The sequence below is a fragment of the Allobosea sp. FBZP-16 genome (assembly GCF_002831785.1).
In the GTDB taxonomy this organism is placed as follows: domain Bacteria; phylum Pseudomonadota; class Alphaproteobacteria; order Rhizobiales; family Beijerinckiaceae; genus Allobosea; species Allobosea lupini.
Window position 1 is genome coordinate 55,560 of sequence record NZ_LNCQ01000032.1, and the last position, 56,492, is coordinate 112,051.

The 56,492-nt window shown below is 67.7% G+C and carries 52 protein-coding genes (2 of these 52 cut by a window edge); 30 read left to right on the forward strand and 22 right to left on the reverse strand.

Annotated elements, in window-relative coordinates:
• Positions 1-889, reverse strand: the 5' portion of a protein-coding gene (gene leuA, locus CXY91_RS16925; protein ID WP_199777493.1) for a 2-isopropylmalate synthase. It extends 779 nt beyond the left edge of the window; only the first 889 of its 1,668 coding nucleotides appear in the window; the start codon lies at positions 887-889; the stop codon falls past the left edge of the window.
• 303 nt (positions 890-1,192) lie between these two features.
• Here leuA and CXY91_RS16930 point away from each other — a divergent pair, with 303 nt between their 5' ends.
• From CXY91_RS16930 to CXY91_RS16945, 4 genes are all read left to right on the forward strand, one after another.
• Positions 1,193-2,134: an ABC transporter permease gene (locus CXY91_RS16930; RefSeq protein ID WP_100962448.1), complete on the forward strand. Its 942-nt coding sequence runs from the start codon at positions 1,193-1,195 to the stop codon at positions 2,132-2,134.
• A gap of 53 nt (positions 2,135-2,187) precedes the next feature.
• On the forward strand, positions 2,188-3,009 hold the full coding sequence (locus CXY91_RS16935; protein WP_248307527.1) for an ABC transporter permease: 822 nt from the start codon (positions 2,188-2,190) through the stop codon (positions 3,007-3,009).
• Positions 2,975-3,784, forward strand: coding sequence for a glycerophosphodiester phosphodiesterase (locus tag CXY91_RS16940; protein ID WP_248307528.1), 810 nt, complete (start codon positions 2,975-2,977; stop codon positions 3,782-3,784). Before CXY91_RS16935 ends, CXY91_RS16940 begins: the two co-directional genes overlap by 35 nt.
• A gap of 64 nt (positions 3,785-3,848) precedes the next feature.
• On the forward strand, positions 3,849-5,411 hold the full coding sequence (locus CXY91_RS16945; RefSeq protein WP_100962451.1) for an ABC transporter substrate-binding protein: 1,563 nt from the start codon (positions 3,849-3,851) through the stop codon (positions 5,409-5,411).
• A 65-nt stretch (positions 5,412-5,476) separates the two neighbouring features.
• Here the strand turns inward: CXY91_RS16945 and CXY91_RS16950 are convergent, their stop codons facing one another.
• The 11 genes from CXY91_RS16950 to CXY91_RS17000 all read right to left on the reverse strand — a co-directional run bounded on the left by CXY91_RS16950 (position 5,477) and on the right by CXY91_RS17000 (position 17,606).
• Positions 5,477-6,955 carry an alkaline phosphatase family protein gene (locus tag CXY91_RS16950; RefSeq protein ID WP_158673454.1) on the reverse strand — a complete coding sequence of 493 codons (1,479 nt, stop codon included), beginning with the start codon at positions 6,953-6,955 and terminating at the stop codon, positions 5,477-5,479.
• A gap of 25 nt (positions 6,956-6,980) precedes the next feature.
• Entirely contained in the window at positions 6,981-7,970 is a 990-nt protein-coding gene (locus CXY91_RS16955) for an ABC transporter ATP-binding protein (RefSeq protein WP_100962453.1), read from the reverse strand.
• Positions 7,967-9,010, reverse strand: a complete 1,044-nt coding sequence (locus CXY91_RS16960) for an ABC transporter ATP-binding protein (protein WP_465246870.1) — start codon at positions 9,008-9,010, stop codon at positions 7,967-7,969. Before CXY91_RS16960 ends, CXY91_RS16955 begins: the two co-directional genes overlap by 4 nt.
• A gap of 236 nt (positions 9,011-9,246) precedes the next feature.
• Positions 9,247-10,506, reverse strand: coding sequence for an NAD(P)/FAD-dependent oxidoreductase (locus CXY91_RS16965; protein ID WP_100962454.1), 1,260 nt, complete (start codon positions 10,504-10,506; stop codon positions 9,247-9,249).
• 13 nt (positions 10,507-10,519) lie between these two features.
• A complete protein-coding gene (locus CXY91_RS16970; protein WP_100962455.1) occupies positions 10,520-11,149 on the reverse strand; it encodes a Rossmann-fold NAD(P)-binding domain-containing protein in 630 nt (209 codons plus the stop codon).
• Positions 11,150-11,213: 64 nt separating this feature from the next.
• Positions 11,214-12,086, reverse strand: coding sequence for an alpha/beta hydrolase family protein (locus CXY91_RS16975; RefSeq protein ID WP_100962456.1), 873 nt, complete (start codon positions 12,084-12,086; stop codon positions 11,214-11,216).
• On the reverse strand, positions 12,083-13,090 hold the full coding sequence (locus tag CXY91_RS16980) for an ABC transporter ATP-binding protein (protein ID WP_100962457.1): 1,008 nt from the start codon (positions 13,088-13,090) through the stop codon (positions 12,083-12,085). Before CXY91_RS16980 ends, CXY91_RS16975 begins: the two co-directional genes overlap by 4 nt.
• Entirely contained in the window at positions 13,087-14,070 is a 984-nt protein-coding gene (locus CXY91_RS16985) for an ABC transporter ATP-binding protein (protein ID WP_100962458.1), read from the reverse strand. The genes CXY91_RS16980 and CXY91_RS16985 overlap by 4 nt, the downstream gene beginning before the upstream one ends.
• Complete coding sequence (locus CXY91_RS16990) at positions 14,067-14,975, reverse strand: ABC transporter permease (protein WP_091841594.1); 909 nt, start codon at positions 14,973-14,975, stop codon at positions 14,067-14,069. Before CXY91_RS16990 ends, CXY91_RS16985 begins: the two co-directional genes overlap by 4 nt.
• Complete coding sequence (locus CXY91_RS16995; protein ID WP_100962459.1) at positions 14,972-15,949, reverse strand: ABC transporter permease; 978 nt, start codon at positions 15,947-15,949, stop codon at positions 14,972-14,974. The genes CXY91_RS16990 and CXY91_RS16995 overlap by 4 nt, the downstream gene beginning before the upstream one ends.
• Before the next feature lie 31 nt (positions 15,950-15,980).
• Positions 15,981-17,606, reverse strand: a complete 1,626-nt coding sequence (locus tag CXY91_RS17000) for an ABC transporter substrate-binding protein (protein WP_100962460.1) — start codon at positions 17,604-17,606, stop codon at positions 15,981-15,983.
• 97 nt (positions 17,607-17,703) lie between these two features.
• Here CXY91_RS17000 and CXY91_RS17005 point away from each other — a divergent pair, with 97 nt between their 5' ends.
• Positions 17,704-18,576, forward strand: coding sequence for a MurR/RpiR family transcriptional regulator (locus CXY91_RS17005; protein ID WP_158673455.1), 873 nt, complete (start codon positions 17,704-17,706; stop codon positions 18,574-18,576).
• Positions 18,577-18,822: 246 nt separating this feature from the next.
• A complete protein-coding gene (locus tag CXY91_RS17010; RefSeq protein ID WP_199777481.1) occupies positions 18,823-21,174 on the forward strand; it encodes a xanthine dehydrogenase family protein molybdopterin-binding subunit in 2,352 nt (783 codons plus the stop codon).
• 12 nt (positions 21,175-21,186) lie between these two features.
• Here the strand turns inward: CXY91_RS17010 and CXY91_RS17015 are convergent, their stop codons facing one another.
• From CXY91_RS17015 to CXY91_RS17040, 6 genes are all read right to left on the reverse strand, one after another.
• Positions 21,187-22,227 (reverse strand): LacI family DNA-binding transcriptional regulator, encoded by a 1,041-nt coding sequence (locus CXY91_RS17015; protein ID WP_248307529.1) that lies wholly within the window; start codon positions 22,225-22,227, stop codon positions 21,187-21,189.
• A 128-nt stretch (positions 22,228-22,355) separates the two neighbouring features.
• Complete coding sequence (locus CXY91_RS17020) at positions 22,356-23,000, reverse strand: ThuA domain-containing protein (RefSeq protein WP_100962462.1); 645 nt, start codon at positions 22,998-23,000, stop codon at positions 22,356-22,358.
• Positions 23,001-23,012: 12 nt separating this feature from the next.
• Positions 23,013-24,110: a Gfo/Idh/MocA family protein gene (locus CXY91_RS17025; RefSeq protein ID WP_100962463.1), complete on the reverse strand. Its 1,098-nt coding sequence runs from the start codon at positions 24,108-24,110 to the stop codon at positions 23,013-23,015.
• A 25-nt stretch (positions 24,111-24,135) separates the two neighbouring features.
• Positions 24,136-24,996 (reverse strand): carbohydrate ABC transporter permease, encoded by an 861-nt coding sequence (locus CXY91_RS17030; protein WP_100962464.1) that lies wholly within the window; start codon positions 24,994-24,996, stop codon positions 24,136-24,138.
• A complete protein-coding gene (locus CXY91_RS17035) occupies positions 24,989-25,879 on the reverse strand; it encodes a carbohydrate ABC transporter permease (protein ID WP_091841612.1) in 891 nt (296 codons plus the stop codon). The genes CXY91_RS17030 and CXY91_RS17035 overlap by 8 nt, the downstream gene beginning before the upstream one ends.
• A gap of 108 nt (positions 25,880-25,987) precedes the next feature.
• Positions 25,988-27,247 (reverse strand): ABC transporter substrate-binding protein, encoded by a 1,260-nt coding sequence (locus CXY91_RS17040; RefSeq protein WP_100962465.1) that lies wholly within the window; start codon positions 27,245-27,247, stop codon positions 25,988-25,990.
• 126 nt (positions 27,248-27,373) lie between these two features.
• On the opposite strand from CXY91_RS17040, the gene CXY91_RS17045 reads away from it, so the two are divergent.
• From CXY91_RS17045 to CXY91_RS17105, 13 genes are all read left to right on the forward strand, one after another.
• The gene (locus CXY91_RS17045) at positions 27,374-28,153 is read left to right on the forward strand and encodes an SDR family NAD(P)-dependent oxidoreductase (RefSeq protein WP_100962466.1); all 780 of its coding nucleotides are present in this window, start codon (positions 27,374-27,376) and stop codon (positions 28,151-28,153) included.
• A gap of 123 nt (positions 28,154-28,276) precedes the next feature.
• Positions 28,277-29,122 (forward strand): helix-turn-helix domain-containing protein, encoded by an 846-nt coding sequence (locus CXY91_RS17050; protein WP_091841621.1) that lies wholly within the window; start codon positions 28,277-28,279, stop codon positions 29,120-29,122.
• A 128-nt stretch (positions 29,123-29,250) separates the two neighbouring features.
• Positions 29,251-32,196, forward strand: a complete 2,946-nt coding sequence (locus CXY91_RS17055) for a xanthine dehydrogenase family protein molybdopterin-binding subunit (protein ID WP_100962467.1) — start codon at positions 29,251-29,253, stop codon at positions 32,194-32,196.
• Positions 32,193-33,020 carry an FAD binding domain-containing protein gene (locus CXY91_RS17060; RefSeq protein ID WP_100962468.1) on the forward strand — a complete coding sequence of 276 codons (828 nt, stop codon included), beginning with the start codon at positions 32,193-32,195 and terminating at the stop codon, positions 33,018-33,020. Before CXY91_RS17055 ends, CXY91_RS17060 begins: the two co-directional genes overlap by 4 nt.
• The gene (locus CXY91_RS17065) at positions 33,008-33,538 is read left to right on the forward strand and encodes a (2Fe-2S)-binding protein (protein WP_100962469.1); all 531 of its coding nucleotides are present in this window, start codon (positions 33,008-33,010) and stop codon (positions 33,536-33,538) included. The genes CXY91_RS17060 and CXY91_RS17065 overlap by 13 nt, the downstream gene beginning before the upstream one ends.
• Positions 33,531-35,075 (forward strand): AMP-binding protein, encoded by a 1,545-nt coding sequence (locus tag CXY91_RS17070; protein ID WP_100962470.1) that lies wholly within the window; start codon positions 33,531-33,533, stop codon positions 35,073-35,075. Before CXY91_RS17065 ends, CXY91_RS17070 begins: the two co-directional genes overlap by 8 nt.
• A gap of 29 nt (positions 35,076-35,104) precedes the next feature.
• Complete coding sequence (locus CXY91_RS17075; RefSeq protein ID WP_100962471.1) at positions 35,105-35,908, forward strand: enoyl-CoA hydratase/isomerase family protein; 804 nt, start codon at positions 35,105-35,107, stop codon at positions 35,906-35,908.
• Positions 35,909-35,993: 85 nt separating this feature from the next.
• Positions 35,994-37,175 carry an ABC transporter substrate-binding protein gene (locus CXY91_RS17080; protein WP_100962472.1) on the forward strand — a complete coding sequence of 394 codons (1,182 nt, stop codon included), beginning with the start codon at positions 35,994-35,996 and terminating at the stop codon, positions 37,173-37,175.
• 64 nt (positions 37,176-37,239) lie between these two features.
• Positions 37,240-38,130, forward strand: coding sequence for a branched-chain amino acid ABC transporter permease (locus tag CXY91_RS17085; RefSeq protein WP_091841638.1), 891 nt, complete (start codon positions 37,240-37,242; stop codon positions 38,128-38,130).
• Positions 38,123-39,166, forward strand: coding sequence for a branched-chain amino acid ABC transporter permease (locus CXY91_RS17090; protein ID WP_091841641.1), 1,044 nt, complete (start codon positions 38,123-38,125; stop codon positions 39,164-39,166). The genes CXY91_RS17085 and CXY91_RS17090 overlap by 8 nt, the downstream gene beginning before the upstream one ends.
• Positions 39,163-39,906 carry an ABC transporter ATP-binding protein gene (locus CXY91_RS17095; protein ID WP_100962473.1) on the forward strand — a complete coding sequence of 248 codons (744 nt, stop codon included), beginning with the start codon at positions 39,163-39,165 and terminating at the stop codon, positions 39,904-39,906. Before CXY91_RS17090 ends, CXY91_RS17095 begins: the two co-directional genes overlap by 4 nt.
• A 1-nt stretch (position 39,907) precedes the next feature.
• Positions 39,908-40,615 carry an ABC transporter ATP-binding protein gene (locus CXY91_RS17100; protein WP_100962474.1) on the forward strand — a complete coding sequence of 236 codons (708 nt, stop codon included), beginning with the start codon at positions 39,908-39,910 and terminating at the stop codon, positions 40,613-40,615.
• Positions 40,616-40,835: 220 nt separating this feature from the next.
• On the forward strand, positions 40,836-42,011 hold the full coding sequence (locus CXY91_RS17105) for an MFS transporter (RefSeq protein ID WP_158673456.1): 1,176 nt from the start codon (positions 40,836-40,838) through the stop codon (positions 42,009-42,011).
• Between the two features lie 64 nt (positions 42,012-42,075).
• On the opposite strand, the gene CXY91_RS17110 is transcribed toward CXY91_RS17105, so the two are convergent.
• Positions 42,076-42,984 (reverse strand): dihydrodipicolinate synthase family protein, encoded by a 909-nt coding sequence (locus CXY91_RS17110; RefSeq protein WP_100962476.1) that lies wholly within the window; start codon positions 42,982-42,984, stop codon positions 42,076-42,078.
• Positions 42,985-43,117: 133 nt separating this feature from the next.
• Here CXY91_RS17110 and CXY91_RS17115 point away from each other — a divergent pair, with 133 nt between their 5' ends.
• From CXY91_RS17115 to CXY91_RS17130, 4 genes are all read left to right on the forward strand, one after another.
• Positions 43,118-43,831: a FadR/GntR family transcriptional regulator gene (locus CXY91_RS17115; protein WP_248307530.1), complete on the forward strand. Its 714-nt coding sequence runs from the start codon at positions 43,118-43,120 to the stop codon at positions 43,829-43,831.
• Positions 43,828-44,796: a tripartite tricarboxylate transporter substrate binding protein gene (locus tag CXY91_RS17120; protein WP_100962478.1), complete on the forward strand. Its 969-nt coding sequence runs from the start codon at positions 43,828-43,830 to the stop codon at positions 44,794-44,796. Before CXY91_RS17115 ends, CXY91_RS17120 begins: the two co-directional genes overlap by 4 nt.
• Before the next feature lie 74 nt (positions 44,797-44,870).
• On the forward strand, positions 44,871-45,344 hold the full coding sequence (locus CXY91_RS17125; RefSeq protein ID WP_100962479.1) for a tripartite tricarboxylate transporter TctB family protein: 474 nt from the start codon (positions 44,871-44,873) through the stop codon (positions 45,342-45,344).
• 15 nt (positions 45,345-45,359) lie between these two features.
• Positions 45,360-46,865 (forward strand): tripartite tricarboxylate transporter permease, encoded by a 1,506-nt coding sequence (locus CXY91_RS17130; RefSeq protein WP_100962480.1) that lies wholly within the window; start codon positions 45,360-45,362, stop codon positions 46,863-46,865.
• 231 nt (positions 46,866-47,096) lie between these two features.
• Here the strand turns inward: CXY91_RS17130 and CXY91_RS17135 are convergent, their stop codons facing one another.
• Both CXY91_RS17135 and ald read right to left on the reverse strand, forming a co-directional pair.
• Positions 47,097-47,471, reverse strand: coding sequence for a VOC family protein (locus CXY91_RS17135; RefSeq protein WP_100962481.1), 375 nt, complete (start codon positions 47,469-47,471; stop codon positions 47,097-47,099).
• Between the two features lie 159 nt (positions 47,472-47,630).
• A complete protein-coding gene (ald, locus tag CXY91_RS17140; RefSeq protein WP_100962482.1) occupies positions 47,631-48,746 on the reverse strand; it encodes an alanine dehydrogenase in 1,116 nt (371 codons plus the stop codon).
• A gap of 163 nt (positions 48,747-48,909) precedes the next feature.
• Between ald and CXY91_RS17145 the strand changes: the two genes are divergently transcribed.
• Positions 48,910-49,407: an Lrp/AsnC family transcriptional regulator gene (locus CXY91_RS17145; RefSeq protein WP_100962483.1), complete on the forward strand. Its 498-nt coding sequence runs from the start codon at positions 48,910-48,912 to the stop codon at positions 49,405-49,407.
• A 142-nt stretch (positions 49,408-49,549) separates the two neighbouring features.
• On the opposite strand, the gene CXY91_RS17150 is transcribed toward CXY91_RS17145, so the two are convergent.
• Positions 49,550-50,098, reverse strand: a complete 549-nt coding sequence (locus CXY91_RS17150; RefSeq protein WP_091841672.1) for a cupin domain-containing protein — start codon at positions 50,096-50,098, stop codon at positions 49,550-49,552.
• Between the two features lie 146 nt (positions 50,099-50,244).
• On the opposite strand from CXY91_RS17150, the gene hisD reads away from it, so the two are divergent.
• The 6 genes from hisD to paoA all read left to right on the forward strand — a co-directional run.
• A complete protein-coding gene (gene hisD / locus CXY91_RS17155; protein ID WP_100962484.1) occupies positions 50,245-51,552 on the forward strand; it encodes a histidinol dehydrogenase in 1,308 nt (435 codons plus the stop codon).
• Positions 51,553-51,675: 123 nt separating this feature from the next.
• A complete protein-coding gene (locus CXY91_RS17160; RefSeq protein ID WP_100962733.1) occupies positions 51,676-52,728 on the forward strand; it encodes an ABC transporter substrate-binding protein in 1,053 nt (350 codons plus the stop codon).
• A gap of 86 nt (positions 52,729-52,814) precedes the next feature.
• A complete protein-coding gene (locus tag CXY91_RS17165) occupies positions 52,815-53,888 on the forward strand; it encodes an ABC transporter ATP-binding protein (protein WP_100962734.1) in 1,074 nt (357 codons plus the stop codon).
• Positions 53,885-55,057 carry an ABC transporter permease gene (locus CXY91_RS17170; protein ID WP_100962485.1) on the forward strand — a complete coding sequence of 391 codons (1,173 nt, stop codon included), beginning with the start codon at positions 53,885-53,887 and terminating at the stop codon, positions 55,055-55,057. The genes CXY91_RS17165 and CXY91_RS17170 overlap by 4 nt, the downstream gene beginning before the upstream one ends.
• Positions 55,054-55,899, forward strand: a complete 846-nt coding sequence (locus CXY91_RS17175; RefSeq protein WP_100962486.1) for an ABC transporter permease — start codon at positions 55,054-55,056, stop codon at positions 55,897-55,899. Before CXY91_RS17170 ends, CXY91_RS17175 begins: the two co-directional genes overlap by 4 nt.
• Before the next feature lie 436 nt (positions 55,900-56,335).
• Positions 56,336-56,492, forward strand: the 5' portion of a protein-coding gene (gene paoA, locus CXY91_RS17180) for an aldehyde dehydrogenase iron-sulfur subunit PaoA (protein ID WP_100962487.1). It continues 473 nt past the right edge of the window; only the first 157 of its 630 coding nucleotides appear in the window; its start codon is at positions 56,336-56,338; the stop codon falls past the right edge of the window.

Here is a 56,492-nt window from a genome sequence, read left to right on the forward strand (position 1 = left end):
CGAGCTCGGGGTCGACCCCTTGCGTGAACAGGTTCAGCGCCATGGTGACGATGTCGACATTGCCGGTGCGCTCGCCATTGCCGAACAGCGTGCCCTCGACGCGGTCGGCGCCGGCCATCAGCGCGAGCTCGGCGGCGGCGACCGCCGTGCCGCGGTCATTGTGCGGGTGGATCGAGAGCAGCACGCTGTCGCGGTCGGAGATGTTGCGGCCGAACCATTCGAACTGGTCGGCATGGACGTTCGGCGTCGCCATCTCGACGGTCGCCGGCAGGTTGAGGATCAGCTTCTTCTGCGGCGTCGGCTGGATCACCGCCTTGACCGCCTCGCAGATCTCCAGGGCGTAGTCGAGCTCGGTGCCGGTGAAGCTCTCCGGCGAGTATTCGAAGGTGAAATTGGTCTCGGGCGCCTTGGCGGCCAGCGCCTTGATCTGGGCGGCCGCATCGGTCGCGATCCTGATGATTCCGGCCTTGTCGGAGCGGAAGACCACCTCGCGCTGCAGCGTCGAGGTCGAGTTGTAGAAGTGCAGGATGACGTTCTTGGCGCCCTTCACCGCCTCGAAGGTGCGCTCGATCAGTTCGGAGCGGCACTGGGTCAGCACCTGGATCGCGACGTCATCCGGGATCGTGCCGCTCTCGATGATCGAACGAACGAAATCGAAATCGGTCTGCGACGCCGCAGGGAAGGCGACCTCGATCTCTTTGAACCCCAGCTTCACCAGAAGGCTGAACATGCGGTTCTTGCGATCGACGCCCATCGGCTCGATCAGCGCCTGGTTGCCGTCGCGCAGGTCGACGGAGCACCAGATCGGCGCCTTGGTCAGGACCTGCGACGGCCATTTGCGGTCCGGCAGGTTGACCGGCGCATAGGCGCGGTATTTGGAAATCGGCATCGTGGTCATGGGACAACCCTTGCGAAGGATGCGGCGTCAGCCCTGCTCGGGGCTCTGCTACGCCGTCATGCGATGGACAGGCCTTCGAACCCCGGCGCGCTCACAGCGCCGGGCGGCTAAGTCGCAGGGTCAGGCCCCGGATGGCGGACCGAAATCGCATGGCCGGACATAACCACCCCGGGAGAGGAAGATCAACCTTGCAGCGCCAGCCGGTTCTCGCCGCGCGGGCTGATGGCGAACTGTCATTCCTTTGTCGCGTAAGCATCGGCACAAGCACGGCCTTCGATTCACGAGTCCTTGGCGATGCTGCGTTTCCTGGCCTTCCGCATCCTGCGTGCGCTGCTGACGGTCGCGATCTGCGTGTCGGCGGTGTTCCTGGCGCTGCGGCTGGCCGGCGACCCCGCCGACATCATGCTCTCGATCGAGACCCCGCCGGATGTGCGAGCGCATTACCGCGAGCTCTGGGGGCTCGATCGGCCGCTGCCCGAGCAGTATCTGCGCTATCTCGCCAGCGTGGTCCGGGGCGATTTCGGCCTCTCCTTCGCCGATGACCGGCCCGCCTTCGCCGCCGTTGTCGACGCCCTGCCGAAGACCGTCCTGCTCGGCGCCTGCGCGCTCATGCTGGCGCTGCTGATCGGCTTGCCGCTCGGCGTCCTGGCGGCGCTGCGCCACAACAGTGCAATCGACCGCTTCGCCATGGCAGTCGCCGTGCTCGGCTATGCCATCCCGATCTTCTTCCTCGGCATCCTGCTGATCCTGCTCTTCGCGCTCAAATTGCGCGTCCTGCCATCGGCGGGATCCGAGACGCCCTGGCATTTGATCCTGCCGGTGGTGACGCTGGCGCTGCCGCTCGCCGGACGGCTCGCGCGCTTCGCGCGCACCGCGACGCTGGAGGTGCTCGGCAAGCCGTTCATCCGCGCCGCCCGCGCCCGCGGGGTGATGCCGCTTTCCGTCATCCTGCGCCACGCGCTGCCCAATGCCGCCGTGCCATTGCTGATGTTCATCGGCATCGAGATCGGCCATATCCTCGCCGGCAGTGCCGTGGTCGAGACGATCTTCGCTTGGCCCGGTATCGGCCGCCTATTGGTCGATTCCGTCTCGACCCGTGATCTTGCCGTGGTCCAGGCGGTGATCCTGACGGTCACGGTGGTGATGGTCGCCGCCAATCTGCTGGTCGACATCCTGCACATCCTGCTCGATCCGCGCCTCGGCGGCTTCTCGGGCAGCCTGGGCAAGCCGGCATGAGCGCGGGCCTCGAAATCGGCGCGGTTCCGGTCGCTCGGCCGCGTCGCCGGTCCATGTCGCCAGTCGTGAAACTCTCGGCCGGTTTCCTGGTCCTCGTCGTCCTCGTCGCGATCCTGGCCGACTGGCTGGCGCCGATCCACTACACCACCCAGAACCTGCTGGCGCGGCTGAAGCCACCACTGACGCAGAGCGGCGGCACGACCTATTGGCTCGGCACCGACCAGCTTGGCCGCGATATCCTCAGCCGCATGATCTACGCGGTCCGCACCTCGATCCTGATCGCGGTGATGGGCACGCTGATCGGGGCGGTGTTCGGCACGCTGCTCGGCTTCATCGCGGCAAGGATGCGCGGCGTCGTCGACCAGTCGATCATGATGCTGGTCGACGCGCAGGCGGCGATCCCGGCCCTGTTCCTGGCGCTGACCATGCTCGCCTTCTTCGGCAACACCATCGTGCTGTTCGTCATACTGGTCAGCATCGACGGCTGGGACCGCTATACCCGCCTCGCCCGCGGCCTCGTCGCCTCCGAGCAGGAGAGCGACTATATCAACGCGGTCGAGGCGCTCGGCGCCAGCACGCCACGCGTGATCCTGCGCCATCTCCTGCCCAACATCGTCGCGGCGCTGGTGGTGCAGGCGACGCTCAACTTCCCCGGCACGATCCTGCTCGAGACCTCGCTCTCCTTTCTCGGACTCGGCGTGCAGCCGCCCGGCACCTCGCTCGGCCTGATGCTCGGCGAGGGTCGGCGCTATCTCCTCAATGCCTGGTGGATTGCGGTTTTTCCCGGGCTCGTCATCTTCCTGACGACGCTGTCGATGAGCCTGTTCGGCGACTGGCTGCGTGATCGCTTCGACCCCACCAGCGAGCGGCATTGAGACGATGGGCTTCGCCATCCGCAGCATTGCAGGGCCTCTCCCGCTCGCCATCGCCCATCGTGGCGGGGCTCTGCTCGGTCCCGAAAACACCGCTGAGGCCTTCGCGCAGGCGAAGGCTGTCGGCGCCTGGATGGTCGAAACCGACGTGCGCTTGAGCGCTGACGATGCGCTGGTCTGCCTGCACGATGCCGATCTCCAGCGCATCGCCGGCGATCCGCGCCTCGTCGCGGAGATCGGGCTCTCCGAACTGCGGGCGATCCTGCCCGGCCTGCTGACGCTGGACGAGGCGATCGCCGCCTCCGCGCCGCTCGGCCTGCTGCTCGACGTCAAGCTCAGCCACCCCCTGGTGCTGCCACGCATTCTCGACGCCGTTGCGGTGGCCGGGGCCACCGAGCGCGTGCTGCTCGGTGTGCGGTCGCTCGACCTCATCGCCGCCGCTCGGGCTGTGTCCGAGGCGATCGCGATCCTCGCTTTGGTTCCCGATCCCGACTCCTTCCGGCAGGCGAAGGCCCTTGGTGCAGACTGGTTCCGCTTCTGGCAAAGCGAGGCGACGATGGAGCGCATCGCCGCCGCACGCAGCCTTGGCCTGCGGACGGTGATCATGGTCGGCCAGCCGCGCTCGGTTGCCGAGCCCGGCTATCCGCCTTTCCCGGTCGGGCGGATCGATGCGCAGGGGATCGACCGCGTCCTTTCCCTCGGGCCCGATGCGGTGATGCTCGACGACCCGCGCCAGCTGCTGTCCGCGCGCTCCGTCACGGCCCTGTCGTCAAGCTGAGGCATGGCAGCGCGATTGCGCGCGGACCGGTTCGGCCTCGCCGCCGACAGATGCGAGACATGCCATGATCACCCTTTCCCGCCGGCGCTTTCTCGAAGGCGCCTCCGCCACCTCGGCGCTGCTCACCGCCCCGCAAGCCTTCGCCGCCGGCGAAACGCGCCCGACTTTCACCGTCGCGGTTGCCGACCTGCCGGCAACGCTGGAGCCGGCGCGCGAACTCTCCAATGTCGGCACGCGCGTCACCTATTCGATCTTCGACACGCTGATCCGCCGCGATTTCCTCGGCGCCGCCGATGGCGGCGGCTCGGAGCTGAAGCCGCATCTGGCGACAAAGTGGGAGCGCGTCTCGCCGCAGGAGCTGGTCGTCACGCTGCGCCAGGGCGTGAAGTTCCACAATGGCGACGAGCTGACCTCGGAGGACGTCGCCTACACCTTCCGCGACGGCCGCCTCTGGGGCGACAAGGCCCAGATCCCTGGCGGCAAGCCCTATTTCGGCATCCTCGCCAGCGTCGAGCCGATCGACCGCTACAGCGTGCGGTTTCGCACCAAGGTCGCCGACGTGCTGCTCGAGCAGCGGCTCGCCTCCTGGTGCGCCTGGATCGTCAACAAGCGCGCTTATGAGGCGATGGGCTTCGAGGCCTATTCGCGCAAGCCCGTGGCGACCGGGCCCTATCGCGTCGTCTCGCATTCGGCGGCCGAGGCGACAGTGCTGGAGGCTTTCGACGACTATTTCATGGGCAAGCCGACCGCGAGGCGCGTCACCTTCCGGCGCGTGCCGGAACTGGCGGCCCGCGTCGCCGGGCTCGTCGCTGGCGATTACGACCTGATCACCAATATCCCGCCCGACCAGATGAGCGTGGTCGGCGCCTACAAGGACATCGATGTCCGCTCGGTCGTGCTCGCGAACGTCCATGTCCTCGCCTATAACGAGCAGGACAAAGTCTTGGCCGACAAGCGGGTGCGGCAAGCGCTCAACCTTGCGATCGACCGGCAGAAGCTGGTCGATGCGCTCTGGCAGGGCACGGCGCAGGTGCCGCCGAGCCACAACTTCCCCGAATACGGCCAGATGTTCGTCGAGGGCCGCAAGCTGCCTTACGACCCCGCCAGGGCCAAGGCGCTGCTGCAGCAGGCCGGCTACAAGGGCGAGCCGATCGTCTACCGGACCATGGCGAACTACTACACCAATGCGCTGGAAGCGGCGCAGATCCTGGTCGAGCAGTGGAAGGTCGTCGGCATCAACGCCTCGCTGCAGGTGGTCGAGAACTCGACCCAGATGCGCGGCGCCGGTGCGCAGATCTTCAACTGGTCGAACTCGACGCGCCTGCCCGATCCGCTCGGCGCGATCTGGGTCGCCTGGGGGCCGGCCGGCGAGCACCAGGTCTCGAAGTTCTGGACCTCGGCTGAAGGCTTCAACAAGGCCGGCACGGCGCTGGAGGCGGAGGTCGATCCGGTGAAGCGCAAGGCGCTGTTCACCGAGATGCTCGACATCTGGGAGGACGAGGCGCCGGCGACGATCCTCTACCAGCCGAGCGAGGCCTACGCGATCAAGAAGGCGATCGCCTGGCGGCCGACGACCTTCTATTTCATGGATCTGCGGCCGGACAACCTGTCCTTCGGCCGCAGCTGAAAGAGCAGAAGTCGGAGTGAAAAAGGGGCGGCTCGGCCACCCCTTTCTGCATTCGTTCCCTCGAATCAGTGCCCGCCGAGAATGAAGCGGCGGCCGTCCTGCTCGGCGAACTCGACCTGCTGCGTGAAGGCGCCGCGCCCGGTCGCGACGCGCCGGATGCGCGCTTCCTCCCTCGCCGGACGGGAGAGGTCGCGGCCGACCATGCTCGGCGCCTTGGCCAGGCCGGAGAGGCCGAGCACGGTCGGGCCGATGTCGATGATCCCGGCCGGCTCCTGCGAGACGCTGCCGACTTCGCAGGTGCCCGTACCGACGATCAGCACGGTGTTGAGCTCATGCGGGTTGATGCCCCCATGCATGCCGCCACCGAGCGGGACATCGCCCGGCGTCATCGCGCCGAGGCCGGGCAGGCCGTACTGATCGGCCTGCAGCGACGATTTCAGGATGAACATCAGGTCGGGCTGGCGCCCGGCATGGCCGGCGCCGATCAGGTCGAGCGACAGGGTGCCGGCGATGTCGCCTTCTTCGCCGCTGCCGCGCGAGAAGAGATGACCGATCGTCGGCTGCTCCATCAGCCAGGCGGCGATGCGCTCGATCTGGCTGCGGTCGTTGCCGCGCAGCCGGATCTCGCCGCTGATGCCGCCGGTGGCCAGGAAGGCGGCGCCGTCGACGGCCTTGGCGTTGCTGAGGTCGAAGCCGGCCTGGCGCGCCGCGTCGAACAGCGGCTCGACCGAGCCGGTCGAGATCTGGCCGTGATCGGAGGCGGCGATCACCGCGATGCGCTCGCCGTCGGGCTGGGCCTCGACCCAGTCGAGGATGGCGCCGAAGACGCGGTCGGCCTGCTGCAGGCCGGCCTTGGCCTCCGGCGAGCCAAGACCGCGGTAATGGAAGGTGGTGTCCGGCTCGTTGAACCAGATCAGCGCGACGTCAGGCTTCAACACCGGCAGGACGTGCTCGACCATCACCCGGCCGCCATAGGCGAGCTCGTCGAGGCGCGGCAGCTGGCGCTCCGGCAGCGGGCCGAGCCTGGCGATGGCGTCCTCGACCGCCTCCGGCGTCTGCGTCGCCTCGGTCCCGAGCATCGTGAAGGTCCAATGCCCGTTGGCGCGGGCGCGCGGATTGATGAAATGCGCCGAGCCGGCCGAGCCGGTGTGGACGACGGCGAGCCTTTTTCCCGCCCGCGCCAGCACGTCGCCGAAGGTGTCGACCGCGATCAGCCGGCCGCCATGATGGGCTTCCGCCCGGCGCAGCATGCCGATGTCGCTGGTGTCGAAGATGCGCTCGGGAATGGCGCCTTCGAGGAAGAAGGCGTTGCCGACGATGCCGTGTACGGCGGGCGGCGCGCCGGTGGCAATGGCGCTGGTCGCGACGCGGGTCACCGAGGGGAAGACGCTGCGCGCCCGGCGGAACCATGTGCCGCGCGCCGCGAGGCGCAGGATGTTGGGGGTCAGCTCGGGCGTGACGAAGTCGGGCCGCAGCCCGTCGAAGACCGCGACGATGACGCGCGTGGCTGGGAAGCGATCGTGGTCAGCCAAGTTTTGGGCCATGTCGGTATCCGGTCGGTCGATAGGGTCAGGCGGCTGCCGCCTGGGCATCGGTCGCCAGCGGTACCAGATGGCAGGCGGCGAGTCGCCCGTCGCTGGCGGGACGCAGAACAGGCGCCTCCTCGCGGCAGCGGGCGACAGCGCGCGGGCAGCGCGGATGGAAGGCGCAACCCGCCGGCCGGTCGACCGGATTGGGCGGGTCGCCGCGCAGGATGATGCGTTCGCGCGTGCCGCGCTGGAGCGTCGGCACGGCCGAGACCAGCGCCTCGGTGTAGGGATGGGCCGGCGCATGGAACAACGCCTCCGGCGGGCCCTGCTCGACGATCCTGCCGAGATACATCACCGCGACCTCGTCGGCGATCTGCCGGACGACCTTGAGATCGTGACTGATGAAGAGATAGGCCATGCCAAAGCGCCCCTGCAGGTCCTGCAGGAGGTTGATGACCTGGGCGGCGACCGAGACGTCGAGCGCCGAGATCGGCTCGTCGCAGACGAGCAACTCAGGGCCGAGGATCAGCGCCCGGGCGAGCACGACGCGCTGGCGCTGCCCGCCGGAGAGCTCGTGAGGATAGCGCTCGAACAGGTCCGGCCGCAGGCCGACCGCCTCGAACAGCTGGAGCGCCTTCTGCCGGCGGGCCTCGGGTCCGGTTTCGAGCCCGTGGATGACGAGCGGCTCGACGATCTGCTCGCCGACGGGCAGGCGCCGGTCGAGCGCCGCGAGCGGGTCCTGATGCACCAGCTGCATCCGCCGGCGCAGGGCTCGCCACTGGCGATCGCGCGTCGCGCTGACGGCCTCGCCCGCGAACATGATCCGCCCGCGCGTCGCCGGCAGCAGGCCGAGCACGAGGCGCGCGGTGGTCGACTTGCCGCAGCCGGATTCGCCGACCAGGCCGAGGGTCTTGCCGGCGGCGAGGGAAAAGCTGACGCCGTCGACGGCATGGAGCATGCGCTTCTGCCCGGTCGCAGTCGCGACCGGATAATGCCGGGCGAGATCGTCGACGCGAAGCAGCGGGTTCATGCGAAGGCTCCGACCGGAGCCGTGGCAGCGGCAGCCGGGGCTCTCGCCGTCTCCGAGAGGCGCAGGCAGGCGGCGCGCTGGTCCTGTGCCGCCAGTATCAGCGCGGGCGTCTGTGTCCGGCATGCGTCGATCGCCAGCGAACAGCGTGGCGCGAAAGCGCATCCCGGCGGCATCCTGTCAGGCGCGGGAACGGTGCCGGCGATCGGCGTCAGCCGTTGACGAGGGCCGCCGAGCGTCGGCAGGGCGGCGAGCAGGCCGCGCGTATAGGGATGGCGCGGGCGGCCGAGCAGATCCTGCGTCGCGGCGGTCTCGACGACGCGGCCGGCATACATCACCGCAACGCGGTCGCAGAGATCCGCGACGACGCCGATATCATGCGAGATCAGCACCAGCCCCATGCCGCTGTCGCGACGGATGTCGCGGATCAAGTCGAGGATCTGCGCCTGGATCGTCGCGTCGAGCGCCGTGGTCGGCTCGTCGGCGATCAGGACCTCGGGCTCCCCGGCCAGCGCCAGCGCGATCATCACGCGCTGGTTCATGCCGCCGGAGAATTCATGCGGATATTGCCGCAGCCGCCGCGGCGCATCGGCGATGCCGACGCGATCGAGCAGGCGCAACGCCTCGCGCCGGGCGGCATCGCCGCGCAGGCCGCGATGCAAGCGCAGCACTTCGATGAGCTGGGTGCCGATGCGCTGGACCGGATTGAGCGAGCTGGTCGGATCCTGGAAGATCAGTCCGATCCGCCCGCCGCGAACCCTTGCGAGCGTGCGTTCCGGCAGGCGAGTGATGTCCTCGCCGCCAAGCCGGACCTCGCCGGAGGTCACGACCCCGCGGCCGAGCAGGCGCAGCGCCGCGAGCCAGGTCACGCTCTTGCCGCAGCCGGATTCCCCGACGATGCCGAGCGCCTCGCCGGGCGCGAGCGAGAGCTCGATGCCGCATACGACCGGAATCGGCCCGTTGGCGCCTGGGAAAGCGACGGAAAAGCGATCCAGCGCCAGCAGCGGGGTGAGCGCCTGCATGCCGGGCAGCAGTGCGGCCATGCCGGGGCGGTCGCCTGTGGTCGGGAGCGTCATCGCAGCGGGATAGACGCGCTTCGATGACCGCGATGTGACGCGACGGCGAAGGCCGGCCATCTTTTACGGCTATCGCGCTCATTTGGGGGGCGCTGGCGCCCGATCTTGTCATCCTCGCCTGTCGCTCGCACGCATCTCGTCGTCAGTTATTGGCGCGCCGGCGTCTCGGAGGAGCAGCATGCGGCGGAGAAGCGCATGGCGGCCTAAGCGAAGCGGGCGGCCGCGAAGGGCGCGGGATCGCAGAACGGCGCCTGCCCGGTCATCATCTCGGCCAGGAGCCGCCCGGTCGCGGGGCCAAGCGTGAAGCCGTGATGGGCATGGCCGAAGGCGAGCCAGAGGCCGTTATGCCGCGGCGCCGGGCCGATGATCGGCAGCATGTCGGGCAGGCAGGGGCGGGCACCGCGCCAGGGCTCTGCCTCGAGGCGCTGGCCCAGCGGCATGATCCGGCGGGCGATGGCCTCGGCCCGGTCGAGCTGCCAGGGATCGGAGGGCGCGTCGCGGGCGGCGAGCTCGATGCCGGTGGTCAGGCGGATGCCGCGCGCCATCGGAGTGATTACGAAGCCGGCCTCGACATCGCAGAGCGGATGCCGCGGGACGGTATCGTCCGCGGCTGCGTAGTGCATGTGGTAGCCGCGCTTGAAGCCGAGCGGAAAGCGATAGCCGAGCCGATCGCAGAGGTCGTTCGACCAGGGGCCCAGAGCGACGACGGCTTCGGGCGCACGCCAATCCTCGGCGCCGGCCGATAGGCGCCAGCCCGTGTCGTCCTGCTGCAGGCCGGTCGCGTCGGCGCGTCGCAACTCGCCGCCGCGCGCGGCGAAGAGGGCGGCATAGGCGCGCGTCACCGCGCCGGGATCGCTGACGGTCGCCGGATCGCGCCAGTGCAGGGCGCCGGCGACGATACCCGGCAGCAAGCCGGGCTCACGCGCCTGCAGCGCCGCCTCGTCGAGGACATCGTAGGCGAGACGGTAGGCTGCGAGGTCCTCTGCCGCCTTGACGGCCTGCTGCAACCCGTGCCGGCTGCGATAGAGCTCGATCCAGCCCTCGTCGCGCATCAGCGCCTCGGTCCCGGCGGCCTTGGTCCAGTGCCGGTGCTCGTCGAGGCAGCGCTCGATCAGCGGCAGGATGGCCTGCCCCAGCCGATCGAGCCGGCCGGGCGCCGAATTCCACCAATAGCGCGCCAGCCAGGGCGCCATCCGCAGCAGCGTCGCGGGCCGATAGCGCACCGCGATCGAGCGATTGAAGGCGAAGGCGAAGAGCGTCGCGAGGCTGCGCGGGAAGGCGTAGGGGACGACCGAGGCGCGCTCGATCAGCCCGGCATTGCCATGGCTGGTCTCGGCGCCGGGCTCGCGGCGGTCGACCAGCAGGACGGTGCGGCCACGCTCCTGCAGATGCAGGGCGATGCTGACGCCGACGATGCCGGCCCCGAGCACGATCGCATCGGTCTGTCGCGCCGTCGTCGTCATCGCTCGCGTTCGCTCAGACGAGCGCCGCGGAGCTGACGACATGCCTGCCGGGTTTCGCCGCTATGGCGGCCTCGATCATCGCGGCGGCGATGCGCCTGGCCGGATTGATGCGCCAGGCGCGCGGCAGCACCGGACCGAGAATGCCGAGCAGGATGAGGGCCGCGCGTTCGGCGGTTCGGACTTCGCTCCGCTCCCCGCCAATCAGGCCCGGCCTGACAAAAGTGAGCGAGGCGAAGTCGAGGCCGGCGAGGTCACGCTCCAGCTCGCCCTTCACCCGATTGTAGAAGATGCGCGAGGCTGGATCGGCACCGAGCGCCGAGTTCAGGATGAAGGCCGGGGTGCCGTGCTGGTGAGCGAGCCGAGCGACAGCGAGCTGGTAACCGTGATCGACCCGCCGGAAGGCGTCCTGCGAGCCCGCCTTGCCGATGGTCGTGCCGAGCGCCGAGATCGCCGCATCCGCCGCCCACCAGGGCGCATCCTCGGGCAGAGCCTCGAAATCGACGGCCGGTGCGAGCAGCTTCGGATGGGCCGCCAAGGCGCGGCGCGTCGGGGCGATCACCGCATCGATGCGCGGGTCGGCGAGCGCCTGCGCCAGCACATGGCCGCCGACCAGCCCCGTCGCACCCGCCAGCAGCAGCTTCATCGCGATCGGCCTCCAACCAGAACCTGACGCCAGATGTCGCAGATCGGGCTCGCCCGGTCGAGCCTCAGGCGACTGCGGTCGCCTCCGGCTTCAACTCCTCGATCGAGGGGATACGGCCCTCGAACCAGTACGCCGCCGCAGCGCGCGACATCGCCGCTCCGTCATGGCCGATGCCGGGCACGGTGATCAGCGACCAGTTGCAGGGCAGGCCGTGCCTGGCGGCTTCCGCCTTGGCGAAATCGAGCATGAAATGGGCGCGGGCATAGCGCATCGGCCCCTGCGCGAGCGCCTCCGCCTGAGCCGGCAGGTTGGGATCATCCGTGACGATGTCCCGGTCGCCGGCGAAGATCACCATCGGCCAGGCGAGCCAGCGCTTGAGGTCCGCCTCGCCGAGGCCGAGCCCGCCGAGCCCTTCCGGGAAGCGCCGCTCCAGCGTCGGCAGCGTGTACCAGCCGGAATTGGCGGCGAAAGCGGTCTCGAAGGGTGTCTCGCTTTGCGTCGCCAGCAGGCGGTGGACGAACTGGCCGCCGGCGGAATGGCCGAACAGCCTGACCTTGTCGCGCGTGGTAACGCCGGCCTGGCGCAAAGCCGCCAGCACGCGGGCCGGCACGGCGTAGAGCCAATCGTCCTGCGCGGCGAGCGTGCCGTCCTCGCCGACAACGAGGCCGTTATTGTAGCCCTCTGCCTTGGGGAAGTGCGCGTTGCCGAAGGTCGGCGCGACGATCAGGAGGTTGTGCGTCTCGGCCGCCTCGATCCAGAAATCGCGATAGTCGTCGCCATTGCGCAGCATGCCGTGCTGGACGAAGACGACTTCGTCGTCCGGGCGATGACGCGCCGGCCGGTAGAAATTGACCTCCAGCGGCCGTTGCGGATGGCGCGCATCGAGGAAGGGCAGGGTGCTGCGGCCCTGCGGCGGATCGAGTGTGAGCGTGCTCATGCGGCCTTCGCAGTCGTATGCAGGTGGCAGGCGGCGCTGCGGCCGGGCGCGATCTCCGCGAGGTCCGGGCGGACCTCGCGGCAGACCGCCATGGCGTGCTCGCAGCGCGGATGGAAGGGGCAGCCAGGCGGCGGCGCCAATGGCGAGGGCAATTCGCCCTTGAGCGGCTGGAAGCTGCTCTTGCGCCGCGCCGCAGAGGGGATAGCCTTGATCAGGGCGGCGCTATAGGGGTGCGCCGGCTCGGCGAAGATCGCGGTGGCGCTGCCGATCTCGACGATGCGGCCGAGATACATGATCGCGACTCGGTCGCTGATATGGCGGACGAGGCCGAGATCGTGGCTGACGAAGAGATAGGTCAGCCCGTGCCGCTCGCGCACATCCATGAACAGGTTGATCACCTGCGCCTGGATCGAGACGTCGAGGGCCGAGACCGGCTCGTCGCAGACCAGGAAATCGGGCTTCACCGCGAGCGCCCGGGCGATGCCGATGCGCTGGCGCTGGCCGCCGGAGAACTGGTGCGGGTAGCGCTCGCGATAGGCGAGATCGAGTCCGACCTCGCTGAGCGCCCGGTCGACCGCGCCGTCGAGCTCGGCCTTCGGCACGAGCTTGTGGACCGCAAGCGCCTCGCCGACGATGCGGCTCACCCGCATGCGCGGATCGAGCGAGGCGTAAGGGTCCTGGAAGATCATCTGCACCTTGAGCAGATAATCGAGCCGGTCCTTGCCCTTCAGCGCCGCGGCCGATCGCCCCTTGTACAGGACCTCGCCCTCGGTCGGCGGCAGGATGCCGGTCGCGATGCGCGCCAGGGTCGACTTGCCGCAGCCGGATTCGCCGACGAGGCCGAGCACCTCGCCCTTGCGGACGCTGAGATCGACGCCGTCGACCGCCTTCAGTGTCGCAGGCGGCGCATGTCGGCCGATTGCGGTCAGGATGCGCTCGGCGATATTGGCCTTGCCGCGGAAATATTTGCGGACGCCGCGCAGCTCGAACAGGGTCTCGCTCATGCCGCCACCTGGTCGGGCACGGGGTTGTGGCAACGCAGGGTGCGCCCGTCATGGGCCTGCTGCTGCGGATCGGCGTCGGCGCAGACGGGCAACGCCCGCTCGCAGCGCGGCCGGAACGGGCAGCCGGAGGGGCGCGAGTCGATGCGCGGCGCCATGCCGTCGATCTGGTGCAGGCGCTGGCCCGGCTCGACCATGGTCGCCGAGGAATTGAGCAGGCCGAGCGTATAGGGATGGCGCGGCCGGTCGAGCACGGTCATCACGTCGCCGATCTCGACGATGCGGCCGGCATACATCACCGCCACCCGGTCGGCGAGCTCGGCGACCACGGCGAGGTCGTGGGTGATCCAGATGACCGCGGCGCCGGTCTCGCGCGAAAGCTTCTGCACCTCGTAGAGGATCTGCGCCTGGATGGTGACATCGAGCGCGGTGGTCGGCTCGTCGGCGATGATCAGGTCGGGATCGTTCAGGAGGGCGGTCGCGATCGCGACGCGCTGGCGCATACCGCCGGAGAATTCGTGCGGGTACTGCTTCAGCCGGGTCTCCGGCGAGGAGATGCCAACGCGCGCAAGCGCCTTCGCCGCCTTGTCCAACGCCTCCTGCCGGCTGCAGTCGCGATGCTCGAGGATCGCCTCGCTCATCTGCTCGCCGATGCTGAGCACCGGGTTCAGCGTCATCAGCGGATCCTGGAAGATCATTGCGATCCGGTCGCCGCGCAGCTGGCGCAGGCGCTCCGGCGAGGCGGCGCGCAGATCATCGCCGTCGAACAGCACCTCGCCGGCGACGACCTCGCCCGGCGGGTCGATCAGCTGCACCAGTGAGAAGCCGGTGACCGACTTGCCGGAACCGGATTCGCCGACGAGGCCGAGGACCTCGCCCTTGGCGACACTGAAATCGACGCCGTCGACGGCCGGCCAGGCGCCGTCCTGCGCATGGAACACGGTCTTGAGGCCGCGCACGGAGAGGAGAGGAGTCTCGCTCATGCGCGCACGTTGAAGCTGCGGCGCAGGCGATCGCCGACGAGATTGAGCGACATGATCAGGAGCACGAGCGCGATACCCGGGAAGACGGCGATCCAGTATTCGCCGGAGAGCAGGAACTCGAAGCCGTTGGCGATCAGCAGGCCGAGCGATGGCTGCGTCACAGGCACGCCGACGCCGAGGAAGGACAGCGTCGCCTCCAGCGTGATCGCCGAGGCGATGCTGATCGATGCGACGACGAGCACCGCGCCGACCGAGTTCGGCAGGAGATGCGCCAGCATGATGTGGCGGGTCGGCAGGCCGAAATTCACGGCCGCCTCGATGTATTCCTTGCGCCGCTCGACCAGCGCCGCCGCCCGCATCAGCCTTGCATACTGCGCCCATTGCACCAGCACGATGGCAAGGATGACCTTGTCGACGCCGCGCCCGATCGAGGCGAGCAGCACGAGCGCGACCAGGATCGAGGGGAAGCCGAGCATGAAGTCGACGATGCGCATGATGATGGCGTCGACCACGCCGCCGAATTGCGCCGCGGCGAGGCCGGCGAGGATGCCGATCGAAAGCGCCCCGACGGTCGAGGCGAGGCCGACCAGCAGGCTGGTGCGCAGTCCGTAGAGGATGGCGCTCAGCATGTCGCGGCCTTGCGCGTCGCTGCCGAGCCAGTAGGTGAAGCCGCCCATGCCGCGCTCGCCCGGAGCCAGCCGGTTGTCCATCACGCTGAGCGAGCCGAGATCATGCGGGTTCTGCGGCGTGATGAACGGAGCCAGCAGAGCGAGCGCTACCATGATCCCCAGCAGGATCGCGGCGCCGCGCGTGGTCGGGCGGTTGCGCAGATGGCGCAGCACTTTTTCGCGCAGGGGCGTGTCGGCCTGGATGGGGCCGGCGAGGCGGGAGGCGCCTGGGCTCATGCCTGCTCTCCGGCGAGCTTCACCCGAGGGTCGAGCGCGGCATAGAGCACGTCGACCAGGAAGTTGACGGTGACGAAGAGCAGCGTCGCCAAGAGGACATAGGCGACCACCACCGGGCGATCGAGCTGGTAGACCGAGTCGATCAGGAGCTTGCCCATGCCCGGCCAGGCAAAGACCGTCTCGGTGATGGTCGAGAACGCGACGAGGCTGCCGAACTCGACGCCGACCACGGTCACGACCGGGATCAGGATGTTGCGCAGGATGTGCCGGTTGACGATGCGCCTCGGGCGCACCCCCTTGGCACGGGCGTATTTGACGTAGTCCTGCGTCATCGTCTCGGTGGTGCCGGCAGCGACGAGCCGGATGATCAGCGCAAGGTTCGGGATGGCGAGGTTGAGCGCGGGCAGGGCGATGTGCCGCAGCCCGTCCAGTGTCAACAGACTGGTCTGGACGCCAAGGAGCGAGACCGTCTCGCCGCGCCCGGCGGTCGGCAGCCAGCCGAGCCAGACGGCGAAGAGCAGGATCAGCATCATGCCCTTCCAGAAGCTCGGCAGCGAGAAGCCGAGCACGGTGCCGGCCATGACGATGCGGGCGCGCCGGCTGTCGGGGTTCAGGCCCGCCATCAGCCCCAGCGGGATGCCGGCGGCGAGCGCCAGGATCATCGAGAGCAGCACGAGCTCGAAGGTCGCCGGCAGCCGCTGCAGGATCAGCTGCAGCGCCGGCACGCCGTGCACGAAGGAGCGGCCGAGATCGCCCTTCAGCGCATTGGCCATGAAGGTCAGGTATTGCTGCCAGACCGGCAGGTCGAGCCCGAGCCGGCGGATCAGCGCCTCGCGCTCGGCCGCGCTGGCCGAGGGCGAGACCAGGAGCTCGACGGGATCGCCGATGCCGTAGACGGCGAAGAAGACCACGACCGAGACCGCGAGCAGCACGAGCACGCTCTGGATCAGCCGCTGCAGGACATAGGCGGTCATGGCACCGAGCCTCGGACGAGCGCTTGCCGGCTTACTTCGCCGGCTTCACCGACATGGCGAGCATGTACTGGTCGGCGCGGCCCGCGACCGAAAGCTCCGACTTGAAGGCCCAGATGCCGCTTTCGAAATGGAGCGGGATGAAGGCGCCGTCGTCGAGGACCAGCTTCATCGCCTGCTGCAGCAGTTCCGCGCGCTTCTTGTCGTCGAGCTCCGAGACCGCGGCGCGGATCACCTTGTCGAACTCGTCGTTCTTGTAGCCGCCATAGTTCGAGCCGCCGAGGGTCTTGGCCTCGTTCGGGGTCGGCGGCCACTGGCGCAGGAAGGAGGCGGCCTCGCCGGTCGCCGAGCCCCAGCCGCCGATCGTGACGCTGAATTCCTTCTTGGCGCGGCGCGGGAAGTAGATCGCGCGGGTCATCGCGTCGACCTCGGCCTTGATGCCGATCTGGGTCAGGTACTGCGCGACCGCCTGGGTGATCTGGCTGTCGTTGATGTAGCGGTCATTGGTCGAGGACAGCGTCAGCTGGAAGCCGTTGGGATAGCCGGCCTCGGCCAGCAGCTTCTTGGCGGCGGCCGGGTCATAGGCGAGCTTGGGCGGGTTCGGCAGCGTGCCGAACATGCCGGTCGGCAGGTACTGGTAGGCCGGCTCGGCCGCGCCGTCCATGATGCGCTTGACGATCGCCTCACGGTCGATGGCGAGCGACATCGCCTTGCGCACGCGCGCATCCTTCAGCGGGTTCTTGCCGTCCGGGGCCTTGACGAAGGGGCTCTCGTCGCGGGCGACGTCGAGCTGGAAGTAGACGATGCGGGTCGAGGGCGTGATGACCGAGCCGAAGCGCTTGTCGCTCTTGATGCGGGCAAGGTCGCGCGCCGCCGGGTTCTCGATCACGTCATAGTCGCCCGCGAGCAGGCCGGCGAGGCGCGGGCCGGCATTGGTCACCGGCAGGAAGCGCACGGTGGCCCAGGGCTGGGCGCCGCCCCAGTAGTCGGGGTTGCGCTCGAGCTCGATCGCCGAGCCCCGGACATAGGACTTCAGCTTGTACGGCCCGGTGCCGATCGCCATCGTGCCGTCGTTGAAATTGCTGACTGCCGGCCAGGGACCGGTGACGCCGCAGTTCTTGGCGACATCGTAGCTGATCTCGCCGTGCTGGACGATCGAAGCCGAGAGGATCGGCAGGCTGGAGAGCAGATTGGGCAGCAGCGGTTCCGGCACCTTGGTCTCGATCACCAGCGTGCTGGCGTCGGGTGTCTCGACCTTGGCGAAATTGCTGGTGACGTCGGCGAAGGAGTCGGAGACCTTGGTCTCGTTCTTCAGCGTGCGGCAGAAGGTGAAAACCACGTCCTGCGCGCCGAAGGGCTGGCCGTTGGTGAACTTGACGCCCTGGCGCAGCTTGAAGGTCCAGCGGTTCTTGCCGTCGTTCTCCCAGGAGGTGGCGAGGCCCGGCTTCAGCGCCTGGTTTTCGTCCTGCAAGACGAGATTGTCGAAGATGTGGGCCGCGAGCGCATTGTTGGGCGTCAGCTCGTGATAATGCGGATCGACAGCGGTCGGCTCGGAGGCGAGCGCGATGCGCAGCGTCTGCGCCGTGGCGGAAGTGCTTAGCAGACTGGCGCTTAGCATGCTGGCGCCGAGCAGAAGGGTGATGAATGCGCGCTGACGCATCGGTCGGTCTCCGTTCCCGTAGCTGATGGTTTTGACAGCTTTATTTTCACGCGGTAGCAAACATGAAAATGATCCGACGTCAATCACCGGAAGAGCCATGTCACGCGCCCTGAAGCCGACGACGGATCTCGCCAATCGCATCGCCCGGATCTATCCCTCGCTGAGCGAGGGCCATCGCAAGGCGGCCGACTTCGTGCTGCAGAGCCCGCTCGACTCGGCGACGGTGACGATCGAGGGCCTGGCCGAGAAGAGCGGCACCTCGACCGCGACCGTGACCCGCTTCGTCCGGGCGCTCGGCTACCGCAACTACGGCGACTTCCGCACGGCGCTGTCGACGGCGCTCAAGGTTGCGCTCGGTCCGGTCGAGGGGCTCGCCGACGCACGTGCCACGGCCGGATCGGTCTTCGCCACCATGGCGACGACGCTGAAAGGCGAGGCCGCCAATCTCGACGAGGCGATCGCGACGCTCGATGAGGCGACGGTCAACCGCGCCATCGGCCTGATGCTGAAGGCGCGCCGCATCTTCATCGCCGGCTCCGGCGCGAGTCACTATGTCGGGGCCTTCCTCGAGGACGGGCTGGCGCTTTATCTCGACGCGGAGGTCGTCTTTGCGTCCTCGCGTGGCGGGCCCGAGCGCGCCGTCCGCCACATGCTGTCGGCCGGACCCCAGGACGTCGTCATCGCGATCTCGCTGCCGCGCTATTCGCGCGCCACGCTGGAGCTCGCCAGATTCGCCAAGAAACGCGGCGCCGTCCTGGTCGCCCTGACCGACAGCCCGTCATCGCCGCTGGTGCCGCTGGCGGACATGACCTTCTTCGCCCCCGCCCGCAACAGCTTCCTGCCGAACTCGCCGACTGCCGCCTTCGCCGTCGCCGATGCGCTGATCACCACGCTGGCGCGCGAGCGCCCAGATGCGGTCGAGGCGCTGAAGGGCCTGAGCGAGAGCCTGCTGTGGACCTTCCATTACTGAACAGTTCGCTGCCCCTGCCACCTCGGCGACAATAGTTCGAGAGAGACGTGTTTCCGGCACAGCGCAGCGGCGCTGTGTCTCGCCTTCGCCAGGGATCGGCGCGCCGATGGCGCGGGTCGGCCCCTACGCGGGCGCATTTGACAAACACGCCGCCTTCCATGTGACAATCAGGCAGGCAAACCGGTCTGCGCTCTGCAGCGGGGATCGCTCGTCGATCGGCCCAACCTCCCATCGTGGTGCCTCGTCATGAATATGCGCGCAGCTCCCGCCGAGCTTTCCTCGACGCCGTTCGGAATCGGCCAGCCGGTGCCGCGCAAGGAGGACCCTGTCCTGGTGCGCGGCGAGGGGCGCTACACCGACGATCTGTCGCTGGACGGGCAGCTCTACGCCGCCTTCGTGCGCAGCCCGCATGCGCATGGCCTGCTCAACAGCATCGATACGTCGGCGGCGACGGCGATGAAGGGCGTGGTCGCGATCTATACGGGCGCCGCCCTTGAAGGGCAGGGCTATGGCCCGCTGCGCTGCCAGATCGACCTGCCCAACCGCGACGGGACGCCGATGCGCAAGCCGGTCCGCATGGCGCTGGCGACCGGCAAGGTCCGCTTTGCCGGCGACCCCGTGGCCGTCGTCGTCGCCCGCACGGCCGTGCAGGCGCGCGATGCCGCCGAGGCCGTCCTGCTCGATATCGAGGTTCTGCCGGCCGTCACCTCCGGGGAGGAGGCGCTCGCCCCCGGCGCGCCGCTTCTCTATGACGAGGTGCCGGGCAATCTCGTCCTCGACTACCAGTCCGGCGATGCCGGGAAGGTCGCCGCCGCCTTCGCCGGGGCGGCCCATGTCGCCCGGCTGCGGATCGTCAACAACCGCGTCGTGGTCAATCCGATCGAGCCGCGCTCGGCGATCGCGAGCTATGACCGCAAGGCCGGCCGCTACACGCTGCATGCGCCGAGCCAGGGCGTCTTCGGTCTGCGCAACAATCTCGCCGCGGCGATGGGCGTGCCGGCGGCGAAGATGCGGCTGGTCACCGGCCATGTCGGCGGCTCCTTCGGCATGAAGGCCTCGGTCTTCCCCGAGCATATCGCGCTGCTGCACGCGGCCCGCCTGCTGAAGAAGCCGGTGAAATGGACCGACCAGCGTTCGGAGAGCTTCGTCGCCGACCATCACGGCCGCGACATGGTGTTCGAGGCCGAGCTCGCGCTTGACGCGCGCGGGCGCTTCCTGGCGACGCGCTTCACCGGGATCGGCAATATGGGCGGCTATCTCTCGCCGGTCGGGCCGATGATGGCGAGCCTGAACATCGGCAAGAACAGCGTCGGGATGTACCGCACGCCGCTGGTCGAGGTTCTCGCCAAATGCGCCGTGACCAACACCCCGCCGATCGGCGCCTATCGCGGTGCCGGGCGGCCCGAAGGCAATTATTTCATGGAGCGGCTGATCGATACCGCCGCCCGGGAGATGGGGATCGACAGCGCCGAGCTTCGGCGCCGCAATCTGGTCAAGCCGGCGCAGCTGCCTTGGACGACGCCGATCGGCACCGTCTATGACAGCGGCGATTTCCCGGCCCTCTTCGCGCAGGCGCTCGAAGCCGCCGACTGGAAGGGCTACGCCGCGCGGCAGCGCCAGAGCCGCAAGGCCGGCAAGCTGCGCGGCCGCGGCATCGGCTGCTATCTCGAAGTGACCGCGCCGCCGACCAACGAGATGGGCGGCCTGCATTTCGAGGCCGATGGCAGCGTCACCATCGTCACCGGGACGCTCGACTACGGCCAGGGCCACTGGACGCCCTTCGCCCAGATCCTGTCGAGCCAGCTCGGCGTACCCTTCGACAAGATCCGCCTGGTCCAGGGCGATAGCGACCGCCTGATCGCCGGCGGCGGCACCGGCGGCTCGAAATCGGTAATGGCGAGCGGCTCGGCGATCATCGAGGCGAGCGAACTCGTCATCGAGAAGGGCAAGCTGCTCGCCGCCCATGTCCTCGAGGCCGCCCCGGTCGACATCGAGTTCGCCGGCGGCGAGTTCAGGATCGCAGGCACCGACCGCAGCATCGGCATCATGACGCTCGCGGAGCGGCTGCGGACGGGCACGCCCTTCCCTGCCGACCTGCCGCAGAGCCTCGATGTCGACCATGTCTTCAAGGCAGCGCCCTCGGCCTATCCCAATGGCTGCCACATCGCCGAGGTCGAGATCGACCCTGAGACCGGCCAGGTCGAGATCGCCAGCTATGTCATGGTCAACGATTTCGGGGTGGTGGTGAACCCGCTGATCGTCGAGGGCCAGCTGCATGGCGGCGTCGTCCAGGGGATCGGCCAGGCGCTCTACGAGATGACCGTCTATGACGAGGCCGGCCAGCTGATGACCGGTTCGTTCATGGACTATGCATTGCCGCGCGCGGCGGACGTGCCGTTCTTCTCCTTCGCCAGCCGGGGCGTCCCGACCGCGACCAACCGCGTCGGCGCCAAGGGCTGCGGCGAGGCCGGTTGCGCGGGCTCGCTGCCTTCGGTGATGAATGCGGTGGTCGATGCGCTCGCGCCGCATGGCGTGCGCCATCTCGACATGCCGGCGACGCCGCTGGCGATCTGGAAGAGCATCCACGCCCGCGACTGAGGCTGCGCCGCCTCAGCTCATATTGTCGCGCAGGAAGATCTCAATGCGGATGCGTTCCTGGTCGAGCAGGATCGGCTCGCCGGTGACCTCCGCCATCAGCAGGCGCGCCGCCGAGCGCGCCTCGTGGCCGGGATCCTGGTTGATCACGGCCGCGACGGTGCCCGACAGCAGCCCGCGCCGCGTCGCCTCGGTCAATTCATGCGCGATGAAAACGAGCGGCCGGCCGGCGGTTTCCAGGGCGGTGACGATACCCTCGTTGCCGGCGCCGATATTGTAGAGCCCGATCAGGTCGGGATGATCCGCGAGGAGCCCGGCCACCGCCGCCTCGTTGCGCTCGCTCTCGTCGCGTCCCTCCAGCACCGGGAGGAGAGTCAGCCCGGGATAGTCGCCGGAGAGCACCTGCTGGAAGCCGTAGAGCCGCTCGACATGGTCGCGCAGCGACATCGAGCCGAGGATGACGCCGACCTTGCCGCTGCGGCCGCCGAGGAAGCGGCCCATCAGCGAGGCGCTGGTGCGCCCCGCCGCCGGATTGTCGATGCCGACATAATGGGCGCGGCGGGAGGTCGGGGCGTCCGAGACCAAGGTCACCACGGCCACGCCGCGCGCGACGAGATCGTCGATGGCGGCGCGGACCTTGGGATGGTCGAGTGCCACCGTGGCGACGCCGTGGAAATGGTCGGCGAGGCCAGCAAGCCCGCTCGCCAGTGCCTCGGGATCGAAGACGTCGAGCTGCAGGATGTCGACGAAGGCGTTCTGCGGCTCCAGCCAGTCGCTGATCCGGCGCACCTGCTGCATCAGCCCGGCCATGAACGCGTTGGTGCTGGAAGGAAGGATGAAGGCGAAGCGGAAGGACTGGCCGCGCGCCAGCCGCGCAGCCGCCGGGTTGGCCCGGTAGTCGAGCTTGGCGATCGCGCGCCTGACGCTTTCGACGGTCTTGGCGCGGACCCCGTCGCGCTGGTTCACGACCCGGTCGGCCGTGGCGAGCGAGACCCCAGCCTCGCGCGCCACATCCTCCAGCGTCGCTCGCCTGACCGGGATCCGGCTTCGATCCACTTCGTCCTCCACGACCTCTCCTCGCGCCCGCGCCGCGGGATTGGTTTCCATCCTCACCAGCAGCGCAGGCCTTTGGCATTGGCGGGGGCCTCAAGTCCAGCCGTTCGGCTAGCCCGGCACCCCCGCTATCAGCGCGCCGCCCAAAGCAGCCCGCGCGTCATGATCGTGCGGATCTCCGGCACGTCGAGCTCATAGGCGCGGTGGCCGAGCGAGGAATAGAACACTCGCCCCTTGCCATAGCGCTTGCGCCAGACCACCGGCATCACCACCCCGTCGATCCAGGGCGCGTGCTCGCCGGTGAAGGTCGTGGTCGCCAGCACCTCGTTGGCGGGGTCGACATGCATGTAATACTGCTCCGAGCGGTGCTCGAAGCTGGCGATGCCCTGCATCAGCGGATCGTCGGGCCGGGTGATGTCGACGGTGTAGTCAATGATGCCGCCGGGATGGGAGACCCATTGGCCGCCGCACATGAACTGGTAGTCGACCGCGTCGCGGAAGGCGTCGCCCATGCCGCCATGATGGCCGGCGAGCCCGACGCCGCCGGCGACCGCCTCGCACAGGGCGGCCGCCTCCGGCTTCTCGATCTTCGACATGGTGTAGATCGGCACGATCAGCGAATAGTCGCGGATCGCGGGATCGAGGAAGACGGAGGTCGCGGTCTCGACGCGTACGTCGAAGCCCTCCGCCTTCAGCCAGCCCCGGATCATCGAGCTGCAGAGGTCGGGGTCATGGCCGCTCCAGCCGCCCCAGACGATGAGCGCAGTCCTTGTCATGTCGATCCCCGTTCAATCCAAAGTGCCGGTGGGCAGGCCGGGCGGCAGCATCGCCGGCCGCTCGACCGTGGTTGCAAGCGTGACGCGCCGCCCTTCATCGGAGGCGATCTGGAAGGCTTCCATGGCTTCGAGCACATGCAGTGCCAGCGCGCCGCTGGCGCGGTGCGGCCGACCGGAGATCAGCCCTGCCGCCATGTCGGCGACACCGATCGAGCGGAACTCGCCCTCGCTGTTGCCGTGGCTGAGGGCCTGCGCCTGCCAGTCGCCGCCGGCTTTGGCGACCAGGACTTCGCCGCCGAAGCGGTTGGGGTCGGGCACGGACAGGCTGCCCTCCGAGCCGTAGATTTCGATCGGGCTGTGGCGGTGCTTGGGCACGTCGAAGCTCATGGTGATCGAGACCACCGCGCCCGAGACGAATTCGAGCACGCCGGTGACATGGGTCGCGACCTCGACCGGGATCAGCGTGCCGTTCATCGGCTGGCTGGTGACGAGGCGCTCGGTCTTGGGCCGCGTCGCGAAGCCGACGACGGAGGCGATCGGCCCGAGCAGGTTGACGAGGTCGGTGATGTAATAGGGGCCCATGTCGAGCATCGGGCCGCCGCCGCGCAGATAGTAGAAGCCTGGCGCCGGGTGCCAGCGCTCATGGCCGGGGCAGCCGAAGAAGGCGTTGCCGGCGACAGCCTTGCCGATGGCGCCGTCGTCGATCAGCTTGCGGGCGGTCTGGTGGCCACCGCCGAGGAAGGTGTCGGGGGCCGAGCCGACGCGCAGGCCATTCTCCTCCGCAAGATCCATCACCTTGCGGGCCTCGGCCACGTTGACGCCGAGCGGCTTCTCGGAGTGGACGTGCTTGCCGGCCCGCAGGACCGCGAGGCTGACATCGGTATGCGCCAGCGGCACGGTCAGGTTGACGACGATCTCGACGTCGTCGCGCTTCAGGAGCTGGTCGACCCGCATCGCCGGCACGCCGAACTCGGCGCCGCGCGCTTCGGCCGGGGCGGTGCGCATGTCGGCGACGGCGCGCAATTCGATGGTCGAGAACTGCTGCATCGCCGTCATGTATTTCGTCGAGATGTTGCCGCATCCGATGATGCCGACGCCGATCTTTCGCATGTGACGCTCCTTGATAGCCGGATGCTCAGCCCTTCACCGCGCCGGCGGTCAGGCCGGCGACGATGTGCTTCTGGGCGAAGAGGAAAAGGATGATGGTGGGCAGGATGGTGAGGGTGATGAAGGCGAGGATCAGGTGCCACTCGGTCGAGTATTCGCCTTGGTAGACCATGATGCCGAGCGGCCAGGGATAGAGGCGGTCGCTGTTCAGCATGACCAGCGGGATCAGATAGGCGTTCCAGCTGTGCACGAAGGTGATGGTGCCGACCGTCGCCAGGATCGGGCGCGACAGCGGCAGCGTCACGTAGCGGAAGAACTTCGGATAGGAGCAGCCGTCGACCAGCGCGGCCTCCAGCAGCTCGGTCGGCAGGTCCTTGAAGAAGCGCCGCAGCAGCAGGATGCTCATCGCCAGCGCGAAGGCGACCTGGGGCAGGACGACACCCATATGGCTGTCGAGCAGGCCGAGATCGCGCACCTTGATGAACATCGGCAGGATCGCGGTGGCGGCCGGGAAGAGCAGGCCCATCGTCAGGTAGTTCAGCAGCATGTCGCGGCCGAAGAAGTGCAGATGGGCGAAGACGAAGGCGGCCATCGACGCGCAGATCAGCGTCAGCACCACCGTCAGCGTGGCGATGACGAAGGAGTTGCCGAGGAGCTGCCAATAGCGCTTCGAGAGCAGGATGTCGGCGTAGTTGCTCCATTCCCAGACGCTCGGCAGGCCGAACGGGTTGGTGCGCAATTCACCGAGCGACTTGAAGCCGCCGAGGACCGTGGCGATGAGCGGCGTCATCACGAACAGGACGATGGCCGCCAGATAGAGCGCCTTGCCGACCGCCGCCGGGCTGAAACCGTCGTCGCTGAAGGGGGCGGAGGAGGCGGGCTCACTCATCGCGCATGATCCAGCGCTTGTAGGTGAAGGCGAACACCACGCAGATCAGGAACAGGATCACGCCGACGGCGCTGCCGAAGCCGACGCGCATGCGGGTGATGCCGAAGGTGTAGAGGAAGCTCACCATGGTGTGGGAGGAGTCGGAGGGGCCGCCGCGCGTCAGCGGCATCACCAGGTCGAAGAGCTGCAGCGAGCCGACGATGGCGAAGAAGACCGAGAGGCGGATGGTCGGCGCCAGGGCGGGTATGACGACATAGCGCAGGCTCTGCCAGCGGCTGGCGCCGTCGATCCTGGCTGCCTCCAGCATGGAGCGGTCGATGGTCTGCAATGCTGCGATGAACAGCATCATGTGGAAGCCGAAATACTTCCACACGACGACGACGAGGATGGCGGCGAAGGCCGTCTGCGGGCTCGCCAGCAGATGCGGCGCTTCTGCCCCGAAGCTCTTGTAGATCGCCGCCAGCAGGCCGTAATCGCCGTCATAGACGAAGCTGAAGATCAGGCCGGTGGCGATCTCCGCCAGGATATAGGGCAGGAAGAACACCATCCTGAGCGCCACCGAGCCGCGGAAGCGGTCGGCCAGGATGATCGCGAGCGAGAGCGCCAGCGGCAGCTGGATCACCAGCGAGACGACGATGATCAGCAGGTTGTTCTTGAAGGCGGTGCCGAAAGCGCGGTTGTCGAAGACGAAGCGGTAGTTGTCGAGGCCGATCCAGTTGGTGGGCCTGCCGAAGCCGTTCCAGTTGAAGCCCGAATACCAGGCGGCCTCGCCGACCGGCAGCACCACGAACAGCGTGAACAGCAGGAGCGCCGGCGGCAGGAACAGCAGGATCGTCGAGAGCTTGCCGATATCGGCGACTCTGCGTCCGGCGAGCGCAGCCATGATCACCTCGCGATGTGAACGGGCAGGAGAGGTCGGCCGGCGGGATCGACCCGCCGTCTCGCGCTTCGATCGATGGGGGACGAGCGATGTCCCCCGACTGGCTGGTCGTCAGTTGCCCTGGCGGAAGGCGTCCTGGATCGCCTTGGCCGCCTGCTTCGGCGTCATCGTGCCGGCGGCGATCTCGGTGATCGCGTCGTTGACGACGCGGCCGACGGAGGGGCCGAGATCCTGGTCGTAGAAGTTCTGGTGATAGCTCGAACTGGCGATGTTCTGGGCGATGTTGCGCATGAAGGCGCTGCCCAGCCCCGCTTCGGCGCCCTTGTAGACAGGCACGATAAAGTTGCCGGCCGCGAGGCGCTTCTGCGGCTCGGCGCTGACGAAGTGCTTCAGGAAGGCGACGGCCTCCTTCGGGGCGCCCTTGGTGACGAGCCAGCCATTGATGCCGCCCAGCGTGTCGCTCGGCTGTCCTTTGCCGCCCGGGACGGTTGGGAAGTTGATCCAGGCGAGTTTGTCGTCGGGGATGCCGGTCTTGTCGACCGCGAAGACCTTCTGGGTGTGGTAGAAGCTCGAGATGGCGAGCAGCATCGCCGCCTTGCCATCGCCGAAATGGCCGATCGCCTGCTGGCTCTTGAAGCCGAGGAAACCGTTCTGGAAAGGCTGGAGATCGACGAGCTGCTTGAAGAGCTCGCCCGACTTCTGGAAGGTTTCGCCCTCGAAGCCGCCGTCCTGCCCCTTCAGCGCCGCCTGGATCGCAGCCTTGCCGCCGAGGCGCATGGCCAGGTTGGTCCAGTAGAAATGCACAGGCCATTTGTCGGCGCCGCCGACCGCGAGCGGCGTGATGCCGGCGGCCTTGAGCTTCTTCACCGCGTCGAGGAGGTCGTCATAGGTCACGATCTTGCCGGCATCGACGCCGGCCTTGGCCAGCAGGTCCTTGTTGGCCATGAAGCCGACCTGCGAGACGCCGTAGGGGACGCCGTAGATCTTGCCGTCGACCGTGAAGGCGTCGACCGCACTCGCCGAGAGATTGTCCTTGTAGCCCGGCATCGCCGGGGTGATGTCCTCGAGGACCCCGGCTTCGACCTGCGACTTCAGCACGCCGCCGGCCCAGCTGTAGATGATGTGGGGCCGGTCCCTGGACTGCAGCAGCGTCGGCGCCTTGGCCTTGTAGGCCTCGTTTTCGAGATATTGCATCTCGACCTTCACGCCGGGGTTCTTCGCCTCGAAATCGCGCGCCACCTCTTCCCAGAGCTTCACGACGACGGGATTGGCCTCGATGTGCAGCCATTTGACCGTAGTCTGGGCGAAGGCAGAGCCTGCGCTGACGGCGAGGGCGACGGCGCCGACGAGCAGGGCTTTGAAACGAGCCATGAGGGTCCTCCCTTGTGTCGGCCGCTGGCGGGCCGTTGATGGTTAGAACCGTAAGCTCAGGATTTGAGGTGCGCAACTCAAATTTTGATGTTATTCGGAGCCGGACGCTGCGACCTTGATGCGGCGATGACGAGGGAGGCGGTCTTGGCGGGTGCGATTTATCCCGATCTCGCGGGCAAGGTGGTGCTGGTCACGGGCGGTGGCTCCGGCATCGGCGAGGCAATCGTTCGTGCCTTCGTCCGGCAGGGCGCGAAGGTCGGCTTCATCGACCTGAAGGAGGCCGAGTCCCGCGCCATTGCGGCGGAACTCGCTGCCGCTGGTGGGAGCGTCCATTTCGAGCGTGCGGACCTGACCGATATCGCCGCGCTGCGCCAGGCGATCGGCGCGATCCGGGAGACGCTCGGTCCGGTCGACATCCTCATCAACAATGCCGCCCATGACGAGCGCCATGATGCGCTGGACGTGACGCCCGAATACTGGGACGAGCGCATGGCGGTGAACCTGAAGCACCAGTTCTTCGCGGCGCAGGCGGTCCTGCCCGACATGATCGCGAAGAAGAGCGGCGCGATCGTCAATTTCGGCTCGACCTCCTGGATGATAGGCCAGGGCGGCATGCCGGCCTATACGGCAGCGAAATCGGCCGTGCTCGGCCTGACGCGCTCGCTGGCGCGCGATTTCGGCGAGCACAATATCCGCGTCAACGCGATCGCGCCGGGCTGGATCATGACGCAGCGCCAGATCGACCTGTGGCTGACGCCGGAGAGCGAGGCCGAGCTGATGCGGCGCCAGTGCCTGAAGCGCCGGCTGGTGCCGGAGGACATTGCGCGCGCGACGCTGTTCTTCGCTTCGGAAGAAGCGGGCGCCTGCACCAACCAGCATTATGTCGTCGACGGCGGCTGGGTGTGAGGCTACGCCACCCGCGACAATGCGGTTGGTCTGGGCCGCCTTGAAAGACGGCCGGCTGCCGTCCAATATCCCGGCCTCTGGCGGCTGGCCGCCCTACGACACGATACCGGGTGAGGAAACGGCATGTCGGATGCCCTGCGCATCGCGCACGGAGCTTTCGGCCGGGTGGCGCTGCTCGACATGGATCGCAGCCTCGTCCGGCACGCGCATCCGCATTGCCATGTCCTGCTCAAGGTCGACGGCGACGATACGCAGTTCCTGGTCGGGGACCATGTCGCCCCGCTGACCGACGATCTCGCCGTGCTGGTCAATGCCTGGGAGACGCATGCCTATGTCCATGACCCCTCGCGCAGGAACGCCCTGATCCTGGCGCTCTATATCGAGCCGGAGTGGCTGCGCAGCTTTCGGCCGAACTGGGCGGCGAGTGGCTCGCCCGGCTTCTTCGAGCACTCGGCGGGCGAAGTCAGCGCCCATATCCGCCAGACCGCGCTCGATCTTGCCGCCGAGATGGTGCACGAGCCCGGCGCCAGCCGCCGTCAGGAGGAGCTGCTGTCGGAACTGATGATCGCCGTGATCGAGCGCTTCACGCCCTGGCGCTCGATCGGCGCCTCGCTGCGCGAGATCGCGCGTTCCAGTGCGGTCGATTTCCGGGTGCGCCGGGCGATTCTGCTGATGCGCTCCAACCCGGCCGCGCCGCTCTCGATCGAGCGGCTGGCGAGCGAGGCCGGCCTGTCGCGGGCGCATTTCTTTCGGATGTTCGAGACCTCGACCGGCGTGACGCCACATGTCTTCCTCAATGTGCTGAAGGTCGAGCTCGCGGTCGGGGCCGTCGTCGACGGCGAGGAGAGCTTCAGCGCGATCGGCGACCGGCTCGGCTTCAGCGCGCCGGCGCACTTCACGCGCTTCTTCCGCGACCATTGCTCGGTGGCGCCGAGCGAGTTCCGCAGCGTGGCGCGCCTCGGTCGCTGAGGCATTTTCTTCGAATTTGAGACTATTCGGTAAGTCCCGAGACTGAGCGGGATCGAACCTGGCCGGCCGATGACCGAACCTTCCCGTGAGGCGCCTCCGTAAGAGCGCCTCACGGGAGCCGAACGCCGGTGAAGGCTGAAACCATTTCCTGGACGGGCCAGTCCGTGGAGCGCGTCGAGGACGCCGCCCTGCTGACCGGTCGCGGACGTTTCATCGATGACCTCGGCATCAGGCCGGGCACGCTGCACGCCGCGATCCTGCGCTCGCCGCACGCCCATGCGGACATCCTCTCGATCGGGACCGGGGCCGCCGCCGCGCTGCCGGGCGTGGTGGCGATCGTCACGGGACGTGATCTTGCCAGGCTGACCACGCCGATGGTTGCCGGACTGAAGATCGCCGCGGAGAACTGGCCGATGGCGGTCGAGCGCGTGCGCTATGTCGGCGAGCCCGTCGCGATCGCGGTCGCCGAGAACCGCTATCTCGCCGAGGATGCGCTGGATGCGATCGAGATCGCGTACAAGCCGCTGCCGGCGATCGTCGATCCCGTCGCCAGCATGGCGGAGGAGGCGCCCGTCCTCCACGAGAAGGCCGGCGCCAACCTCGTCAGCGATCGCCGCTTCCGCTATGGCGAGCCCGAGCCCGCCTTCGCCGCAGCCGCGCACACGATCTCGGTCAGCATCGCCTATCCGCGCAATACCGGCGCGCCGATGGAGACCTTCGGCGTCGTCGCCGAGTACGATCCGCATGAGGGCGTCTACGACATCCTCGCCAATTTCCAGGGCCCGTTCAGCATCCATACCGTGCTGGCGCGGGCGCTGAAGGTTCCCGGCAACCGCCTGCGTTTGCGCATGCCGCCGGACTCCGGCGGCAGCTTCGGCGTCAAGCAGGGCGTCGCGCCCTATGCGGTCCTGATCGGCGTCGCCGCGCGGATCGCCGGGCGACCGGTGAAATGGATCGAGGACCGGCTCGAGCATCTCGGCGCGGCGGTGGCGGCGACCAACCGTGTCACCACGCTCAAGGCGGCCGTGTCGGCGCAGGGGCGGATCAGCGCGCTCGACTGGGACCAGATCGAGGATTGCGGCGCCTATCCTCGTGCGCCGGAGCCGGCCACGCTCTACCGGATGCACGGCAACATGACCGGCGCCTACGACATCCGGCATGTCGCGATGCGCAACCGCGTGGTGCTGACCAACAAGGCGCCGACCGGGCTGGTGCGCGGCTTCGGCGGCCCGCAGGTCTATTTCGCGCTGGAGCGGCTGATGCAGCGCATCGCCGTCGAGTTGCGGCTCGATCCGCTCGACGTCATCCGCAGGAACCTGATCCCGGCGGGCGCCTTTCCCTATCGCACCGCGACCGGCGCGCTCTACGATTCCGGCGACTACCAGGCGGCGGTCGAGCAGGCGGTCGCCGGCCGCCTGGCCGAGCTCGAACAGCGCCGGCACGCAGCGCGCGCTGCCGGGAGGCACTACGGCATCGGCTTTGCCGCGGCGGTCGAGCCCAGCGTCTCGAACATGGGCTACATCACCACCGTGCTGACCGCCGAGGAGCGGCGCAAGGCCGGGCCGAAGAACGGCGCGCAGGCGACGGCGACGGTCTCGATCGACCCGGTCGGTTCGGTCAGCGTCCATGTCGCCTCGACGCCGCAGGGCCAGGGCCATCGCACAGTGCTGGCGCAGGTCGTCGCCGACATCTTCGGCCTGCCGCATCGCGACATCAGGGTCGTCGCCGATCTCGACACCGGCAAGGACGCCTGGTCGATCGCCTCCGGCAACTATTCCAGCCGCTTTGCCGCGGCGGTGGCCGGCGCCGCCCATCTCGCTGCGACCCGCCTGCGCGACAAGCTCGCCTTGATCGCCGCGGAGCAGCTCGAGGCCGAGCCCGGGCAGATCGGCTTTGCCGGCGGCGCGGTCTTCGCCAAGGGAAATCCGGACAAGACCATCCCGTTCGGGCGGATCGCGGCGCTCTGCCACTGGTCGCCGGCGCTGTTGCCCGATGGCGTCGACCAGACGATCCGCGAGACCGCCTTCTGGACGCCGCCGCAGCTCACTGCGCCGAGCGAGCGCGACGAGATCAATTCCTCGCTCTGCCATGGCTTCATCTTCGACATGGCCGGCGTCGAGGTCGATCCGAGCAGCGGCAAGATCCGGATCGACCGCTACGTCACCATGCATGACTGCGGGCGGGTGCTGCATCCCGGCATGGTCGAGGGCCAGATCCGCGGCGGCTTCGCCCAGGCCCTCGGCGCGACCTTCTACGAGGAGCTCGCCTATGCCGAGGACGGCGCCTTCCTGACCGGCACCTTCGCCGACTACCTGCTGCCGACCGCGACCGAGGCGCCGGATATCGAGATCCTGCACATCGAGACGCCCTCGCCCTTCACGCCGCTCGGCACCAAGGGTGTCGGCGAGGGCAATTGCATGTCGACGCCGGTCTGCCTGGCGAATGCGGTCGCCGATGCGCTCGGGGTCTCCGACATCGCCCTGCCGCTGACACCCGCCAGGCTTGCGGCACTCGCCGCCGAACCCGAACCGACCCGGCCGGCGACGAGCCGCGCCGCAGCGGCGCCTGCCGCGAGGCCGGGCGATCGCAGTCTGCGCGGCGAAGGCGAGGCCAGGGTTGGTGCCGTGCCCGAGGCGATCTGGGCGATGCTGCTCGACGTCGACACGCTGGCCTCGATCATTCCCGGCTGCCATGGCGTGCAGAAGCTCTCCGAGACGCATTTCAAGGCCGACGTCACCCTCGGTGTCGGCCCGGTGAAGGGACGCTACAAGGCCGAAATCAGGCTCGAAGACCTCGATGAGCCCCAGGCCGCGACATTGACCGGCTCGGTCTCCGGCGCGCTCGGCACCGGCAGTGGCTCCGGCCGCGTGACGCTGACGCCGGACGGCAAAGGTGGCACCGTGATCGGCTATGCCTATGAGGCAGCGGTCGGCGGCAAGGTCGCGGCGATCGGCGGGCGCCTGCTCGACGGCGCGGCCAAGGCGATCATCGGCCAGTTCTTCGCGGCGCTGGCGCGCAAGGCGTCGCCCGGCAAACCCGGCCTGCTCGCCCGCCTGTTCGGGAGGCGCGCATGAAGCCCGCGCCCTTCGACTATCTCCGCGCCGGCAGTCTCGACGAGGCCCTGGCGGCACTCGCCGAACATGGCTCCGAGGCGCGCATCATCGCCGGCGGCCAGTCGCTATTGCCGATGCTGAACATGCGGCTCGCCAAGCCCGCTCTGCTCGTCGACATCATGGGCGTCGCCGGGCTCGGTGAGGTCCGGCGCGAGGGCGGGATGATCGTGGTGCCGGGCGGCGTTCGGCAGGCGGCGCTGTTGCAGCGGCCGGGCCTGGCGAGCGAGCAGCCGCTGCTGGCTGCCGCCTTGCCCTGGCTCGGTCACTACCAGACCCGGGCGCGCGGAACAGTCTGCGGCTCGGCCGCGCATGCCGATCCCAGCGCCGAAATCCCGCTCTGCCTGGTCGCGCTCGATGGTGAGATCCGCCTGCGCTCGCGCCGCAAGCGCCGGGTGCTCAAGGCGGCCGACTTCTTCTCCGGCATGATGGTGACGCAGAAGGCCGATGACGAGCTGATCGAGGCCGTCGCCTTTCCCGCTGCCCGGCCCGGCACCGGCTATGCCTTCGAGGAGGTGGCGCGCCGGCATGGCGACTTCGCCATCGTCGGCTGTGCGGCGATGGTCGAGGCCGGGCAGATTCATCTCGCGGTCGCCGGTGTCGCCGACAAGCCTGAGCGCCGGAGCTGGCCGCGCCTGGACGGTTCGGCGCTGGACGACGCGCTCAACGCCTTCGCCTGGGAGCTCGACGCTCGCGAGGACCTGCACGCCAGCGCCAGGCTGCGCCGCGACCTCGTCCGCACGCTCGGCCGCCGCACGATCGAGGAGGCCGGCCGATGCCTCGCCTGAGCGCCGCCACCCGCCACCGCGTCGGCTTCACGCTGAACGGCAAGCCCGTCGCGGTCGAGGCCGAGCCACGCCTGCTCGCGACCGACGCGCTGCGTCACGGCCTTGGCGCGACCGGCACCCATGTCGGCTGCGAGCACGGCGTCTGCGGCGCCTGCACCATCCTGATCGACGGGGCGCCGGCGCGCGCCTGCCTGACGCTCGCCGTCCAGCTCGAAGGCCGGGAGGTCACCACGGTCGAGGGGCTGGCGCCGGCACAGGACCGCCTCTCGGTGCTGCAGGCCGCCTTCCGGCGCCACCACGCTTTGCAGTGCGGCTTCTGCACCGCCGGCATCCTGATCTCGCTCGAGGCCTTCCTGCGCGAGCAGCCGGAGCCGAGCGAGCGGGAGCTGCGCGAGGTCGTCGGCGGGCATCTCTGCCGCTGCACCGGCTACACCCCGATCATAGCCGCCGCGCGCGAGGCCGCTGACCTGCTGCGCCAGGCATCTCAGTCCACTGCCGCGGAGCCCCTCGATGTTTGACCTCGGGACCAGCTTCACCGCCAGCGTGGCCCGCACTCCCGACGCACTCGCCATCGTCGATGGCGAGGTCCGCCTGAGCTATGCGCAATGGCTGGCGCGGATCTCCTCGCTCGTCGCCGCCTTCGACGGCATCGGGCTCAAGCCCGGCGACCATTTCGTCACCATCATGCAGAACCGCTGGGAGGCGGCTAGCCTGCATTGGGCCTGCCAGTTCGCCGGTCTGATCATGACGCCGATCAACTGGCGGGCGAAGCCGGACGAGATCGACTTCGTGCTGGAGAATGCCGGCGCCAAAGCGATCGCCTTCGAAGCCGTCTCCGCCGACGCCATGGCCGAGAGCGCGCTTGCCGCCGGCCTGCCGCGGATCGCGGTCGGCAGCGATGCCGGGCCTGCAGACTTCAGCTTCGGTGAGATGATCGCCGTGGAGGCGCCGACCGCGACGCCCCGCGCCGGCGCCGAAGACTGGTCGCTGATGCTCTACACCTCCGGCACCACGGCCAAGCCCAAGGGCGTGCCGCGGCGGCACCGCGCCGAGCGCATGGCCGCGCTCGCCCATGTCGCGCAGAACCTCTACGGCAGCGGCGAATGCACGCTCGGCGTCATGCCGCTCTATCACACGATGGGGGTGCGCTCGCTGCTGGCGATGTCGCTGATCGGCGGCAGCTTCGTCTGCCTGCCGCGCTTCGATGCGGCGCGGGCGCTGGAGCTGATCGAGGCCGAGCGCGTCAGCAATCTCTATCTCGTGCCGACGCTCTATCACGACGTCGTCCATCACCCGCGCTTTGCCGTGAGCGACGTCTCCTCGGTCCGCAAGCTTGGCTTCGCCGGCGCGCCGATGACCGACGGTCTGCTCGGCAAGCTGACCGAGGCGTTCAGGCCCGAGCTCTTCGTCAACCACTACGGCTCGTCGGAAATCTACACCTTCACCATCGACCAGAATGCCGCGGCGAAGCCGGGCTGCGCCGGCAAGGCGGGGCTCAACCAGCTCATCCGCGTGGTCCGTCTCGGAGCGGCCTCGGCCGCGGAGCTGGCCCGGCCCGGCGAGGAAGGCGAGATCATCGCGCTTGCCGCCAGCGACGAGGCCTTCGAAGGCTACTGGCGCCGGCCCGAGGCCGACGCCAAGTCGCTGCGCGACGGTTGGTACTTCACCGGCGACACCGGCTATTTCGACGAGGACGGCGACCTCTTCGTCACCGGCCGCGTCGACGACATGATCATCACCGGCGGCGAGAACGTCTCGCCGGTCGATATCGAGAGCTGCCTGTCGCTGCATCCGGCCGTGTCGGAGGTGGCCGTGGTCGGCCTGCCCGACGAGCGCTGGGGCAAGATCGTCGTCGCCTTCGTGCAGCGCGCCTCGGCCGTATCAGCCGAGGAGCTCGACCGGCACTGCAAGGTCTCCGGCCTCGCCAATTTCAAGCGTCCGCGCCGCTACGAATTCGTCAAGGCGATCCCGAAATCGCCGGTCGGCAAGCTGCTGCGCCGCCAGCTCGTCGCCGGCGAGTACGAGCCCGAGCGACCCGATCTCGCCGCCGAATGATCCCAACTCTGAAACCGAGAGCCAAAGCCATGAACGCAGTCACCCCGATCCACGCCAGCCTCACCGGTCTCGACGGTTTCCGCGTCGAGATCGATCCCGCCCGCGAACGCGCCGACGTCATCCTCGACCGGCCGCCGATGAACACGGTGGCGATGGCCCAGCGCGACCAGCTGCGCAAGGTGTTCGAGGCGCTCGACGAGGACGATCGCGTGCGCATCATCGTGCTGCGCGCCGTCGGCGAGCACTTCTCCTCGGGCGGCTATATCAAGGGCTTCCTGGAGGCTTCGCCCGAGCACGTCTCCAAGCTCGCCTGGAACATCGCCGCCCCGGCGCGCTGCGCCAAGCCGGTGATCGTCGCCAACCGCGGCTACACCTTCGGCGTCGGCTTCGAGATCTCGCTCGCCTGCGACTTCCGCATCGTCTCGGAGACCTGCCAATACGCGCTGCCGGAGCAGAAGCTCGGACAGATCCCCGGCTCGGGCGGCTCGGCCCGCCTGCAGAAGATCGTCGGCATCACCCGGACCAAGGACATCGTGATGCGCTCCAAGCGCATCTCGGGCCAGCAGGCGCTCGACTGGGGCATCGCCACCGAATGCGTTCCGGACGGGGAGCTCGAGGCCGCGACCGACCGCCTGGTCGACGAGCTGCGCTCGTTCTCGCCGATCGCCCAGCGCACCGCCAAGAAGCTGCTCAACGACACCGAGGATTCGACGCTGGCGATCGCGATCGAGCTGGAAGGGCACTGCTATAGCCGCCTGCGCCAGTCCGACGATTTCCGCGAAGGCGTCGAGGCCTTCCACGCCAAGCGCGCGCCGCAGTTCACCGGCCGCTGAGCCGGCAAATGACCCGCACGGGCATGCCCGCGCGGGTCCGCCCGATCGACACCGCAGAACCACAACCAGAACCGAGGGAACGACCATGAAAACGACCGGATATCTCACTGTCGCCGCCGGGCTGCTAGCTGCGACGGCGCTCACCGGCGGCGCTCTCGCTCAGAGCGGCCCGATCAAGATCGGCGTCGTCACGCCGCTGTCGGGCACCTATACCCCGATCGGCCAGCAGGTGCGCTGGGGCCTGGAGCTCGCCACCAAGGAGATCAACGCAGGGGGCGGCATCGCCGGCAGACAGGTCAGCCTGGTCTTCGAGGACGAGGAGGCCAACCCGGCCGTCGCCGTGCAGAAGGCCGAGAAGCTGTTCCAGGTCGAGAAGGTCGACTTCCTCACCGGCACGGTCAATTCCGGTTCGACGCTCGCCGTCGCCCAGCTGGCCGAGCGCAACGCCAAGCTCGCGGCGACGACGGTCTCCTTCGCCGACTCGATCACCACCGACAAATGCTCGCCGAACATGTTCCGCGTGAACGCGCGCGCCGAGCAGCAATCGGTCGCGCTCGCCGCCTGGCTCGCCAAGGAGAAGCCGAAGGCCAAGGTCTATTATCTCGGCCCCGACTATGAGATGGGCCGCTCGACCGTCGCCGCTTTCAAGAGCAGCGCCGAGAAATCCGGTGCGCCGACCGGCGGCGAGGTGTTCGCGCCGCTCGATTCGAAGGACTACACCCAGTATTTCGGCCAGATTCGCGCTTCGCGGCCGCAGGTGCTCTACACCTCCGTCGCCGGCAACGACACGGTCAGGCTGCTGACCCAGCTGCAGGATTTCGGCCTGCTCACCAACCTGCAGGTCGTCGGCGCCTCCGGCACCGTGACCTCGCAGAACATCGGCGCGATCGGCCAGGCGGCCGAGGGCTTCGCCACCGGCGTCGGCTATTCCCCGCAGATCGACACACCGGAGAACAAGGCGTTCGTCGCAGCCTTCCGCGCGGCCAACAAGGCCGATCCCGATCTCTACGGCGCCGACAGCTACGGCCTGCTCTTCGCCTATAAGGCCGCTGTCGAGAAGGCGGGCTCGACCGAGACCGACAAGGTGCGGGAGGCGCTGCGCGGGCTGAGCTGGCAGACGCCGCAGGGCGCCAAGACCATCCGCGCCGGCGATCATCAGGCGATGCAGCCGATGTATGTGGTGCGCGTCGCCAAGGGCAAGTTCGACATCATCGACAAGGTCGACGCCGACAAGGCGATCGGCCCCGACGCCTGCACAAGGTTCTGAGGACAGGCGCCGACCCCTCCCTTCACAGGGGAGGGGTCACACCGCCCTCGCGAAAGCACATGACATGAATGCCCTCGACTACCTCCAATTCGTGCTGGCGCCGCAGGTCGTCAACGGGCTCGCGCTCGGGGTCGCCGTGGTGCTGGTCGCCCTCGGGCTGACGATCATCTTCGGCATGCTCGACGTCATCAACATGAGCCATGGCGAGTTCTACGCCATCGGCGCCTATGCCGCTCTCGCTCTGGGCGCAGCCGGGATCAGTTTCTGGTTCCTGCTCGTGCTGGTGCCGGTCCTGATGGTGCCGCTCGGCATGGCGGCAGAGCGCCTGCTGATCCGGCCGGTCTTCGACAGCCGGGATCGGCACGTCACCACGCTGCTCGTCACCTTCGGCCTCGCGCTCGTGGTCGAGGATCTGCTCAAGGTCGCCTTCGGGCCCAACACCCAGCGGCCGCCGACGCCGATCCCCGGCGCGACCGAGCTCGCCGGCATCATCGTGCCGAACTACCGGCTCTTCCTGATCGTGGTCGGCGCGGCGATCGTCAGCGCCGTCGCCTATGTCGTTTATCGCACCCGTCTCGGCGCGATGGTCCGGGCAGCCGCCTTCGACCGCAACATGGCGGCTTCGCTCGGCGTGCCGGTAGCGCTGGTCTATGCCGGCACCTTCGCCTTCGGCGTCGCGCTCGCCGGCCTCGCCGGCGTCCTGCTCGCGCCGATCTATTCGGTGTTCCCCACCATGGGGCGCGATTTCATCCTGCTCGCCTTCACCGTCGTCATCGTCGGCGGCATGGGCTCGATCTGGGGCGCCGTCGTCGCCGGCCTGCTGCTGACGCAGGTGCAGGCGTTGGCCAGCCTGGTGATCTCGCCGGTCTGGACCGATCCGATCGTGTTCGGGACCATGGTCGCCTTCCTCGTTTTCCGCCCGCAGGGCCTGTTCGGGAGGCTCGGCCATGCGTGACCGGCTGACTTTGTCGATGCGCGCGAGCCATCTGCTCGCCCTGGTTTTCGTCGCTGCCGCGCTCGCGCTCGCCGCGATCGGCGCCGCCAGCGGCGACACCTTCTATCTTCGCCTCGGCACGGAGGCGCTGATCTTTGCGGGGCTCGCCCTCTCGGTCGACCTGCTGCTCGGCTATTCCGGCGCGCTCTCGCTGGGGCAGGCGCTCTATTTCGGCATCGGCGCCTATGTCTCGGCGCTGACCCTGCTGAAGGTGCCGTCCTTCTGGCTCGCCATGGCGGCGGCAGGCGGGGCGACGCTCGTCGCCTCGATCATCGGCGGCCTGATCGCCAACCGGGTGCGCGGCGTCTATTTCGCGCTGATCACCTTCGGCCTCGCGCAGGTCGTCGCCAAGGTCGTCTACAACACCCGCGAGCTCGGCGCTTCCGACGGCATGATCGGCATTCCCGTCATCGAGATCGGCTTCGGCCCGGTCTCGGTCTCGGCCGGCAACCCGGTCGGCTTCTTCCTGATCGTGCTCGCGATCATTATGGGGCTGTACGGGCTCACCGCCTATCTGCTCGACACGCCGTTCGGCCGGGTGCTGACCGCGCTCAAGGCCAATGAGAAGCGCGTGCCCTTCCTCGGCTATTCGGTCTGGCGGGCGCGGATGTTCTCCTATGTGCTGGCCGGGCTGATCGCCGGGCTCTCGGGCGCGCTCTACCCGATGCTGCGCGGCTTCGTCTCGCCCGAGCTGATGTTCTTCGCGACCTCCGGCAATGCGGTGATCTCGGTCATCCTCGGCGGCGTCGGCACGCTGATCGGCGCGATCTACGGTTCGGTCCTGCTCGTCCTGCTGAAGTCGATCATCGGCAGCTGGACCGAGCACCATCTCATCGTGATCGGCCTGATCTTCATGGTCTGCGTGATGTTCCTGCCCAAGGGGCTGGTCGGCTTCATCCGGCCGCGCATCGAGGCGCGCCTGCTCGCCGGTGCGCGAAAGCCTGTCGCGCCGTCCTTTGCCCCGGCCCGGCTCGAAGCAGGGAGTGCCAAGCCATGACCGGTCCCGTCCTCGAAACCCGCGAGCTCGGTATCGCCTTCGGCGGCCTGAAGGCGGTCGACAAGGTCAGCTTCAGCGCAGAGCGCAACCGGATCACCACGGTGATCGGGCCGAACGGCGCCGGCAAGTCGACGCTGTTCAACCTGATCAGCGGCGCGCTCAAGCCGAAATCCGGCCAGCTCCTGATCGACGGCGTCGACATGACCGGCGCCTCGCCGGCGCGCACCAAGGCGGCCGGGCTGTCGCGCTCGTTCCAGATCACCAACCTGTTTTTCGAGCTGACAGTGGCGGAGAATCTGCGCATGGCGGCGCAGGTTCTGGAGCCGACGACGCGCGCCTTCCTGCCGCTCGCCCGCTCGACCCGGGCGCTCGCCAAGACCGACGAGATGCTCGAGCGCTTCCAGCTCGGCCACAAGCGCGATGAGCTCGCCGGCAATCTCTCGCACGGTGACCAGCGCCGGCTCGAGATAGCGGTCTGCCTGGCGTCGGAGCCGAAGATCCTGCTGCTCGACGAGCCGACGCAGGGCATGAGCCATGCCGACACGGCCGACACCGCCAAGCTGGTGCGCGAGCTCAGCCGCGATGTCAGCGTGCTGCTGATCGAGCACGATATCGGGCTCGTCATGAACCTCTCGGACCATGTCGTCGTCATGCATCAGGGCCGCAAGCTCGCCGAGGGGCCGCCCGCTATGGTGCGGGCCGATCCGGCGGTGCAGGCCGCCTATTTCGGACATCACTGACATGCTCGCGATCAACGGACTGCACAGCCATTACGGCTTGAGCCACGTCATCCAGGGCATCGACCTCTCGGCGGCGCCCGGCGAGGTGATCGGCATCTTCGGCCGCAACGGTGTCGGCAAGACGACGCTGCTCAAGACGATCGCCGGCTGGGTGAAACCGAGCGAGGGCGCGATCACGCTCGGCGGGCAATCCCTGAACGGGCTCGCGCCCGACCGGATCTGCCTCTCCGGCGTTGGGCTGGTGCCGGAAGACAGGCGCATCTTCCCCGGCCTGACCGTCGAGGAGAACCTGCAGCTCGGCCTGCTGCAGGTACGGGGCCGGGCAGCCAAAGCCGAGCGCGCCGCCATCGAGCAGATCTACGACCGCTTTCCCCGCCTCGGCGAGCGCCGCCGCCAGCTCGGCACGACGCTGTCCGGCGGCGAGCAGCAGATGCTCGCCATGGCGCGCGTCCTTGTCGGCGAGCCCAGGCTGGTGCTGGTCGACGAACCCAGCGAAGGGCTGGCACCGATGATCGTCGCCGAGGTTTTCGCCATCGTGCGCGAACTGCGCGAGCGCGGCTGCATCGTGCTTCTGGTCGAGCAGAACGTGCACGAGGCGCTGTCGGTGACGGATCGCTTCGTCGTCATCGAGCGCGGACGGATCGTCCTCAGCGGCGACGCCGAGGACGAAACGGACCGCGCGCGCCTGCTGACGGCTCTGGCGGTCTGACACCTGGCGCTAGCCATCTCGGCCGTGGTGAGGCGGTTGCATGCAAATCCTGCAGGTCAGGCAAGGCGTGCCTGGCCCTCGACCGCAACGGCGGATTCGCGGAAGACCAACGCAAGCCGACATCGTGCACAGCGCCGCCGAAAGGCGGTTTGCTGGCCGGGAGATGTGGTGACGGCGTCGGGAGGAGATCGCGTTGAAGCTGCCTTTGTGGGGGAGCGCCTTGAGCGCCACGCTCCTCGTGCAGATCGTAAGCTCCTTCGCTGCCGCAGCAGTTCCCCTTCTCGGTCCGATCCTGACACAGCGCTGGAACCTGCCGCCGGAGAGCATTGGCTATGTGTCTTCCGCTGTCTCGATCGGCATCTGCTGGTGCCTGGCCTGCGGCGGCCCGATGCTCGACCATCACGGCCCGATCCGGACCTTGCAGATCGGCCTGGCAGCGATGTGCCTCGGCCTGATCCTGCTGTCGCAACCGATCGCCATCCTCGGCTTCGCCGGCGCGCTCGTGCTCGGTCTCGGCACCGCGCCCAACAATCCGGCGGGCAGCACGATGCTGATGCGCACGGCGCCGCCCACGCATCGCAACCTGATCTTCTCGATCCGACAGGCCGGCGTCCCGCTTGGCGGAACGATCGCCGGTCTTTCGGTGGCTCCGGCCGTCATCGGGCTGGGCTTTACCCATACGATCTGGCTGATCGCGGCCATCGTCCTGCTCAGCCTGCTGGCGGTTCAGCCGTTCCAGAAGCGGCTCGACGTGGAAAGGGGGGCGGCGAACCGGCGCTGGGCCCTGATGTTCCTGTCGCCCTCGGCCCTGCGCCGCGCGGCCGAAGTCATCCGCTCGCACCCGACATTGCCGCTGCTCACCGGCATGGGCATCTCGTTCTCGGTCGCCCAGACCAGCGTCCAGGCCTTCACGGCGACCTATCTGGTGACGCAGCACGGCAAGAGCCTGGCGGAGGCCGGCTGCTTCATGGCCGTCCTGCTCGCCGCCAGCACGGTCTCGCGGATCGCCCTGGGCTGGCTGGCGGATCGCTGGCGCCGGGGCCTGCTCCTGCTCGGCCTGCTCCTGCTCGCCGCGAGCGCTGCGGTCGTCCTGCTCGTCTGGTCGGCGACGGGACCGTCATGGGCCCTGTACGGCTCGGTCGCCTTCATCGGTGCGACGTCGCTGGGCTGGAACGGGGTCTACATGGCCGAGCTGGCGCGGCTGGCGCCACCGACGCAGATCGGCGATGTCACCTCTGCGGCGAACCTGTTCGGCTTCACCGGCTCGTTCTGCGGGCCCCTGATCTTTGCCTTCATCGCCAGCCGGACGGCGAGCTTCGACTGGCCTTATCTGCTGGTCGCTGCGCAATTGGCCGCCTGCGGCATCTTCGTGCTCTGGCGCCGCAGCTGGCGTTGAGGCTCCCGCCACTGCGGGGGGATCGTCTCCTCGCTGCCGCCTGCATGGTCGACGAGGGCCTCTCCTAGCGACTGCTGGCTTCGAACAATCCAGCCCGCCGGGCATGGCCGCGAACGAGGTCCAGTCCGAAGGCCGTCGGCCGCATGGCCGGCGCGCGATCATGGATCTCGATGCCTGCACGCACGCCGAAGAGGCGCTTGCCGTAGCAGATCAGGCTTTCCAATGACTGCATGATGAAGACGATCGTCGGCAGTACCTCGCGATAGCTGGCCTCGGCCGTGACCTCGTCGCCCGAGACGAAGCACTCATAGATCGCCACCGTGAGGTCGATCAGTTCGGGCGCGAGGATCATGCCGACGCAGCCGGCACGCAGGTTCTCGATCAGCTCGAGACCGCCGCGGCCGTTCATCACAGGCAGGCGGCCCTCGGTCGTTTCGATCAGCTGCCGAATCTCCGTCGCCGGCCCCTCGCCCTTGACCAGCTTGATGTTCGGATGCTGCGCGACGAGGCTGCGGATATCCTCCGCCGAGAGGCCGCGGCCCATATAGGCGGGGGCGTTCTGGATCGCGACCGGCAGGTGTGTGGCATCCGCGATCCGGCCGAAGAAGCGGATGTATTCGGTTGCAGCGAAACTGCCGACCATGGGCGGCTGCAGGATCACCCAATCGGCCTTGGCTCCCTCCGCCGCTCGAACCAGCTCGACCTGCTCGGCCACCGACGTGCCGTAGATGGTGAAGCCGAGCGGCTTAACGCCCCCGACATCCTCCGAGGTCCACTCCATCACCGTGCGCCGCTCCGGCACGGTCAGCTTGGAGACTTCCGTCGCAAGACCGAGCGCCGCGATGCCATGGGCGCCGTGCTCCAGGCATATCTCGACCTGCCGTCGCATCGCCTGCCGATCGAGCCGCTCCTGCGCGTCGAACAGCGCGTAGAGGATCGCATGGATGCCGGTGAACGCGGTCTCAGTGGTCATGGCGTGCCTCGCTTCAATGATCAGATGTTAAACATCAGATGAATGCTTGCGCGCAAGCCCCGGACGTGACAGTTTCCCGCCGCGGGAGAGAAAACGGGCCATGGCGCGAGGCAGCAAGCCAGGAAAGATCGGCATGATGGTCGCAGCGCTCGGCGCCGCGATCGTGCGCGGCGAGATCGCTTCGGGTACCGTCCTGCCGGCCGAGCCTGATCTCGCCGAACGCTATGGCGTCGGCCGCAGTGTCGTCCGCGAAGCCGTGAAGACCCTCGTCGCCAAGGGCCTGCTCACGGTGCGGCCTCGGCACGGCACGCAGGTCCGCCCGCAGCACGACTGGACGCTGCTCGACCGCGAAGTGCTCGGCTGGATGCGCAGCGAGGATGGGCTCGACCGCGGCCTGCTGCTCGCTCTTGAAGAGACGCGCGAGATCATCGAGCCGGAGGCAGCGGCATTGGCGGCGACCCGCGCCACGCCCGCGGACCTCGCTCGCATTCGCGCGGCACTGTCCGAGATGGAAATCGGTCAGGACGATCCGCAGGCCGCCATCGCCGCCGACAAGCGTTTCCATCTTGCGATCCTCGACGCCACCAACAACCCGATCCTGCGCAGCTTCCGCGGCGCGATCGATACGATTCTGAGCGCGATGTTCGACTTCACCGTCGATGTCTTCGCCGGCAACCTCGCCAACCACGCCGCCGTCGTCGACGCAATCGCCGCCGGCGAGCCCGAACAGGCCCGCCAGGCGATGCAACAGGTGCTCGGCTACACGCGCGGCCACATGCTCTCCAGTTCCGTGCTGGCGGACGGAGCCAGCCCAAACAAGAAAACCGTCTCGGGAGAAACGCGATGAAACTCACAAAATTGCTGCTCGCTGCCGCCGTGGCGGCTGTGTCGCTGCCCGCCTTCGCCGCCTGGCCTGAGCGCCCGATCACGCTGGTCGTGCCCTGGGCCGTCGGCGGCGGCACCGATGCGGTCGCCCGCATCCTCGCGGCCGGGCTGGAGAAGGAGCTCGGCAAGCCGGTCAACGTCGTCAACCGCACCGGCGGCGGCGGCGTGGTCGGCCATACCGAGATGGTCAACGCCAAACCCGACGGCTACACGATCGGCCTCGCGACGGCGGAGGTCACGACCTACTACTGGTCGAACACCGCTCCCTTCACCTATGAGAAGCTCACGCCGATCGCGCTGGTGAACTTCGACTCGGCCGCCTTCAACGTCGCCACGAACTCGCCCTGGGCGGACCTGCGCGCCGCGCTCGACGACATCAAGAAGCAGCCCGTCGGCCACTACAAGCTCTCCGGCATGGCGGCCGGCGCCGCCTATCATCTCGCCTTCGCCGGCCTGCTCCAGCTCGAGGGCATCAATCCCAAGAGCGTCACGGTGGTGCCGAGCCAAGGCGCGGCCCCCGGCTTCCAGGAGCTGGCCTCGGGCGGCGTCCAGATCGTCCCGTCCTCCCTGCCGGAAGGCAAGGCGATGTTCGATGCCGGCCGCGTCAAGTCGCTGGCGGTGATGTCGAAGGAGAAGATCGGCGCCTTCCCGAACGTGCCGACGGTCAAGGACGCGATCGGCAAGGAGTATGAGGGCGGCACCTGGCGCGGCCTTGCCGCCCCGGCCGGCCTGCCGGCGGATGTGACGGCCCGCCTCGTCGAAGCCACCGAGAAGGTCGCGAATTCCGAGGCCTACAAATCGTTCCTCGCCGAGCGGGGCTTCGGCTACGCCTTCGCCAAGGGGCCGGCCTTCGGCAGCTTCCTCGCCACCCAGCACAAGAACAACGGCGAGATCATGGGCGCGCTCGGCCTGCGCCTGCGCCAGTAGTCGATCGTCTTGGGAGGTTTCAGGGCGCGGTGGCTTCGCCGCGTCCCGTTTCCAACACGCACACCGAGCACGCCATGAAGTTCAACGATCTGTTCGGAGGCCTCGTCTTCCTTGCCTTGTCGGGCCTGGTGGCGGCCGCGTCCTGGAACCTGCCGAACCCGTCAGAGCAACCACTGGGACCCTCGGCGTTCCCGCTGATCCTGTCGGGACTGCTGGCGCTCTGTGCCGCGATCCTCGCCGTCAACGGTGCCCGGGCGACGCAGGCCGGCCCGCTGGTCGGTCTTGCCGACTGGGCCCGCAGCGGCGGCGCGCTCGCGCGGCTGCTGCTCGTGCCGGCGGCGGTGATCTTCTACATGCTCGGCGCCGAGACGCTCGGCTTCCTGGTCTGCGCGCCGCTTATCCTCGTTGTACTGTTCCTGGCCGGCGGCACGAAGCCTTTGCACGCGGTCGGACTCTCGCTCGCGGCCGCACTCGTCATCCACTCGATCTTCTATCTGGCCCTCGGCGTGCAATTGCCCTGGGGACCGCTCGAACCCGTGCGCTGGTAGGAGCTCTCAGCCGCCATGCTCGACGCCTATGTCACCGCGCTGGGGATGGTGCTCGATCCCTATGTGCTTTTCGTCATCACCGCTTCGGCGATCTACGGCCTCGTCGTCGGCTGCATCCCCGGCCTCTCGGCGACCATGGCGACGGCGCTGCTGGTGCCGCTGACTTTCTTCATGCCGCCGGTGCCGGCGATCGCCGCGATCGTCACGACCTCGACCATGGCGATCTTCTCCGGCGACATACCTGGCTGCCTCCTGCGCATCCCCGGCACGCCGGCCTCGGCGGCCTATGTTGACGATTCCTATCAGATGACGCTGAAGGGCAAACCGGAGCTCGCGCTCGGCATCGGCCTGTGGTTCTCGGTGCTCGGCGGGCTGTTCGGTACGGCGGTGATGATGGTGGCCTCGCCGGCCATCGCCGATTTCGCGCTCGGTTTCGGCTCGGTCGAGTTCTTCTGGATCGTCATGCTCGGCCTGGGCGGCGCCGTCTTCATCGGCTCCTCGACGCCGCTGAAAGCCTGCATCTCGCTGCTGATCGGCCTGTTGATCGCGATGGTCGGCATGAACAATCCGGCCGGCCAGCCGCGCTTCACCTTCGAGTCGACCGAGATGCTCGGCGGCGTCTCGCTGATCCCGATGATGGTCGGCATGTTCGCCTGCTCGGAGGTGATGCGGCACATGGTCTCCGACGGCAGCGCTCCGCACGCCGTGGTCCAGAAGATCGGGCCGATCTTTGCCAATATGTGGCGACTGACCAAGCAGTATCCCTGGCAGCTCATCCGCGGCAGCGCGCTCGGCACGATCATCGGCATCCAGCCCGGCAGCGGCGCCGACATGGCGGCCTGGATGTCCTATGCGATGAGCAAGCGCTTCTCGAAGGAGCCGGAGAAGTTCGGCACCGGCCATCCGGAAGCGCTGATCGAGGCCGGCGCCTCCAACAACTCCTCGCTGGCGGGCGCCTGGATCCCGGCCCTGGTCTTCGGCATCCCCGGCGACTCGATCACCGCGATCGCCATCGGCGTGCTGATGATGAAGAACATGGCGCCGGGGCCGACGATCTTCGTCAACAATCCCGAAAATGTTTATGCGCTCTTCCTGGTCTTCGTCATCGCCAACCTTCTGATGCTGCCGCTCGGCTGGGCGATCATCAAGGTCGCGACGCGCGTGCTCTCCGTGCCGCGGCGCGTGCTGATGCCGATCATCCTGCTCTTCGCCATCGTCGGCTCCTACGCGATCAACAATTCGCTGTTCGATGTCGGCGTCATGCTCGCCTTCGGCGTGTTGGCCTTCGTGCTCGAGGAGAACGATTTTCCGGTGGCGCCGGTGATCCTCGGCGTCGTGCTCGGGCCATTGCTGGAGGAGTACTTCATCAACTCGATGATCAAGTCCGACGGCCGGCTGATCGGGCTGGTCGACCGGCCGATCGCCGCCGTCCTCGCCGCAATCACGATCGGCATCATCGGCTGGACGATCATCGCCTCGATACGAGCGTCCAGCCGAACGGAAAAACTCGCCGGCGAGTGAGCTGCGCGCCCGGCGCGGGCACTGAAGGGAACTCTCCAGCGCGTTTGAGCCTGGAGCAGTGCCGGCCTCGTCGCCTCGCCAAGTCAGGGTCAGCGGCGCCAGGCGATCTAAAGACTGCTCGCCAGGGCCGCGAAAAAGATTCGAAAGGAGAGGCCGAGATCGGGGCCGGCAGCTTGCCGGCGAATTTCCAGCAGTTCGGGATGATCTCCGGCGCGGGTGCTGCCGATTGTGTTACTTCGTCGGCCGAGAGCGCGCGGTCAGCTTGTTTCCGTCGGGATCGCGAAGGTAGGCGACGAACGCTCCATTCGGGCGCTCGCTGGGTGGGCTCTCGATCGCCGTCCCGCCATGCGTCGTGCCCGCCTTGTGCCATGCGAGGACATGGTCGCGGCTCGCAGCGGCGATACCGATAGTCCCACCGTTGGCTGCGGTCGCTGGATGGCCGTCGATCGGCTTCGTGATCATCAACCGGCCGTCGTTGTGCGCATAGATCAGCCTGCCCCTGGCATCCATCTCGCCCGGCTCGCCTCCCAACGCAGCGAACGTGGCGTCGTAGAAAGCTCTGGCCCGCTCCAAGTCGTTGCTGCCGATCATGACGTGAGTGAACATGCCTTCGTCTCCGAAAAGGGCCGATGCGGACTGTCGGCCTGTGTTCGCATGCCCCCGTACGGTCCGAAAGAGGCGTTTCAGACCTTGCGGGGACACGGGATGGGCAGGGTCACAGTGCGCTTCCGCCCCGTGCCGTCCTTTGAAGCTGGAGCCCCATCATCAGGCGGCAATCGCCTTTTCAACCGGCTCGTACGGCTTGTCGAGGCTCTCGGCGACCTGCGGATTTGTGATCCGCCCTCGATGCACATTCAGGCCGGCGGCGAGGTGCGGGTCTTCTTCAATCGCCTTCAGGCCACGTGCCGCCAATGCCAGGCCGAACGGCAGCGTGGCGTTGTTCAAGGCGTAACTCGATGTAAGCGGGACAGCTCCGGGCATGTTGGCGACGCAATAATGAATGACCCCTTCGATCTCGAAGGTGGGCGAAGCGTGCGTCGTCGGGCGGGATGTTTCGAAACAGCCGCCCTGATCGATCGCAACATCGACGAGCACCGCTCCGCGCTTCATCCTGGAAAGCTGTTCGCGGGACACCAGACGGGGGGCCGCGGCCCCCGGAATGAGGACGGCCCCGATCACCACATCGGCCGCGAGCACCTCTTCTTCGATGGCCTGCTGGGTGGAAGAGCGCGTTCTCACGCGACCGCCGAAATGCTCGTCGAGCTGCCTGAGGCGGGGGAGAGACCGATCGAGAATGACAAGGTCAGCTCCAAGCCCAGCCGCCATCCGGGCGGCGTGCGTCCCAACCACCCCACCGCCAATGATGGCAACGCGTGCAGGCGCTACGCCCGGCACGCCTCCGATCAGCATGCCCCGGCCACCCGAATGCCGCTGCAGGCACAATCCCGCCGCTTCGATCGAAAGTCGACCGGCAACTTCGCTCATGGGAGCGAGCAGCGGGAGGCCGCCAAAGCGATCCGTCACCGTTTCATAGGCGACCGCGGTGACGCCGGACTTCAGCAGGCCTGCCGTCTGCTCCGGATCCGGAGCCAAGTGCAGGTACGTGAACAGAATTTGACCTTCGCGAAGCTGGGTCCATTCCGACGGCTGGGGCTCCTTGACCTTCACGATCATCTCGGCCTTGGCGAAAATCTCGGCCGCGGTCGCCACGATGCGTGCACCGGCCGTTTCGTAAGCCTGATCTGAGGCGGAGATGCCAGCGCCGGCATTCGTCTCGACAAGCACCTCGTGCCCCGCCGACACATATTCTCGCACGGCTTCCGGGGTTATGCCGACCCGGTATTCATGAACCTTGATTTCCTTGGGAACGCCGACGCGCATTCGATCCTCCCGCGTTTGGAGAGGCGATAGTAGCGCAGGAGCTTGATCGGATTTCGACGAATTGCGGTGTAATTCCACCAATTTCATCGGATTCCAGCGATAATTATAGATATGACGCTAGTATCGTGCGTAAGATTGACCGTGGCCGCAGGAACGCAGCAACATGGCTCTCGATAATCTGTCGCGCATCCTTTTATCCGAACTCGTGGAAGATGGCCGTGCAAGCCATATCAAGCTTGCCGAGCGCATCGGCTTGTCCGCCACAGCAGTCGCCCGACGACAACGCGCGCTGGAGGAGGAAGGCGTGATCGTCGGCTATCACGCACGATTGAGCCAGAAGGTGCTTGGTCTAGGGGTAACCGTCATCATCAGATTGGCTCTGAACAGCCAGAGTGAAGACGCCCTGTCTGCGTTCGAAAAGGCCGTTGCAAAATGCCCCTCGGTTCTGAGGTGCTTCCTGATGTCGGGAGAGGACGATTATCTGCTCACTGTCGTCGCCCGAGACGTCGAGGACTTCGAGCATGTTCACAAGACGCAATTGTCCCGACTGCCGCACGTCGCGCGGATCCAATCAAGCTTCGCACTCCGTCAGGTCATCGAGCGGCCCGTGCTGCCTCCGTTTCGGTCAGCAGACGGACGCGTTGGCCAGGCGGACCGTTAGCGAAGGGCCCCCCGGCAGACGACGCGATAGGCCATCGGTGCACGAACGCGCTGAGCTGGGTTTTGAGAAGGCTTGCGCCCGGATGTGGGAAAGCAGCGATGCCGTAGGCCCCCGCTGCATCAGCGGGTTCGAGCCAGCCTCCCTAGTAGGTGGGGGGCGTGATCGCGCTTACGATTTCGCTCTGCTCCTTCGAGGCATTGCGGAAACGGTGTGGTTCCCGGCTGTCGAAATAATAACCATCTCCGGGCTCCAGGATCGATGTCCGGCCGGCAACGGTCACCTCGACCGCTCCGCGGATGACCATGCCGCCTTCCTGGGCCGAATGGGAGAAGGCCTCGCCTGTGTCGGCCCCCGGAGCATAGGTTTCGTGCAGCATCAGCATTGATCGGTTGGGAAAGCCCGATCCGATGACGCGATAGGATATGGCGTCGACCCGGCCGATCTCTGTCATGTCTGCTGCGCGGCAGAACGGATTCGGCGGCGACACAGTCTGAAAATCCAGAAAAAAGCCCGATAGAGTCGTGCCGAGCGCGTCGAGGACGGCGTGCAGCGTGTCGAGCGACGGGCTGATCAGATCGCGCTCGATCAGCGAAATCGAGGAATGCGAGATCCCGGACCGCAGCGCGACCGCACGCACGCTCAGTTTGCGGCGCGAGCGCAATTCGCGCAGCCTGTCGCCGATTTTCATGATCGCCCTTCGCCTCCGAATGCCCCTTTGTCAGCCCGCACATCTAGAGCGAACGGTGAATATCCTCAACACGAGTGCCGCGCCGTCTTGCGTGCTGTACCGGAAGCGCCGTCAATGTCAGCGCTTCCCCAAGACCCAGGCGGACCTTCATGACGAAACTCGACCCACAGCTTGCAAGCCGGCTGACATACATCAAGCAGCCCGGCCGCAGCGCATGGAGCGACAATGCCCCGGTCGAGGCGACGGTGAAGCAGATCCTCGACGCAGTCCGCCAATCCGGGGACGCGGCGCTGCGCGACTATTCCCGCCGGTTCGACAAGGTCGAGATCGAGACGTTCGAGGTCAGTGCCAGGGAGCGCGAAGAGGCCGTCGCGGCGCTGGACCCACAGACCCGCGCCGACACTGAATTCGCGATCGAACGCGTGCGATCGTTCGCCCAGGCGCAGCGCGACACGATCCTGCCGCTCGATGTCGAGCCGCTGCCCGGCCTGCATCTCGGGCATCGCATCATCCCGATCGCCCGCGTCGGCGCCTATGTGCCCGGCGGGCGCTACCCGCTGCTGTCGGCGCCGATCATGACGATCGTCCCGGCCAAGGTCGCCGGATGCGACGAGGTCATCGCCTGCCTGCCGCCGGGAGCGCACCAGGCGATGATCGCCGGCTGCCATCTTTCCGGCGCCGACCGCATCTTCCGCGTCGGCGGTGCGCAGGCGATCGCTGCCATGGCCTTCGGCACCGAGAGCATCCCGGCGGTCGACAAGATCGTCGGGCCCGGCAACGCCTATGTGAACGAGGCCAAGCGCCAGGTCTTCGGGCTCGTCGGCATCGACCAACTCGCCGGCCCCAGCGAGATCTTCATCGTCGCAGACGAGACAGGCGACGCCATCACCATCGCGGTCGACCTTCTGGCCCAGGCGGAGCATGACGTGCGCACCCGCGTCGGCCTGATCACGACCGACCGCGCACTCGCCGAGGCGACGCTGGCCGAGGTCGAACGCCAACTCGGCAACCTTTCGACCGCCGGCGTGGCGGCAGAGGCCTGGCGCGACTATGGCGAGATCGTCCTCTGCGCAGACGAGGCGGCGATGCTGGCCTATTCCGACCATATCGCCGCCGAGCATCTCGAGGTCCACACAAGCGACGCCCGGGCCACTGCCGGGAAACTGCGCAATTACGGCTCGATCTTCATCGGTGTCGCCGCCAGCGTGGTCTATTCCGACAAGTGCTGCGGCACCAACCACACGCTGCCGACCATGGCTGCGGGGCGCTATACCGGCGGCCTCTGGGTCGGCTCCTATCTCAAGACCTGCACGCATCAATGGCTGGACGAGCGCGGTGTCGCGGCCGTCGCGCCGCCTGCCATGCGCCAGAGCGCCAGCGAGGGGCTGGAGGGCCATCGTCGCGCCGCCGCCCTGCGGCTGGCTCCCGCGCAATTGCTGCAGGAGATCGGTGCCTGAATTCGACCGACAGGTCTGCAGGGCCTCTGGCGCGACAATGCGATCGAGGTTCCAATGATCGGCAAGGACTGGTTCGGCCTTCGCGAGGGGCGAATTCCGAGGCGGCAACACAGGGAGACCAACATGGCCAGTTTCAAACAGGTGATAGGCTCCGCCGGTCTTGCGGCGGGGTTGGTGCTGTCCGCTTTCGGGGCGGCTTCCGCGCGTGACCTCACCGTCGTGTCCTGGGGCGGCAACTATCAGGACGCCCAGCGCAAGATCTATTTCAAGCCCTTCGCCGAGAAGACCGGTAAGCCCGTGCTCGACGAATCCTGGGATGGCGGCGTCGGCGTCGTGCAGGCCAAGGTCAAGGCTGGCGTGCCGAACTGGGATGCCGTGCAGGTCGAGGCCGACGAGCTCGCGATCGGCTGCGCCGACGGCATCTACGAGAAGATCGACTGGGCCAAGCTCGGCGGCAAGGACAAGTTCCTCGACAGTGCGGTCAGTGATTGCGGCGTCGGCGCCATCGTCTGGTCGACGATGCTGTCCTATGATTCCGACAAGCTGAAGACCGCGCCGACCTCCTGGGCCGATTTCTGGGACACCAAGAAGTTTCCGGGCAAGCGCGCCCTGCGCCGCGGCCCCAAATACGCCCTGGAATTCGCCCTGATGGCCGATGGCGTCGCTGCCAAGGACGTCTACGCGACCCTGCGGGCCGCCGGCGGCGTCGATCGCGCCTTCAAGAAGCTCGACGAGATCAAGGGCGACATGATCTGGTGGGAGTCCGGCGCCCAGCCGCTGCAGCTCCTGAAATCCGGCCAGGTCGTGATGACCTCGGCCTATAACGGCCGCATCACCGGCATCAACAAGACCGAGGGCACCAAGTTCAAGACCGTCTGGCCCGGCAGCATCTATGCCGTCGACAGCTGGGTCATCCTGAAGGGCAGCCCGAACAAGGATGCGGCGATGGATTTCATCGCCTTCGCCAGCCTGCCGGAAAACCAGTCGAAGCTGCCGCAGGACATCGCCTATGGCCTGCCCAACAAGGCTGCTGCCGCAGCAGTGCCGGCCGATCTTGCCGCTGATCTGCCGACCTCGCCCGCCAATCTCGCGGGCGCGATCTCGATCGACATCGACTTCTGGAACGACAACATCGAGGACCTGACCAAGCGCTTCAACGCCTGGCTCGGCAAGTAGTCCGGGCCCTAAGGCTTGGCGCAACCGAGACCTGTGGTCACAATGGCTGGCGCTGCGCGCCAGCCATTCAGGTGAAGGACTTCCATTTGCCCGGTTCGGCAGCGTTCATCCAGTTCGAGAACGTCAGCAAGGCGTTCGGAACAGCCAAGGTCGTCGACGCGCTCGACCTTCATGTCGGCCAGGGCGAATTCGTCAGCCTGCTCGGCCCGTCCGGCTCGGGCAAGACCACGCTGCTGATGATGCTGGCCGGGTTCGAGGCGCCGACGGGCGGCGCGATCCATGTCGATGGCAAGCGCGTCGAACGGCTGCCGCCCTACAAGCGCGATATGGGCGTGGTGTTCCAGAATTACGCGCTCTTCCCGCATATGACCGTGGCGGAGAACATCGCTTTCCCGCTGAAGATGCGCGGTGTCGGCAAGGCTGAGCGCGAGGCGCGGGTGACACGCGCGCTCGATCTCGTCCAGCTCGGCCATCTCCAGGATCGCAAGCCCGCGCAGCTATCAGGCGGCCAGCAGCAGCGCATCGCTCTCTCGCGCTCGATCGTCTACGAGCCGAAAGTCGTGCTGATGGACGAGCCGCTGAGCGCGCTCGACAAGCAGCTGCGCGAGCACATGCAGCTCGAGATCCGCGAGCTGCACCGCAAGCTCGGCCTGACCGTCATCTTCGTGACCCATGACCAGGGCGAGGCGCTCACCATGTCCGATCGCGTCGCGGTGCTGAATCGCGGCAAGATCGAGCAGCTCGATACGCCGTCGGGCCTCTATGACCGTCCACGCACGCGCTTCGTCGCCGAATTCATCGGCGAGACCAACCTGCTCGCAGGCACCGTCTCAGCCCGGACGGACGGCGTTGCCACGGTCGTCCTTGCCAATGGCGGCTCGATCTCCTGTGCGGCGCCGGACGGCTTTGCCATCGGCAGCCCGGCCCTCGTCTCGATCCGGCCGGAAATGCTGCATCTCGGCGACGACCCGGCAGTCCTGAACGCGCTGCCGGTCACGGTCGAGGATGACGTCTACCATGGCGACCATGTCCGCGTGCATCTCTCCTGTCAGGGCCAGCGGCTCGTCGCCAAGGCCGGGCGCCGCGATGTCGTGCTGCCGGTCGGCTCACAGGCTTTCGCCAGCTTCAACCGCGACGATTGCACGCTGGTGGCGCCATGACCATTGCGCGCCTGAAGGCGTCGCTCCTCGTCCTGCCGCTGATCGTCTTCCTCGGCCTGTTCTTCATCTGGCCGCTCTGGATGATGATCGCGACGTCTGTGCAGGGCGGCACGGTGCGCCTCGCTTTTCCGGCCACGGCCGTGGCGATCGCGCAGTGGAACGGCGACGGCCTGCCGTCTCCGGACGTTCAGGCGGCGCTGATCCAGGATCTGCGCGCCGAGGTCGTGCAGGAGGTGTTCGGCGACGCCGTGCGCAGCCTGAACAGTCAGCAGGCCGGCTTCCGCACCTTGCTGCCGCGCACCGTGACGGCACTGCGCAATGCCGGTGCCGACGCCACCCCGAAGCTCGAGAGCATCGATCCGCGCTGGAGCCAGCCGCCCTTCTGGCTCGCGCTGAAGCGCGGCATGCCGGCCTATACGGACGCCAACCTGCTCGCGGCCGTCGATCTGAAGCGCGGCGATGACGGCACGATCGCGCATGTCGCGCCGGACATGGCGGTCAACCGTGCGATCATGCTGCGGACCTTTATCATCGCCGCCCAGGTGACTTTGGCCTGCGCCGCGATCGGGCTGCCCTTCGCCATGCTGGCGGCGAGCCTTGGCGGCTGGAAGCGCAATTTTCTGCTGCTGGCGGTTCTGCTGCCGCTCTGGACCTCGTTGCTGGTCCGCACGGCCGCCTGGATGATCCTCCTGCAGGACCAGGGGCTGATCAACCAGATCCTGAAGGCGCTCGGCCTGATCGATGCCTCGCTGCCCCTGATCTACAACCGCACCGGCGTGCTGATCGCCATGACGCATGTGCTGCTGCCCTTCATGGTGCTGCCGATCTATGCCAGCCTGATCGCGATCCCGCGCAACCTGATGCCGGCGGCGGCCGCGCTCGGAGCCCGCCCCTGGCAGGCTTTCCGCCATGTCCTGCTGCCGCTGGCGATGCCCGGCCTGCTCTCGGGCTCGCTGCTCGTCTTCATGGTGGCGCTCGGCTACTACATCACGCCGGCGCTGACCGGCGGCGCCGGCGACCAGATGATCTCCTCCGTCATCGCCTTCTACGCGACCGGCACCGCCAATTGGGGGATGGCCGGCGCGCTCGGCCTCTTCCTGCTGGTGCCGACGACCCTGCTCTACATCGTCTATGGCCGGCTCTCGCGCACGCCCCTGGGGCAGGCATGAGCGCGGCTTCGCCAAACCTTCCGGGTACGCCCGGCGCGCTCGCCTTCGGCGCGGTGCGGCTGGCTTTCGCAGCACTGGTGGTGGCGTTCCTGCTGCTGCCTCTGGTCGCGATCCTGCCGCTCGCCTTCACCGACAGCGTCTTTCTGACCTATCCGATGAGCGGTCCCTCACTACGCTGGTTCGAGACGCTGGCGACGAGCGATGCCTGGAAGCGCTCGATCGTCAATTCGCTGATCATCGGCTCCGGCGCGACGGTTCTGTCCACGGTGGTTGGAACGCTCGCGGCGCTCGGCCTGCGGCGCGAGCTCGTGCCGTTTTCCGGCGTGCTGCGTTCGATCTTCCTGCTGCCGATGGTGGTACCGGCCGTCGTGCTCGGCGTCGGCATGCAGATCCTCTACGCCCGCATGGGCCTGGCGAGCAGCTATCTCGGCGTGATCGTCGCCCATGCGGTGCTGTGCGTGCCGTTCGTGCTGGTCAACGTCTCGGGCTCGCTTGCGAGCATCGACCCGGCTCTGGAAAAGGCGGCTTCGAGCCTGGGTGCGCCGCCAACGGCGGTCTTCCGCAATGTCACTCTTCCGCTGGCGATGCCCGGCATTCTCACCGGCGCGGTCTTCGCCTTCGCGACCTCGCTCGACGAGGTCGTGATCACGCTTTTCGTCGCCGGGCCAAACCAGACGACCATGGCGCGCCAGATGTTCGCCTCGCTGCGCGAGAACATCAGCCCCGCCATCGCGGCCGCCGCGTTCGTCATCATCGTCCTGACCTTCGCGCTGCTCCTTGTCGTGAAGGGCGCTTCGCTGTTCCAGCCGCAGCGCAACAAGCAACGACCTCAGCAAACCTAGATTGCCGAGGAACCATCTCAGCCGGGGTGCAAATGCGCCCATTGCCGATGTTTGAGACGCCGTCGGGGGGCGACACTGCCGTTCCGAGCCTGATCACGGCCAGGAGGGTGAGCGGAAGGAATCCGGCCAGGGTTGGTGAGTTTCGTCCTGCGCCCAATTGCGAAGCTGATCAACCCAATGTCCTTGACGCGGGACAGTCGCGCTGTTGCGAAGCGCCCAAGCTGACATTCAACCCGTGCAGGACGGCAGACGTTCTCAATGGGGTGAGTCTCGCACACCAATCCTTTGATCGAACGATTCACAAGCGCTGACGATCTCGTGTTTGCGGCATTTTAGAATGAGAATGAACTACCCGCCGCTTCGGCCGTTCTCCTTTGCAAATGCAGCTGGCTCGGGAGCGGGTACCAACTGCGACTTGTCGAAATCGGAGGCGGATATGCCAACTCCCAGAGAATTGGAAATGAACCGGCGTGACCTGATGGTCGTCGCCGGTGCCTGCGCCGCCTTTTCGGCCGCTGCTACAGGTACCCGGGCGCAGCCGGCACCGGTCGGAAAGCCGGTGCTGAGCGAGGTCTCGTTCAGCGTGAATGGCC

Coding starts and splice junctions, on each gene's coding strand:
- CXY91_RS16930 (WP_100962448.1), top strand. CDS start 1,193: ATGCTGCGTTTCCTGGCCTTCCGCATCCTGCGTGCGCTGCTGACGGTC.
- CXY91_RS16935 (WP_248307527.1), top strand. CDS start 2,188: ATGTCGCCAGTCGTGAAACTCTCGGCCGGTTTCCTGGTCCTCGTCGTC.
- CXY91_RS16945 (WP_100962451.1), top strand. CDS start 3,849: ATGATCACCCTTTCCCGCCGGCGCTTTCTCGAAGGCGCCTCCGCCACC.
- CXY91_RS16950 (WP_158673454.1), bottom strand. CDS start 6,955: ATGGCCCAAAACTTGGCTGACCACGATCGCTTCCCAGCCACGCGCGTC.
- CXY91_RS16955 (WP_100962453.1), bottom strand. CDS start 7,970: ATGAACCCGCTGCTTCGCGTCGACGATCTCGCCCGGCATTATCCGGTC.
- CXY91_RS16960 (WP_465246870.1), bottom strand. CDS start 9,010: ATGGCCGCACTGCTGCCCGGCATGCAGGCGCTCACCCCGCTGCTGGCG.
- CXY91_RS16965 (WP_100962454.1), bottom strand. CDS start 10,506: ATGACGACGACGGCGCGACAGACCGATGCGATCGTGCTCGGGGCCGGC.
- CXY91_RS16970 (WP_100962455.1), bottom strand. CDS start 11,149: ATGAAGCTGCTGCTGGCGGGTGCGACGGGGCTGGTCGGCGGCCATGTG.
- CXY91_RS16975 (WP_100962456.1), bottom strand. CDS start 12,086: ATGAGCACGCTCACACTCGATCCGCCGCAGGGCCGCAGCACCCTGCCC.
- CXY91_RS16980 (WP_100962457.1), bottom strand. CDS start 13,090: ATGAGCGAGACCCTGTTCGAGCTGCGCGGCGTCCGCAAATATTTCCGC.
- CXY91_RS16985 (WP_100962458.1), bottom strand. CDS start 14,070: ATGAGCGAGACTCCTCTCCTCTCCGTGCGCGGCCTCAAGACCGTGTTC.
- CXY91_RS16990 (WP_091841594.1), bottom strand. CDS start 14,975: ATGAGCCCAGGCGCCTCCCGCCTCGCCGGCCCCATCCAGGCCGACACG.
- CXY91_RS16995 (WP_100962459.1), bottom strand. CDS start 15,949: ATGACCGCCTATGTCCTGCAGCGGCTGATCCAGAGCGTGCTCGTGCTG.
- CXY91_RS17000 (WP_100962460.1), bottom strand. CDS start 17,606: ATGCGTCAGCGCGCATTCATCACCCTTCTGCTCGGCGCCAGCATGCTA.
- CXY91_RS17005 (WP_158673455.1), top strand. CDS start 17,704: ATGTCACGCGCCCTGAAGCCGACGACGGATCTCGCCAATCGCATCGCC.
- CXY91_RS17010 (WP_199777481.1), top strand. CDS start 18,823: ATGAATATGCGCGCAGCTCCCGCCGAGCTTTCCTCGACGCCGTTCGGA.
- CXY91_RS17020 (WP_100962462.1), bottom strand. CDS start 23,000: ATGACAAGGACTGCGCTCATCGTCTGGGGCGGCTGGAGCGGCCATGAC.
- CXY91_RS17025 (WP_100962463.1), bottom strand. CDS start 24,110: ATGCGAAAGATCGGCGTCGGCATCATCGGATGCGGCAACATCTCGACG.
- CXY91_RS17030 (WP_100962464.1), bottom strand. CDS start 24,996: ATGAGTGAGCCCGCCTCCTCCGCCCCCTTCAGCGACGACGGTTTCAGC.
- CXY91_RS17035 (WP_091841612.1), bottom strand. CDS start 25,879: ATGGCTGCGCTCGCCGGACGCAGAGTCGCCGATATCGGCAAGCTCTCG.
- CXY91_RS17040 (WP_100962465.1), bottom strand. CDS start 27,247: ATGGCTCGTTTCAAAGCCCTGCTCGTCGGCGCCGTCGCCCTCGCCGTC.
- CXY91_RS17045 (WP_100962466.1), top strand. CDS start 27,374: ATGACGAGGGAGGCGGTCTTGGCGGGTGCGATTTATCCCGATCTCGCG.
- CXY91_RS17050 (WP_091841621.1), top strand. CDS start 28,277: ATGTCGGATGCCCTGCGCATCGCGCACGGAGCTTTCGGCCGGGTGGCG.
- CXY91_RS17060 (WP_100962468.1), top strand. CDS start 32,193: ATGAAGCCCGCGCCCTTCGACTATCTCCGCGCCGGCAGTCTCGACGAG.
- CXY91_RS17065 (WP_100962469.1), top strand. CDS start 33,008: ATGCCTCGCCTGAGCGCCGCCACCCGCCACCGCGTCGGCTTCACGCTG.
- CXY91_RS17070 (WP_100962470.1), top strand. CDS start 33,531: ATGTTTGACCTCGGGACCAGCTTCACCGCCAGCGTGGCCCGCACTCCC.
- CXY91_RS17075 (WP_100962471.1), top strand. CDS start 35,105: ATGAACGCAGTCACCCCGATCCACGCCAGCCTCACCGGTCTCGACGGT.
- CXY91_RS17080 (WP_100962472.1), top strand. CDS start 35,994: ATGAAAACGACCGGATATCTCACTGTCGCCGCCGGGCTGCTAGCTGCG.
- CXY91_RS17085 (WP_091841638.1), top strand. CDS start 37,240: ATGAATGCCCTCGACTACCTCCAATTCGTGCTGGCGCCGCAGGTCGTC.
- CXY91_RS17090 (WP_091841641.1), top strand. CDS start 38,123: ATGCGTGACCGGCTGACTTTGTCGATGCGCGCGAGCCATCTGCTCGCC.
- CXY91_RS17095 (WP_100962473.1), top strand. CDS start 39,163: ATGACCGGTCCCGTCCTCGAAACCCGCGAGCTCGGTATCGCCTTCGGC.
- CXY91_RS17100 (WP_100962474.1), top strand. CDS start 39,908: ATGCTCGCGATCAACGGACTGCACAGCCATTACGGCTTGAGCCACGTC.
- CXY91_RS17110 (WP_100962476.1), bottom strand. CDS start 42,984: ATGACCACTGAGACCGCGTTCACCGGCATCCATGCGATCCTCTACGCG.
- CXY91_RS17115 (WP_248307530.1), top strand. CDS start 43,118: ATGATGGTCGCAGCGCTCGGCGCCGCGATCGTGCGCGGCGAGATCGCT.
- CXY91_RS17120 (WP_100962478.1), top strand. CDS start 43,828: ATGAAACTCACAAAATTGCTGCTCGCTGCCGCCGTGGCGGCTGTGTCG.
- CXY91_RS17125 (WP_100962479.1), top strand. CDS start 44,871: ATGAAGTTCAACGATCTGTTCGGAGGCCTCGTCTTCCTTGCCTTGTCG.
- CXY91_RS17130 (WP_100962480.1), top strand. CDS start 45,360: ATGCTCGACGCCTATGTCACCGCGCTGGGGATGGTGCTCGATCCCTAT.
- CXY91_RS17135 (WP_100962481.1), bottom strand. CDS start 47,471: ATGTTCACTCACGTCATGATCGGCAGCAACGACTTGGAGCGGGCCAGA.
- ald (WP_100962482.1), bottom strand. CDS start 48,746: ATGCGCGTCGGCGTTCCCAAGGAAATCAAGGTTCATGAATACCGGGTC.
- CXY91_RS17145 (WP_100962483.1), top strand. CDS start 48,910: ATGGCTCTCGATAATCTGTCGCGCATCCTTTTATCCGAACTCGTGGAA.
- hisD (WP_100962484.1), top strand. CDS start 50,245: ATGACGAAACTCGACCCACAGCTTGCAAGCCGGCTGACATACATCAAG.
- CXY91_RS17160 (WP_100962733.1), top strand. CDS start 51,676: ATGGCCAGTTTCAAACAGGTGATAGGCTCCGCCGGTCTTGCGGCGGGG.
- CXY91_RS17170 (WP_100962485.1), top strand. CDS start 53,885: ATGACCATTGCGCGCCTGAAGGCGTCGCTCCTCGTCCTGCCGCTGATC.
- CXY91_RS17175 (WP_100962486.1), top strand. CDS start 55,054: ATGAGCGCGGCTTCGCCAAACCTTCCGGGTACGCCCGGCGCGCTCGCC.